Source organism: Pseudomonas sp. UBA6315 (assembly GCF_002438125.1).
In the GTDB taxonomy this organism is placed as follows: Bacteria; Pseudomonadota; Gammaproteobacteria; order Pseudomonadales; family Pseudomonadaceae; genus Aquipseudomonas; species Aquipseudomonas faucium.
In genome coordinates this window covers 25,063-67,782 of the sequence record NZ_DJTF01000077.1, presented here as the reverse complement: position 1 = coordinate 67,782, position 42,720 = coordinate 25,063, and the positions used below count along the sequence as shown (strand labels likewise).

At 64.3% G+C, this 42,720-nt stretch carries 40 protein-coding genes, 1 tRNA gene and 2 pseudogenes; 24 read left to right on the top strand and 19 right to left on the bottom strand.

All coding sequences use genetic code 11. The features are described from left to right. Window positions 1-80: 80 nt before the first annotated feature. The 4 genes from B3E94_RS10295 to B3E94_RS10280 form a co-directional block, all read right to left on the bottom strand. Window positions 81-156, bottom strand: a tRNA-Phe gene (locus tag B3E94_RS10295). Window positions 157-246: 90 nt separating this feature from the next. Further along, on the bottom strand, window positions 247-519 hold the full coding sequence (locus tag B3E94_RS10290; protein ID WP_176517966.1) for an oxidative damage protection protein: 273 nt from the start codon (window positions 517-519) through the stop codon (window positions 247-249). Further along, entirely contained in the window at window positions 516-1,583 is a 1,068-nt protein-coding gene (gene mutY, locus B3E94_RS10285; protein ID WP_286913402.1) for an A/G-specific adenine glycosylase, read from the bottom strand. The genes B3E94_RS10290 and mutY overlap by 4 nt, the downstream gene beginning before the upstream one ends. Then, entirely contained in the window at window positions 1,580-3,823 is a 2,244-nt protein-coding gene (locus B3E94_RS10280; RefSeq protein WP_286913401.1) for an AsmA family protein, read from the bottom strand. Before B3E94_RS10280 ends, mutY begins: the two co-directional genes overlap by 4 nt. A gap of 350 nt (window positions 3,824-4,173) precedes the next feature. Between B3E94_RS10280 and B3E94_RS10275 the strand changes: the two genes are divergently transcribed. The 6 genes from B3E94_RS10275 (at window position 4,174) to hisF (ending at window position 9,059) form a co-directional block, all read left to right on the top strand. Next, complete coding sequence (locus tag B3E94_RS10275; RefSeq protein ID WP_236238235.1) at window positions 4,174-5,832, top strand: OFA family MFS transporter; 1,659 nt, start codon at window positions 4,174-4,176, stop codon at window positions 5,830-5,832. 187 nt (window positions 5,833-6,019) lie between these two features. Next, window positions 6,020-6,613 (top strand): imidazoleglycerol-phosphate dehydratase HisB, encoded by a 594-nt coding sequence (hisB, locus tag B3E94_RS10270; protein ID WP_027594270.1) that lies wholly within the window; start codon window positions 6,020-6,022, stop codon window positions 6,611-6,613. After that, entirely contained in the window at window positions 6,614-7,252 is a 639-nt protein-coding gene (hisH, locus tag B3E94_RS10265) for an imidazole glycerol phosphate synthase subunit HisH (RefSeq protein ID WP_176517970.1), read from the top strand. Further along, on the top strand, window positions 7,253-7,513 hold the full coding sequence (locus B3E94_RS10260; protein ID WP_176517971.1) for a DUF2164 domain-containing protein: 261 nt from the start codon (window positions 7,253-7,255) through the stop codon (window positions 7,511-7,513). It abuts the gene before it with no gap. A 27-nt stretch (window positions 7,514-7,540) separates the two neighbouring features. Beyond that, complete coding sequence (hisA, locus tag B3E94_RS10255; protein WP_016484508.1) at window positions 7,541-8,278, top strand: 1-(5-phosphoribosyl)-5-[(5-phosphoribosylamino)methylideneamino]imidazole-4-carboxamide isomerase; 738 nt, start codon at window positions 7,541-7,543, stop codon at window positions 8,276-8,278. Between the two features lie 10 nt (window positions 8,279-8,288). Further along, complete coding sequence (hisF, locus tag B3E94_RS10250) at window positions 8,289-9,059, top strand: imidazole glycerol phosphate synthase subunit HisF (protein ID WP_011536177.1); 771 nt, start codon at window positions 8,289-8,291, stop codon at window positions 9,057-9,059. 128 nt (window positions 9,060-9,187) lie between these two features. Here the strand turns inward: hisF and choV are convergent, their stop codons facing one another. From choV to B3E94_RS10235, 3 genes are all read right to left on the bottom strand, one after another. Then, window positions 9,188-10,366 (bottom strand): choline ABC transporter ATP-binding protein, encoded by a 1,179-nt coding sequence (choV, locus tag B3E94_RS10245; protein WP_176517972.1) that lies wholly within the window; start codon window positions 10,364-10,366, stop codon window positions 9,188-9,190. After that, on the bottom strand, window positions 10,363-11,211 hold the full coding sequence (choW, locus tag B3E94_RS10240; RefSeq protein WP_176517976.1) for a choline ABC transporter permease subunit: 849 nt from the start codon (window positions 11,209-11,211) through the stop codon (window positions 10,363-10,365). The genes choV and choW overlap by 4 nt, the downstream gene beginning before the upstream one ends. Window positions 11,212-11,293: 82 nt before the next feature. Next, window positions 11,294-12,241, bottom strand: coding sequence for a choline ABC transporter substrate-binding protein (locus tag B3E94_RS10235; RefSeq protein WP_176517973.1), 948 nt, complete (start codon window positions 12,239-12,241; stop codon window positions 11,294-11,296). Between the two features lie 441 nt (window positions 12,242-12,682). Between B3E94_RS10235 and B3E94_RS10230 the strand changes: the two genes are divergently transcribed. Together B3E94_RS10230 and B3E94_RS10225 are read left to right on the top strand one after the other, a co-directional pair. Further along, on the top strand, window positions 12,683-14,059 hold the full coding sequence (locus tag B3E94_RS10230) for an L-serine ammonia-lyase (RefSeq protein WP_286913397.1): 1,377 nt from the start codon (window positions 12,683-12,685) through the stop codon (window positions 14,057-14,059). 459 nt (window positions 14,060-14,518) lie between these two features. Next, complete coding sequence (locus B3E94_RS10225) at window positions 14,519-15,625, top strand: GlxA family transcriptional regulator (RefSeq protein ID WP_176517975.1); 1,107 nt, start codon at window positions 14,519-14,521, stop codon at window positions 15,623-15,625. Between the two features lie 120 nt (window positions 15,626-15,745). On the opposite strand, the gene B3E94_RS10220 is transcribed toward B3E94_RS10225, so the two are convergent. The 5 genes from B3E94_RS10220 to choX form a co-directional block, all read right to left on the bottom strand. Beyond that, window positions 15,746-16,003 (bottom strand): hypothetical protein, encoded by a 258-nt coding sequence (locus tag B3E94_RS10220; RefSeq protein WP_003255717.1) that lies wholly within the window; start codon window positions 16,001-16,003, stop codon window positions 15,746-15,748. Between the two features lie 281 nt (window positions 16,004-16,284). Beyond that, complete coding sequence (locus B3E94_RS10215) at window positions 16,285-16,761, bottom strand: thioesterase family protein (protein WP_176516193.1); 477 nt, start codon at window positions 16,759-16,761, stop codon at window positions 16,285-16,287. A 10-nt stretch (window positions 16,762-16,771) separates the two neighbouring features. Continuing rightward, window positions 16,772-17,737, bottom strand: coding sequence for an L-carnitine dehydrogenase (locus tag B3E94_RS10210; RefSeq protein ID WP_286913396.1), 966 nt, complete (start codon window positions 17,735-17,737; stop codon window positions 16,772-16,774). Between the two features lie 18 nt (window positions 17,738-17,755). Beyond that, on the bottom strand, window positions 17,756-18,640 hold the full coding sequence (locus B3E94_RS10205) for a 3-keto-5-aminohexanoate cleavage protein (RefSeq protein WP_176516197.1): 885 nt from the start codon (window positions 18,638-18,640) through the stop codon (window positions 17,756-17,758). Window positions 18,641-18,762: 122 nt separating this feature from the next. Continuing rightward, complete coding sequence (gene choX, locus B3E94_RS10200) at window positions 18,763-19,707, bottom strand: choline ABC transporter substrate-binding protein (RefSeq protein WP_286913394.1); 945 nt, start codon at window positions 19,705-19,707, stop codon at window positions 18,763-18,765. A 146-nt stretch (window positions 19,708-19,853) separates the two neighbouring features. On the opposite strand from choX, the gene B3E94_RS10195 reads away from it, so the two are divergent. Continuing rightward, window positions 19,854-20,798 (top strand): GlxA family transcriptional regulator, encoded by a 945-nt coding sequence (locus B3E94_RS10195; protein WP_286913393.1) that lies wholly within the window; start codon window positions 19,854-19,856, stop codon window positions 20,796-20,798. Window positions 20,799-20,898: 100 nt separating this feature from the next. Here the strand turns inward: B3E94_RS10195 and B3E94_RS10190 are convergent, their stop codons facing one another. Beyond that, window positions 20,899-21,300 (bottom strand): lysozyme inhibitor LprI family protein, encoded by a 402-nt coding sequence (locus B3E94_RS10190; protein WP_286913392.1) that lies wholly within the window; start codon window positions 21,298-21,300, stop codon window positions 20,899-20,901. A 285-nt stretch (window positions 21,301-21,585) separates the two neighbouring features. Between B3E94_RS10190 and B3E94_RS10185 the strand changes: the two genes are divergently transcribed. From B3E94_RS10185 to B3E94_RS10160, 6 genes are all read left to right on the top strand, one after another. After that, the gene (locus tag B3E94_RS10185) at window positions 21,586-22,563 is read left to right on the top strand and encodes a dipeptidase (RefSeq protein WP_176516206.1); all 978 of its coding nucleotides are present in this window, start codon (window positions 21,586-21,588) and stop codon (window positions 22,561-22,563) included. A gap of 77 nt (window positions 22,564-22,640) precedes the next feature. Next, window positions 22,641-23,171, top strand: coding sequence for a DUF5943 domain-containing protein (locus B3E94_RS10180; protein WP_176516208.1), 531 nt, complete (start codon window positions 22,641-22,643; stop codon window positions 23,169-23,171). Window positions 23,172-23,186: 15 nt separating this feature from the next. Beyond that, entirely contained in the window at window positions 23,187-25,247 is a 2,061-nt protein-coding gene (gene dgcA / locus B3E94_RS10175) for a dimethylglycine demethylation protein DgcA (protein ID WP_286913390.1), read from the top strand. Window positions 25,248-25,440: 193 nt separating this feature from the next. Next, window positions 25,441-27,393 carry a dimethylglycine demethylation protein DgcB gene (gene dgcB, locus B3E94_RS10170; RefSeq protein WP_286913389.1) on the top strand — a complete coding sequence of 651 codons (1,953 nt, stop codon included), beginning with the start codon at window positions 25,441-25,443 and terminating at the stop codon, window positions 27,391-27,393. After that, window positions 27,393-28,625, top strand: coding sequence for an electron transfer flavoprotein subunit alpha/FixB family protein (locus B3E94_RS10165; RefSeq protein ID WP_286913388.1), 1,233 nt, complete (start codon window positions 27,393-27,395; stop codon window positions 28,623-28,625). Before dgcB ends, B3E94_RS10165 begins: the two co-directional genes overlap by 1 nt. 10 nt (window positions 28,626-28,635) lie before the next feature. After that, complete coding sequence (locus B3E94_RS10160; RefSeq protein ID WP_176516215.1) at window positions 28,636-29,406, top strand: electron transfer flavoprotein subunit beta; 771 nt, start codon at window positions 28,636-28,638, stop codon at window positions 29,404-29,406. A gap of 139 nt (window positions 29,407-29,545) precedes the next feature. Here the strand turns inward: B3E94_RS10160 and B3E94_RS10155 are convergent, their stop codons facing one another. Next, window positions 29,546-29,764, bottom strand: coding sequence for a cold-shock protein (locus B3E94_RS10155; RefSeq protein ID WP_286913386.1), 219 nt, complete (start codon window positions 29,762-29,764; stop codon window positions 29,546-29,548). Between the two features lie 140 nt (window positions 29,765-29,904). On the opposite strand from B3E94_RS10155, the gene B3E94_RS10150 reads away from it, so the two are divergent. Both B3E94_RS10150 and B3E94_RS10145 read left to right on the top strand, forming a co-directional pair. Next, window positions 29,905-30,381 (top strand): hypothetical protein, encoded by a 477-nt coding sequence (locus B3E94_RS10150; RefSeq protein WP_286913385.1) that lies wholly within the window; start codon window positions 29,905-29,907, stop codon window positions 30,379-30,381. Beyond that, the gene (locus tag B3E94_RS10145) at window positions 30,378-31,262 is read left to right on the top strand and encodes an RHS repeat-associated core domain-containing protein (RefSeq protein WP_286913384.1); all 885 of its coding nucleotides are present in this window, start codon (window positions 30,378-30,380) and stop codon (window positions 31,260-31,262) included. Before B3E94_RS10150 ends, B3E94_RS10145 begins: the two co-directional genes overlap by 4 nt. Window positions 31,263-31,296: 34 nt before the next feature. Here the strand turns inward: B3E94_RS10145 and gbcA are convergent, their stop codons facing one another. Next, window positions 31,297-32,589, bottom strand: coding sequence for a glycine-betaine demethylase subunit GbcA (gbcA, locus tag B3E94_RS10140; RefSeq protein ID WP_286913383.1), 1,293 nt, complete (start codon window positions 32,587-32,589; stop codon window positions 31,297-31,299). Window positions 32,590-32,883: 294 nt separating this feature from the next. On the opposite strand from gbcA, the gene gbcB reads away from it, so the two are divergent. Then, window positions 32,884-33,984 carry a glycine-betaine demethylase subunit GbcB gene (gbcB, locus tag B3E94_RS10135; RefSeq protein ID WP_176516219.1) on the top strand — a complete coding sequence of 367 codons (1,101 nt, stop codon included), beginning with the start codon at window positions 32,884-32,886 and terminating at the stop codon, window positions 33,982-33,984. 129 nt (window positions 33,985-34,113) lie between these two features. Here the strand turns inward: gbcB and B3E94_RS25560 are convergent, their stop codons facing one another. Then, on the bottom strand, window positions 34,114-34,977 hold the full coding sequence (locus B3E94_RS25560; protein WP_373874202.1) for a methyl-accepting chemotaxis protein: 864 nt from the start codon (window positions 34,975-34,977) through the stop codon (window positions 34,114-34,116). Beyond that, a pseudogene (locus tag B3E94_RS25555) lies at window positions 34,969-35,724 on the bottom strand (MCP four helix bundle domain-containing protein); the annotation flags it as partial. The gene B3E94_RS25560 and the pseudogene B3E94_RS25555, both read right to left, overlap by 9 nt. A gap of 291 nt (window positions 35,725-36,015) precedes the next feature. Between B3E94_RS25555 and B3E94_RS10125 the strand changes: the two are divergent. From B3E94_RS10125 to B3E94_RS25545, 4 genes and pseudogenes are all read left to right on the top strand, one after another. After that, complete coding sequence (locus B3E94_RS10125; RefSeq protein ID WP_176516221.1) at window positions 36,016-36,246, top strand: hypothetical protein; 231 nt, start codon at window positions 36,016-36,018, stop codon at window positions 36,244-36,246. Then, a complete protein-coding gene (locus B3E94_RS10120; protein WP_008089653.1) occupies window positions 36,243-36,545 on the top strand; it encodes a cell division protein ZapA in 303 nt (100 codons plus the stop codon). Before B3E94_RS10125 ends, B3E94_RS10120 begins: the two co-directional genes overlap by 4 nt. Window positions 36,546-36,726: 181 nt before the next feature. Continuing rightward, a pseudogene (locus B3E94_RS25550) lies at window positions 36,727-37,800 on the top strand (HAMP domain-containing protein); the annotation flags it as partial. Between the two features lie 126 nt (window positions 37,801-37,926). Next, window positions 37,927-38,664 (top strand): methyl-accepting chemotaxis protein, encoded by a 738-nt coding sequence (locus B3E94_RS25545; protein ID WP_373874201.1) that lies wholly within the window; start codon window positions 37,927-37,929, stop codon window positions 38,662-38,664. A gap of 51 nt (window positions 38,665-38,715) precedes the next feature. Here B3E94_RS25545 and B3E94_RS10110 read toward each other — a convergent pair whose 3' ends face one another. Both B3E94_RS10110 and B3E94_RS10105 read right to left on the bottom strand, forming a co-directional pair. Next, window positions 38,716-39,144: a hypothetical protein gene (locus tag B3E94_RS10110; RefSeq protein WP_286913378.1), complete on the bottom strand. Its 429-nt coding sequence runs from the start codon at window positions 39,142-39,144 to the stop codon at window positions 38,716-38,718. A 233-nt stretch (window positions 39,145-39,377) separates the two neighbouring features. Beyond that, window positions 39,378-40,418 (bottom strand): low specificity L-threonine aldolase, encoded by a 1,041-nt coding sequence (locus B3E94_RS10105; protein ID WP_236237017.1) that lies wholly within the window; start codon window positions 40,416-40,418, stop codon window positions 39,378-39,380. 305 nt (window positions 40,419-40,723) lie between these two features. On the opposite strand from B3E94_RS10105, the gene B3E94_RS10100 reads away from it, so the two are divergent. Both B3E94_RS10100 and B3E94_RS10095 read left to right on the top strand, forming a co-directional pair. Beyond that, complete coding sequence (locus B3E94_RS10100; protein ID WP_176516228.1) at window positions 40,724-41,977, top strand: serine hydroxymethyltransferase; 1,254 nt, start codon at window positions 40,724-40,726, stop codon at window positions 41,975-41,977. Between the two features lie 15 nt (window positions 41,978-41,992). Then, window positions 41,993-42,720 (top strand): FAD-dependent oxidoreductase (locus tag B3E94_RS10095; RefSeq protein WP_286913377.1); only part of this gene is annotated, 728 nt, incomplete at its 3' end.

Here is a 42,720-nt window from a genome sequence, read left to right as displayed (position 1 = left end):
CGCAGGCAACAAAAAACCCGCACTAGGCGGGTTTCTTGTTGTCGCTTCGGGTAACTTTGCAACCACCAGAAGCTTGAAGGTGGTGCCCAGAGACGGAGTCGAACCGCCGACACGAGGATTTTCAATCCTCTGCTCTACCGACTGAGCTATCTGGGCGACGAGGTGAATTAAATAGATTTCCAGACCGCTCGTCAACGACTTTTTGAAAAAATTTTAAATTAATTCCGTCGCTTACGATTTTTGGGGTCATTCGGCCGGTGGAACGTAGCCTTCGGCCTGGGCGTAATCTTCGCCGGCGAAAAACTTGTCCATCTCGCCCTGGAGGAACTTGCGGTCCTCGGCGTTCATCATGTTCAGGCGCTTTTCGTTGATCAGCATGGTCTGGTGCTTCTGCCAGTCGGCCCAGGCCTTCTGCGAGATGTGATCGAAGATGTCCTGGCCCTTGCTGCCTGGGTAAGGCGGGCGGTCCAGGCCTGGCAGTTCTTCTTTGTACTTGCGGCACATCACGGTGCGGGTCATCGGGCGTCTCCTGCAATCAGTTCGTCGGCCGCGCGTTTGAGCAGCTTCTTCACCGGGGCGGCGAGGCCCAGGCGCGGCGGGGGGGCGAGGTTATACCAGAGCCAGTCGGCCTCGGCCACGTGCTGGCCGACCGGGTCGACGCGCACCAGCCAGGGCTCGATGGCCAGCTGGAAGTGGCTGAAGGTGTGGGTCAGGCCGTCAAGCGCGCGGCTGTCGGCCAGGCGCAGGCCATGCTGGTAGGCGAGGTCGTCGAGCTGGGCGATGTCGTCCAGCTCCGGCAGGCTCCACAGGCCGCCCCACAGGCCGCTGGAAGGCCGGCGGTAAAGCAGGATCGCGCCTTCGTGGTTGGCCAGCAGCGGCATCAGCGTGCGCCGTTGTGGCAGCGCCTTGCGTGGCTTGGGTTCGGGGTAGCGGGTTTCTTCGCCATGCAGGTGCGCTTCGCAGCCGCGCTGCACCGGGCAGATCAGGCAGCTGGGCTTGCTGCGGGTACACAGCGTGGCGCCCATGTCCATCATCGCCTGGGTGTAGTGGTTGGCGCGTTGCTGCGGGGTGAAGCGCTCGGCGGTGGCCCACAGCTGGTTGGCTACCTTGGGCTCGCCGGGGTAGCCGGCCTGGGCGGTGTAGCGGGCCAGCACGCGCTTGACGTTGCCGTCGAGGATCGGCGCGCGGATGCCCATGCTGATGCTGGCGATGGCACCGGCGGTGGAGCGGCCGATGCCGGGCAGCTCGGTGAGCTGCTCGACGCTGCGCGGAAACTCGCCGCCATACTGCTCGACCACCACCTTCGCCGCCTTCTGCAGGTTGCGCGCACGGGTGTAGTAACCCAGCCCGGTCCACAGGTGCAGCACTTCGTCTTCCGGCGCCTCGGCCAGCGCCTGCACGGTCGGCAGGGCCTGCATGAAGCGGTCGAAGTAGTTGAGCACGGTGCTGACCTGGGTCTGCTGCAGCATGATTTCCGACACCCACACCCGGTAGGGGGTGATGCCCTGTTGCCAGGGCAGGTCGTGGCGGCCGTGCTGGTCGTACCAGGCCAGCACGGCGCTGGAGAACTGCTCTGGGCTCATCGCTTGAACAGCCCCTTGAGCGTTTCTTTCAGTTCTGGGCTCACTTTGTCTCCGAGTTTTTCATCGAGCTTTTCATCGATCTTGTCTTTGAGGCGGTTGCCGGCCAGCTTCGCCGCGACCTTGCCCAGGCCGTCCTGGTCCAGGCGGCAGGCCTTGGCGCCCAGCTCCAGCGGGCCACGGCAGCGCAGCGGCACTTCGACGCCGACATAGCGTTCGTTGACCTGGCAGGCCGGGTCCGGCATGGCGCGCTGGTCGCCTTCGACGATCACGCCGACGTTGTAGTCCATGCCCAGCACACGCAGGTCGAGGTCACCATGGCCGTTGACGGTAAGGCCCGGGATGCGCGCCTTGAGGTCCGGGTTGCTGGCGACGCCATTGCGCACCACCAGGCTGCCGCGCAGTTCCTGGAACGGGGTGTCCTTGCCGCGCGGTTCGCCACTGAGGGTCTTGCGGTTGAGGGTGGCGATGGCCTGGCACAGCTGTTGTTCCAGGTTGGCGTTGACCAGCACACCGTCGTTGATGGTGAAGTTTGCGCTGCCGTTGAGGGTGTCGACCAGTGCCTTCTGGCTGTTGCCGGTGGCGGTCAGGTCGCTGTTGAGGGTCAGCAGGCCTTTGACTGGCGGGGCCTGCTCTTTGCCTTCGCGCTTGATGAAGTGCTCGACCGGCACGCGGTTGATCTTGGTATTCAAGCCAACCTGCGGCACCGCAGGGCGCACGTCGACGCTGCCCTTGGCTTCGAAACTGCCGTTGTAGAGGCCGCCGCGCAGGCTTTGCAGGGTCAGCAGGCCGCCTTGGCTGGTGGCCTGAAGCTGGGCATCGCTGATCGGCAGCTTGTCCAGGGTCAGCGCGCCGAAGGCCAGGTCCGCTTGCAGGTCGAGCTCGCGCAGGCGGTCCACCGGCAGCAGCTTGTCATTGCTCCAGGCCACCTGGGTCGGGGCGTTGGGCAGCGGCGAGGTGCCGGGGTTGCCCACGGCGCTGGTTTCCTGTTGCTGCACTTCGCTCTGGCGCGCGGCCGTGGCGCCCTTGGCCTCTTCGCTCTTGGCCGGCAGGTAGCGGTCGGCGTCGAACTTGTCGCCCTTGAGCTGCAGGCGCAGGGCCTGCTTGGCGAAGTCGTCCACGGCCACGCGGCCGGTGAAGGTGCTGTCGTCCAGTTTTACCGCAAGGTCGGCCAGGGCCAGGCTGTTCGGCGTGCCCTGCAGGCGGGTCACCAGCTCCAGCTTGGCGAAGGCGGCCGGGTCGTTGGTGGCCGGCAGGGGGCGGCCGATGCTGTCGAGGAAGGTGCGCAGGTTGAACTGGGCGATCGACAGGCCACCGCTGAGCTGCGGGGCTTTGTCCAGGTCGCGCAGGTTCAGCTCGCCGAGGGCGCGCAGCTGGTTGGCCGAGACTTTCAGGCCGTTCCACGAGGCGACGTTGGCGGCCATGTCGACCAGCAACTGGCCCTGGGCGGCGAAGGTCACGGTCTTGCCGCCGGTGGGCTCGCCCGAGGTTTCGCCCGACAGGCGCATGTCTTCGAAGTTGTAGCGCTTGAGCTTGCGGTCGAAGCGCAGCTCGCCGGCAAGCTCGGTACGGGCCTTGATGTTCGGCTGGCTGGCGCTGAGGAAGGCACTGGCCTTGAGGGCGATGTTGGTGCCCTCGTGAACGGGGCCGGTACTCAGCTGGATGCTTTCGGCGCTGTAGCTCTTGCCGTTCTGGGCATCGGTGTACTGCACCCGGGCGTTGTTCACGGTCAGGCTGTCGATGTCGAGCTTGACCGCACGCTCGCTGCCGCTGTCGGCAGGTGCGCCGGGTTGCTCGGCGGGGGCCGGTGCGTTGCTGCTGGCGCCGCCCTGGGGTGGCAGCGGCTTGCCGATGTCCTGCCAGTTGCCATGGCCTTGCTCATCGCGCACCAGGGTCAGGTTCAGGCCTTCGACGCGCACGTCGCTCATCTGCACTTCGCGGCGCAGCAAGGGCAGCACGCGCACCGACAGGCCGAGCATCTGCAGGTCGGCAAACGGCTCGGTGGGCTTGTTCAGGGTGGCGATGCTGGCATCGTGCAGCTCCAGGCCCAGCCAGGGGAACAGGCTCCAGCCGATATCGCCATTGAGGGTCAGCTCGACATGGGCCTTGTCGCGCGCCAGCTGGCGGATCTCGTCTTTGTAGTCGTTGGGATCGAAGAGGTGGGTCAGGGCAAAGCCCAGTGCCACGATGATCAGCAGCAACCCGAGAAGCCCCAGTCCCAGGATTTTGCCGAACGCTTTCATGGGCGAGTCCTTGTAGTCCGTTTTTGAATTCAAGCGGTTGAGTATAGCGCCGCCGGGGTAGGGCCTGAGTATCCGACAAGAGATACAGGCCATTTCCTACTAATGGATCAGGTAGTTCGGCTTTCGACAGCCTGAGGGCGGGCAGTTCCGTCCGTTTATGGGAGAGGCGCGCTCCTGCATCAGATTGCCACTATGTCAGGTGTTGCTGATACCCTTGCGCCGCTTGCGTGGAGCGCCGCGACAGATTGTCGCGGGCGTTGCCGCCAACGGCCGCGTTTCACCTTGTGTGCAGCCAGAAGAGCCGGGCATTCAATCCGCGGGCATCGTCTACCTACAAAAGGATCGAATCCATGAACAGCAGTATCACGGCAGGGGCCGCCGCCAGCGCGCCGGGCTTCCTGTCGAAGGAGCGCATCATCGCCCGCCCGGGCTTCAACCGCTGGCTGGTGCCGCCGGCGGCCCTGGCCATTCACCTGTGCATCGGCATGGCCTACGGTTTTTCGGTGTTCTGGTTGCCGTTGTCCCAGGCCATCGGCATCACCGCCCCGGTCGCCTGCTCGGCCGACATGGGCTTCATCGCCCGCCTGTTCAGCGCCGAGTGCGACTGGCCGATCTCGATGCTGAGCTGGATCTACACCCTGTTCTTCGTCTTCCTCGGCTGCTCGGCCGCGGTGCTCGGCGGCTGGCTGGAACATGCCGGCCCGCGCAAGGCCGGCCTGGTGTCGGCGCTGTGCTGGTGCGGCGGCATGCTGATTTCGGCGGTCGGGGTAAAAACCCACCAGCTCTGGTTGATGTGGCTGGGCTCCGGGGTCATTGGCGGTATCGGCCTGGGCCTGGGGTACATCTCGCCGGTCTCGACCCTGATCAAGTGGTTCCCGGACAAGCGCGGCATGGCCACCGGCATGGCGATCATGGGCTTCGGCGGCGGCGCCATGGTGGGTGCACCCTTGGCCACCGCGCTGATGGGCCACTTTGGCAACGAGCATGAAGTCGGCGTGTGGCAGAGCTTCGTCGCCATGGCCGCGATCTACTTCGTGTTCATGACCGCCGGCGCCCTGGCCTACCGCGTGCCGCCCACCGGCTGGAAGCCCGAGGGCTGGACCGCGCCGCTGAAGAAGGCCAACGCGATGGTCACCGACCGCCACGTGCATGTCAGCGTTGCGTGGAAAACCCCGCAGTTTGCGTTGATCTGGCTGGTACTGTGCCTGAACGTGTCGGCCGGTATCGGCATCCTCGGCATGGCCTCGCCGCTGTTGCAGGAAGTGTTCGCCGGCAAGCTGCTGGGCAACGAGCTGACCTTCAGCGAGCTGAACCCCGCGCAGCTGGCGCAGATTGCCGCGATCGCCGCCGGCTTCACCGGCCTGTTGAGCCTGTTCAACATCGGCGGGCGCTTCTTCTGGGCCTCGTTCTCGGACTACATCGGCCGCAAGAACACCTATTTTGCCTTCTTCGCCCTGGGTGTCGGCCTCTACAGCCTGGTGCCGAACATGGGGCACCTGGGCAACGTGGCGCTGTTCGTGGCGGCGTTCTGCATCATCCTGTCGATGTATGGCGGCGGTTTCGCCACGGTGCCGGCGTACCTTGCCGACCTGTTCGGCACGCAGATGGTCGGTGCCATTCACGGCCGCCTGCTGACCGCCTGGGCGGCGGCGGGGGTGCTGGGGCCGGTGCTGATCACCTACCTGCGCGAGTACCAACTGGCGGCGGGCGTGGAGCGGGCAGCGGCTTATGACATGACCCTGTACATCCTCGCCGGCCTGCTGGTGCTGGGCTTTGTCTGCAACATGCTGGTGCGGCCGGTGGCGGACAAGCACTTCATGAGCGACGCCGAACTTGCCGCCGAGCGGGCGCTGAGCCATGACAAGGGCGCCGATGGCGGCCGGTCGCTGGAGTGGCACGCTGCGCCGGGGAGCCTGCCGCTGGTGCTGGTGGCCTGGGCGGTGGTGGTGATTCCGCTGGCCTGGGGGGTGTGGGTCACCCTGCAGAAGACGGCGGTGCTGTTCCATTGAGGGCCTCATCGCCGGCAAGCCGGCTCCCACACGAGCGCTGTGATGTTGAGATCTGTGGGAGCCGGCTTGCCGGCGATCGGGCTGCAAAGCAGCCTCCGGCATTGCCATATGTCATCCGCGTTTCAAGCTGGCGCGTTCTGGGCCTATAATGGAGCCCTTTTCGCCCAATGATTTTGCGGAGCTGGTGATGGTCGAACGTAAGGCTTCCGTCGAGCGCAATACCCTGGAAACCCAGGTCAAGTGCTCGATCAACCTCGATGGCAGTGGCAAGGCTCGATTCGATATCGGCGTGCCTTTCCTTGAACACATGCTCGACCAGATCGCCCGACATGGGCTGATCGATCTGGATATCGAGTGCAAGGGTGACCTGCATATCGACGATCACCATACCGTCGAAGACGTCGGTATCACCCTGGGCCAGGCATTTGCCCAGGCCATCGGCGACAAGAAGGGCATCTTCCGCTACGGCCACGCCTACGTGCCGCTGGATGAAGCGCTGTCGCGGGTGGTCATCGACTTCTCCGGCCGCCCTGGCCTGCAGATGCACGTGCCGTACACCCGGGCCACGGTCGGTGGCTTCGATGTCGACCTGTTCCAGGAGTTCTTCCAGGGCTTCGTCAACCACGCCCTGGTGAGCCTGCACATCGACAACCTGCGTGGCCACAATACCCACCACCAGATCGAAACCGTGTTCAAGGCTTTCGGCCGCGCCCTGCGCATGGCCATTACCCTGGACGAGCGCATGGCCGGGCAGATGCCATCCACCAAGGGATGCCTGTAAATGCAGACGGTAGCCGTAATCGACTATGGCATGGGCAACCTGCACTCGGTGGCCAAGGCGCTGGAGCACGTAGGTGCCGGCAAGGTCGTGGTCACCAGCGACGCGGCCGTCATCCGCGAAGCTGACCGTGTGGTGTTTCCAGGCGTCGGCGCGATCCGCGACTGCATGGCCGAGATCCGCCGCCTGGGCTTCGACAGCCTGGTGCGCGAAGTCAGCCAGGACCGCCCGTTCCTCGGTATCTGCGTGGGCATGCAAGCACTGCTCGAGCACAGCGAAGAGAACCAGGGCGTCGACTGCATCGGCCTGTTCCCAGGCCAGGTGCGCTTCTTCGGCAAGGGCCTGGAAGAAGACGGCGAGCACCTGAAAGTGCCGCACATGGGTTGGAACGAGGTCAGCCAGACCATCGACCACCCGCTGTGGCACGACATCCCCGAGCGTGCGCGCTTCTACTTCGTGCACAGCTACTACATCGAAGCCGGCAAGCCGGGCCAGGTGGTCGGCCGCGGCCACTATGGCGTCGACTTCGCCGCCGCGCTGGCCGATGGTTCGCGTTTCGCCGTGCAGTTCCACCCCGAGAAGAGCCATACCCATGGCCTGCAGCTGCTGCAGAACTTCGTGGCCTGGGACGGGCGCTGGTAAATGAGCAGGTCGAAGGCCAAGGCCCCGGTCATCACCCTGGCCCCCGAACAGGAGCGCGAGGCGCTCGATACCCTCAAGCGTTTTCTCGAAGACCGTTTCGAGTTGCAGTTGGGGTCGTTCGAAGTGGCGGAGGTCCTCGACGTGTTCAGCAAAGAGATTGCACCCCATTACTACAACAGGGCGATTGCCGATGTTCAGCTGCACCTCAAGGAGCGGTTCGAGAGCATCGAAAGCGACCTGTGGGCACTCGAGAAGCCCTGAAACCCAACAAATAGACAGGTTCCCAAGATGCTGATTATCCCCGCTATCGATCTGAAGGACGGTGCCTGCGTGCGCCTGCGCCAAGGCCGCATGGAAGACTCCACGGTATTCTCCGACGACCCGGTGAGCATGGCCGCCAAGTGGGTCGAGGGTGGCTGCCGCCGCCTGCACCTGGTCGACCTCAACGGCGCCTTCGAAGGCCAGCCGGTCAACGGTGAAGTGGTTACCGCCATCGCCAAGCGCTACCCGACCCTGCCGATCCAGATCGGCGGCGGCATCCGTTCGCTGGAAACCATCGAGCACTACGTCAAGGCTGGCGTGAGCTACGTGATCATCGGCACCAAGGCGGTCAAGCAGCCGGAGTTCGTCGCCGAAGCGTGCAAGGCGTTCCCGGGCAAGGTCATCGTCGGCCTGGATGCCAAGGACGGTTTCGTCGCCACCGACGGCTGGGCCGAAGTGAGCACGGTGCAGGTGATCGACCTGGCCAAGCGTTTCGAGGCCGATGGCGTCTCGGCGATCGTCTACACCGACATCGCCAAGGACGGCATGATGCAAGGCTGCAACGTGCCCTTCACCAAGGCCCTGGCCGAAGCCACGCGCATTCCTGTGATCGCCTCGGGCGGCATCCACAACCTGGGTGACATCAAGGCCCTGCTGGACGCCAAGGCCCCCGGCATCATCGGCGCCATCACCGGCCGTGCCATCTACGAAGGCACCCTCGATGTCGCCGAGGCCCAGGCCTTCTGCGACAACTACCAAGGCTGAGGACTGAACCATGGCACTGGCCAAGCGCATCATCCCTTGCCTGGACGTGGACAACGGCCGGGTGGTCAAGGGCGTCAAGTTCGAGAACATCCGTGATGCCGGCGACCCGGTGGAAATCGCCCGCCGCTACAACGAGCAGGGTGCCGACGAAATCACCTTCCTCGACATCACCGCCAGCGTCGATGGCCGCGACACCACGCTGCATACCGTGGAGCGCATGGCCAGCCAGGTGTTCATCCCGCTGACCGTGGGCGGTGGCGTGCGCACCGTGCAGGACATCCGCAACCTGCTCAACGCCGGTGCCGACAAGGTTTCGATCAACACCGCCGCGGTGTTCAACCCCGAGTTCGTGGGCGAGGCGGCAGACCGTTTCGGTTCGCAGTGCATCGTGGTCGCCATCGATGCCAAGAAGGTTTCCGGGCCGGGCGAAGCGCCGCGCTGGGAGATCTTCACCCACGGTGGGCGCAAGCCCACCGGGCTGGATGCCGTGGAATGGGCGAAGAAGATGGAAGGCCTGGGTGCCGGCGAGATCCTGCTGACCAGCATGGACCAGGACGGTATGAAGAACGGCTTCGACCTCGGGGTTACCCGGGCGATCAGCGATGCGCTGGGGATCCCGGTGATTGCCTCGGGTGGTGTGGGTAACCTGCAGCACCTGGCGGACGGGATTCTGGAAGGGCATGCCAGTGCGGTGCTGGCGGCCAGTATCTTCCACTTTGGCGAGTACACGGTGCCTGAGGCCAAGGCCTACATGGCATCGCGCGGGATCGTGGTTCGCTGATGGATCGATTGGGGCCGCCTTGCGGCCCATTCGCGGGGCAAGCCCGCTCCCACAGATTCAAGAGTTGCATGTAACCTGTGGGAGCGGGCTTGCCCCGCGAATGGGCTGCAAAGCAGCCCCAATTTGCTTCACCCGTGGTTCTTGCCAAGCAAGGCGTGATAAAGCTCGGTATCCCCCAAAATCCCCACCACCTTGTCGTTGTCCTGCAACACCAGCTTGTTGCCGGTCTGATAACGAATCCGCAGCGCCTCGCGCATGCCGATGTCGGCATTCACCAGCGTCGGCCGACGCTCCAGCAAGTCCACATCCTGCCCCGGCGCCCAGTTCTGCAGGTCCAGCCCGTTCTGGCCCTGGCGCGCACGCTTGAGCGAACCGCCTTCGCCAAGGTCCAGCCACGAGTCGATCCCCGGGTCCAGGCACACCGAGCCATTGATCCGCTTGCAGTTGTCCAGGGTGCGCATGAGGCTGCGGCCGCACAGCACGTTGAGTGGGTTGGTATGGGCGACGAAGGTGCGCACATACTCGTCGGCCGGGTTGAGCACGATCTCTTCCGGCTTGCTGTACTGGATGATCCGCCCATCCTTCATGATGGCGATGCGGCTACCCAGTTTCAGCGCTTCATCGAGGTCGTGGCTGACGAACACGATGGTCTTGCTCAGCTTGTTCTGCAGCGCCAGCAGCTCGTCCTGCAGGCCCTGGCGGATCAGCGGGTCGAGGGCCGAGAACGGCTCGTCCATCAGCAGGATGTCGGCGTCCATCGCCAGCGCCCGGGCCAGGCCCACGCGTTGCTGCATGCCGCCGGAGAGTTCGTCCGGCTTCTTGTTGCGCCACTGGGTCAGGCCCACCAGTTCGAGCTTCTCATCCACCAGCTTGCGCCGTTCCTTTTCCGGCCGGCCCTGCATTTCCAGGCCAAAGCTGATGTTCTCGCGCACCGTCAGCCATGGCATCAGGGCGAACTTCTGGAACACCATGGCGATGCGCTTGGTGCGCATCATCTTCAGCTCTGCCGGGGTGCAGTGGGCGATGTCGATGTGCTTGCCTTCGTGCTCGACGAACAGCTTGCCGCGGCTCACGGTGTTGAGGCCGTTGATGCAGCGCAGCAGGCTCGACTTGCCCGAACCAGACAAGCCCATCAGCACGCAGATCTCGCCCTTGTTGATGTCCAGGTTGGCCTTTTCGACCCCCACCACCAGGCCGGTCTGCTTGAGGATCTGCTCGCGGGTCTTGCCCTGGTCGAGCAGCGCCAGCGCTTCGCGCGGCTTGTTGGAGAAGATGACGTCGACGTCTTCGAAGCGAATGATGCTCATGCCTCACCCCTTACCGGCAGTTCCGGTTGCTTGCAGATACGGTCGAGCATGATCGCCAGCAGCACGATCGCCAGGCCCGCTTCGAAGCCCAGGGAGATATCGGCGGTGTTCAGTGCGTTGACCACAGGTTTGCCCAGGCCGTCGGCGCCGACCAGGGCGGCGATCACCACCATCGACAGCGACAGCATGATGCACTGGGTGACGCCGGCGGCGATGCTCGGCATCGCATGCGGCAGTTCGATGCGGGTGAGCAGTTGCCGGCGCGAGCAGCCGAAGGCCTTGCCGGCGTCCAGCAGTTCCTGGGGGACGTCGCAGATGCCCAGGTAGGTCAGGCGAATGGGCGCGGCGATGGCGAACACCACCGTGGAAATCAGCCCCGGCACCACACCCAGGCCGAACAGGGTCAGGGTTGGGATCAGGTACACGAAGGTCGGTACCGTCTGCATCAGGTCGAGCACCGGGCGCATGGCGGTGTAGAACATCGGCTTGTGCGCGGCGAGGATGCCCAGCGGCACGCCGATGGCCACGCACACCACCGTGGCGAAGGTGACCTGCGCCAGGGTTTCCATGGTTTCCTGCCAGTACCCCAGGTTGAGGATCAGCAGGAAGGACAAGGCGACGAAGACGGTCAGTGCCCATTTGCGCTGGATCAGGTGCGCAAGGGCGGCGAACAGGGCAATGAGCACGAACGGGTTGAACCAGGTCAGGGCGCTGGTGACCCCGTGGATCATGAATTCCAGGCCTTGGGCGATAGCGTCGAAGTAGCTGGCGCCGTTCTGGGTCAACCATTCGACGAATGAGGCGATGTACTGCCCCAGGGGTATTTTCTGATCGATAAGCATGATAGCGAGCTTCCACCTGCAAAGATTGAAATCAGTCCGGGGCGGGCACGGCCGCGCCCCGGCGGTGTTGCTACAGCGCCTTGCGTTATTGCGTCAGTTTGGCCTTGGCCGCTTCCAGGCCGGGTTTGCCATCCACGGTGGTCACGCCGGCCAGCCAGGTGTCCAGCTTGCCGGGGTTGGCCTTGAGCCACTTCCTGGCGGCGTCGTCGGGCTTCATCTTGTCGTCCAGGACATAGCCCATCATGGTGCTTTCATCCTTGAGCTCGAACGACAGGTTCTTCAGCAGCTGGCCGACGTTGCTGCATTCGTTGACGTAGCCCTTGCGGGTGTTGGTGAGCACGGTGGCCTTGCCGAACTCGGGGCCGAAGAAATCATCGCCGCCGGTGAGGTACTGCATCTTGAAGCGGGTGTTCATCGGGTGCGGTTCCCAGCCCAGGAACACGATCGCCTCGCCGCGCTTCTGCGCCCGGTCGACCTGCGCCAGCATGCCGGCCTCGCTCGACTGCACGATCTTGAAGCCGGCGTCCTTCAGGCCGAAGGCGTTCTTGTCGATCATGCTCTGGATGGTGCGGTTGCCGTCGTTGCCCGGTTCGATGCCGTAGATCTTGCCGTCCAGTTCCTTCTTGAACTTGGGAATGTCGCTGAAATCCTTCAGCCCCTTGTCATACAGCGCCTGGGGCACGGCCAGGGTGTACTTGGCGTTTTCCAGGTTGGCGCGAACCGTTTCGACGGTGCCGGCGTCGCGGTACTGCTTGATGTCGTTCTCCATGGTCGGCATCCAGTTGCCGAGAAACACGTCCAGGTCCTTGCCGGTGGCCAGCGACTTGTAGGTCACCGGTACCGAGATCATGGTGGTGTGGGTCTTGTAACCCAGTGCTTCGAGCACAACGCTGGTGGTTGCGGTGGTCACGGTGATGTCGGTCCAGCCGACGTCCGAGAAGCGTACCGTCTGGCACTGCTCGGGTTCGGCGGCGTGGGCCAGCAGCGGTGCCGATAGCAACGCAACCAGCAACAGCGAGGGTGAACCTTTCATGGATGGACTCCTGTGATTTTATCTTCGGGTTCGCGCGGGTCGCCGGGCTTTCTCAGGGTCCGGTCGACCAGGCCTGCAGAGGGCAGGTTGCGAGGCCGTGCAATACGAGTCGCTTTCGATAATCCTCCAGCGCCGGGCTTACGCCTACTGGTGGGGTCGTAACCAGTACCGAACGGGTCGCATCCAGTACGGGCGATGTCGCATATGGGTTTTTCCATCCTCACGGCCGCATTTTTGCGTCACCAGGGCGCTGGAAAACGGCGCACGGCTGGGCAAAACAGCGCGGCGCTGGTGGACAAAAGTACGTCGGTTGCAGACGGCGAGGAGGGCGTCAAAACCCCGATGATGCGTGCATTCGTGGCGGCTCGCAGCTTCAGCCTAGCAGTTGCCCCGCCCTGCGCATGGCGCGCAGAGACAAGCCCAGCAAGAGGTGAAGCGACAATGGCCATCAGCGTGTTCGACCTGTTCAAGATCGGTGTCGGGCCTTCCAGCTCCCACACCGTCGGCCCCATGCGCGCAGGCGCCCTGTTCGTCCAGGGCCTGCGCGAACGCGGCGAGCTGGAGCGGGTGAAGCGGGTGGAGGTGCAGCTGTATGGCTCGCTTTCGGCCACCGGCATTGGCCACGGCACCGACAACGCCACGATCATGGGCCTGATGGGCGAATGGCCGGACGCGATCGACCCGGCGCAGATCATCCCGCGCATCGCCGACCTGCGTGAAACCGACACCCTGCTGCTGGACAGCCGCCTGCCCATCGAATTCGTCTGGGCCCGCGACATGCGCCTGCTGGACGAGAACCTGCCGTACCACCCCAACGCCATGACCCTGATCGCCGAAGGCGAGCAGGGCGAGCTGCACCGCGACACCTACTACTCGGTGGGCGGCGGTTTCGTGGTCGATGCCGCGCAGGCCGCCAGCGGCGTGCTGGATGCCGACCAGACGGTGCTGCCCTACGACTTCAACAGCGCCGCCGAGCTGCTGCGCCTGTGCAAGCAAAACGACCTCAGCGTGTCGCAATTGATGATGGCCAACGAGAAGGTCTGGCGCAGCGAGCAAGAGATTCGCGCCGGCCTGCACACGCTCTGGCAAGCCATGCAGGAGTGCGTCAACAACGGCCTCAAGCACGAAGGCACGCTGCCTGGCGGTTTGAACGTGCGCCGCCGCGCCGCCAAGCTGCACCGCAGCCTGCAGGAGATCGGCAAACCCAACGTGATCGGCTCGACCATGAGCGCCATGGAGTGGGTGAACCTGTTCGCCCTGGCGGTCAACGAAGAGAACGCCGCCGGCGGGCGCATGGTGACCGCGCCCACCAACGGCGCGGCCGGCATCATCCCGGCGGTGCTGCACTACTACATGCGCTTCAGCGATGCGGTGGACGAGTCGTGCGTGGTCGATTTCTTCCTGGGTGCTGCTGCGGTGGGCATTTTGTGCAAGAAGAATGCGTCGATTTCCGGTGCCGAGGTGGGCTGCCAGGGCGAGGTCGGTTCGGCCTGCGCCATGGCGGCGGCGGGCCTGGCCGAAGTGCTGGGGGCGACGCCGCCGCAGCTGGAGAATGCGGCCGAGATTGCCCTGGAGCATAACCTGGGGCTGACCTGCGACCCGGTGGGTGGGCTGGTGCAGGTGCCGTGCATCGAGCGCAATGCGATTGCGGCGGTGAAGGCCATCAATGCGGTGCAGATGGCCTTGCGCGGCGATGGCGAGCACTTCATCTCGCTCGACCAGGTGATCCGCACCATGCGCGACACCGGGGCCGACATGCATGACAAATACAAAGAGACTTCGCGTGGTGGCCTGGCGGTCAGCGTCATCGAATGCTGAATCCTGGGAGGCCCTGCTGGCCTCTTAGCGGGGCAAGCCCGCTGCCACAGGTTTACCTCTCTATCTGTAGGCGCGGGCTTGCCCCGCTAAGAGGCCGCCGCCCCGTTTTGGGGCGCCGATGCACGCCGGCCGTCGGATGTCGCGATTGGTATGTGCGTTGTCGGTGACACTCAAGAGTGTCGTTTCTGGAAAACCCACACTGCGCGTGTCACTAAACTGCTCAACCGTTACACGCATCGCACTAACTCGCCGGTTTTAGGCGATTGACAACCTCGATGCAAGACCTTGAATTGCCCAACAATGGCGTCGTTTTCAGGTTTTTTCGAATGGCCGTTCAACTTCAGGCACGGCGTTTGCGTTGAGATTGGCAGACCACCCCCGGAAAATGACCGAGGGGTCAATAACAAGAAATCAGTGCCCGCCTGAGGCACGCCCAGCATTGTGTGAGGAGAAATCGCGATGACGTCGTACACCTCCGGGAATCCAACCCAGAACCGCACAGCACCCCAGTCCATCGGGTTTCTTCTACTGGACAACTTCACCCTGATTTCCCTGGCTTCGGCCGTCGAGCCGCTGCGCATGGCCAACCAGCTGTCCGGCCGCGAGCTGTACCGCTGGCACACCCTGACCGTCGATGGTGGCCAGGTATGGGCCAGTGATGGCCTGCAGATCACCCCGGATGCGGCCATCGGCAATGCACCGCCCGTGGACACCGTGATCGTCTGCGGGGGTGTCGGCATCCAGCGTTCGGTCACCCGAGAGCACGTCACCTGGTTGCAGGCCCAGGCCCGCCAGTCGCGCCGGCTGGGCGCGGTGTGCACCGGCAGCTGGGCGCTGGCCTGTGCCGGCCTGCTCGATGGCTTCGATTGCAGCGTGCACTGGGAATGCCTGGCGGCGATGCAGGAGGCCTTCCCGCGGGTGAACATGAGCACCCGCCTGTTCACCCTCGACCGCAACCGCTTCACCAGCTCCGGCGGCACCGCGCCACTGGACATGATGCTGCACCTGATCAGCCGCGATCACGGCCGCGAGCTGTCGGCGGCGATTTCCGAAATGTTCGTCTACGAGCGCATCCGCAACGAGCAGGACCACCAGCGCGTGCCGCTCAAGCACATGCTCGGCACCAACCAGCCGAAGCTGCAGGAAATCGTCGCGCTGATGGAAGCCAACCTCGAAGAGCCGATCGACCTGGATGAACTGGCGGTGTACGTGTCGGTGTCGCGCCGCCAGCTCGAGCGGCTGTTCCAGAAGTACCTGCACTGCTCGCCGTCGCGCTACTACCTGAAGCTGCGCCTGATCCGCGCGCGGCAGCTGCTCAAGCAGACGCCGATGTCGATCATCGAGGTGGCGTCGGTGTGCGGCTTCGTCTCCACCCCGCACTTCTCCAAGTGTTACCGCGAGTACTTCGGCATTCCGCCGCGCGATGAGCGCGTGGGTTCCAATACCGCGCAGCAGGTGGCGATGATGCCGATTCCGCAGGCCATGGCGCTGTCGCCGCACAGCGGGCCGATGGCGGCGCTGAGCCAGGCGCGCAACGAATCGACCTTTGCCAGTGTGAGGCTCTGAAACCGCACTGGCCCCATCGCCGGCAAGCCGGCTCCCACAGGTAACCCACAGCCCTTGAGCTCAGTGGGGTACCTGTGGGAGCCGGCTTGCCGGCGATAGGGCCAGTACAGGAAAAGCCGATCAGGCGCGCTTGTTGAACTGCGCCAACGCCGGCAACAGCTGTTTGTCGATGGCCTGGCGCACCGCCGGCAAGATCGTCGCGCTGCCGGTATACATCTGCTCGACCATGCCCTTGAGCGCCCGCGCGTTGGGCTCGGTCAGCCCCCGCACCACCGCTTCGCAGGCCTGCTCGGCACTGGCCCCGGCCGGAATGTCGAAACCGCGCGCGCGCAGGTGGCCTGCCAGGTCGTCCTGATCAATCAAATCCGCATGCATCATGGCTGTTGTCCCTTTTATCGCGAAGAGAGTGCTGCTTGATTCACATCGATTCTGTGACGCGCACGGCAGCCCCGCAACAACAGAATGCCGCCATGGCTGCTTTGGCTAAGAACAGGTCGTTTACGGCTAAATCCCGCGCCCGGCAAGCCTGCACACTGAAGCCATTCACGGTACCAGGGGGTTTGGTCACCCTCGCTCACGCACAGTGGATGTTGCTCGCTCTTGGCCCCGCTGGCTCACGGCTTTGCGGGGCTATTTTTTTGCCCCGCAAACACCCGTTGTCAGGCCTTCGCGGGAAGGCCGATCACCCGGCCGGTGAACGCAGGCGCAGGCAGATCCTGCTGTTCAGCCAGCAACCCTTGCAGCAATTCGACGCTGCGCTCAGCGAACGGTGAAGACTTCGGCCCGGCCAGGTCGACATGCAGCAGCATCTGCTCGCTGGCCGCCAGGGCCTCGTCGAACCCCGCCCGATGCAGGCTGTGGTAGACATGCAGGCGCTTGCGGTCGAAGCCGACGATCTGCGTCTGCACCCACACCTCGGTGCCCAGCTTCACTTCGTGCAGGTAGTTGATGTGAGCTTCCAGGGTGAACAGCGAATTGCCACTCTGCCCACGGCTGTCGGCATCCAGGCCGATGCGCTCCATCAGCGCATCGGTGGCATAGCTGAAGATCAGCAGGTAGAAGGCATCGCGCAGATGCCCGTTGTAGTCGACCCAGTCCTCCTGGACGGGGGTGCGGTAAGTGGTCAGTGCGGGCATCGTGCGCTCCTCAGTCGCCAAAGGCCATGCCGTGCTTGGCCTTGCTGGCCTTCACCGCGTCCAGCACCGCCAGCAGGGTATCATCACGATAGCGCTCCAGCGCGGCGATGCTGCGTTCGCCCTGTTGCGCCGAGGTGCCGTCCACCACGTCGTCGATCAGCTTGTCGGTCAGCTCGGGGGCGGGCAGGTAGGTCCAGGGCAGTTTCAGCGCCGGGCCGAACTGCGACATGAAGTGGCGCATGCCCGCATCGCCGCCAGCCAGGGTGTAGGTGAGGAAAGTGCCCATGAACGACCAGCGCAAACCGGCGCCGAAGCGGATGGCATCGTCGATTTCGCCGGTGGTGGCGACGCCGTCGTTGACCAGGTGCAGCGCCTCGCGCCACAGCGCTTCGAGCAGGCGGTCGGCGATGAAGCCCGGCACTTCCTTGCGCACGTGCAGCGGGCGCATGCCGAGGGCGGTGTAGATGGTTTTCGCCGCCTCGATGGCTTCGGGCGCGGTGCGGTTGCCGCCGACGATCTCCACCAGCGGCAGCAGGTACACCGGGTTGAACGGGTGGCCGACCACGCAGCGTTCGGGGTGGGTGGCCGATTCGTAGAACTCGCTGGGCAGCAGGCCCGAGGTGCTCGAGCCGATGATGGCGTCAGGCTTGGCCGCGGCGCTGATCTTGGCGTGCAGCTCGAGCTTGAGGTCCAGCCGCTCTGGCGCGCTTTCCTGGATGAAGTCGGCGTTGCGCACGCACTCCTCGATGGTGGCCACAAAGCTCAGGCGCTCGGGTGATGCGCCTGCCGCCAGGCCCTGCTTTTCAAGCGCAGGCCAGGCGTTGGCGATGCGCTTGCGCAACGCCTGCTCGGCACCCGGTGCCGGGTCCCAGGCGATCACGTCCAGGCCGTGGGCCAGGGCGCGGGCGACCCAGCCGCTGCCGATCACGCCGCTACCCAGGGCGGCGAAGGTCTTGATCTCGGTGATGAAGGGCATATCGGTCTCCAGTAGGGATCAGCGGCGCTTGAGGTTCATTTTTTCCCGGCCTTCTGCCGGGCTGAGTACGCGGCCACCCATGCGGGTGATGATCTCGGCGGCGCGCTCCACCAGCTGGCCGTTGCTGGCCAGCACGCCGCGGTCCAGGTACAGGTTGTCTTCCAGGCCCACCCGCACGTTGCCGCCGAGCAGCACGGCTTGCGCTGCCATCGGCATCTGCATGCGGCCGATGCCGAAGCCGGCCCAGGTGACGTTGGCCGGCAGGTTGTCGACCATCGCCTTCATGGTGGTGGTGTCGGCCGGCGCGCCCCAGGGGATGCCCAGGCACAGTTGGAACAGCGGGTCTTGGAGCAGGCCTTCTTTGATCATCTGCTTGGCGAACCACAGGTGGCCGGTGTCGAAGATTTCCAGCTCGGCCTTCACCCCCAGTTCGGTGATGCGCTTGGCGCCGGCGCGCAGTTGCGCCGGGGTGGAGACGTAGATGGCGTTGCCGTCGCCGAAGTTGAGGGTGCCGCAGTCGAGGGTGCAGATTTCCGGCAGCAGCGCCTCGACGTGGGCCAGGCGCTCCAGCGGGCCGATCAGGTCGGTGCCGGGGCCGAATTCCATGGGCGATTCGCCTGGGCCGATTTCCAGGTCGCCGCCCATGCCGGCGGTGAGGTTGACGATGACGTCCACGTCGGCTTCGCGGATGCGTTCCATGACTTCGCGGTAGAGGTTCACGTCGCGGCTGAAGCGGCCGGTTTGCGGGTCGCGGACGTGGCAGTGGACCACGGTGGCGCCGGCTTTGGCGGCTTCGACGGCGGCTTCGGCGATCTGCTTGGGGGTGACCGGGACCAGGTGGCTCTTGGCGACCGTGTCGCCAGCACCGGTAAGGGCGCAGGTGATGATGACGTCGTGGTTCATGGTGTGTTCCTTGTGGGGTCTGTTCTGGCCTTATCGCCGGCAAGCCGGCTCCCACAGGGTTCGCGCAGAACCCTGGTGAGCGATGTTGCTGTGGGAGCCGGCTTGCCGGCGATCAGGCCCTGTCAGTTGGCGCTGAGCTTGAGGTTGTCTGCGGCCGGCTTGCCATCGAAGGTGGTCACACCCTCAAGCCAGCGGGCCTTGTCGTCGGGGTGGTCCTTGAGCCACTGGCGGGCCGATTCCAGCGCGTCCTTGTGGTCGAGCAGCGGCTGCATCATGCGGCTCTCGTCCTCGGCGCTGAAACTCAGGTTGGCCAGAAGGCGGTGGGCGTTGGGGCAGCGGTCGGCGTAGTCCGGGGCGGTCACCGTCCACACCGTGGCGCGGCCTTCGTCCGGGCCCAAGGCATCCTGGCTGTCGCCCAGGTAGGCCATGTCGATGTTCACGTTCATCGGGTGAGGCGCCCAGCCGAAGAACACCACCGCTTCCTTGCGCCGCACGGCCCGGTCGACGGCGGCGAGCATGCCGGCCTCGCTGGACTCGACCAGCTGGAACTTGCCCAGGTCGAACTGGTTCTTGGTGATCATGGCCTTGATCTGGGTGTTGGCGCCCGAACCTGGTTCGATGCCGTAGATCTTGCCGCCCAACTCCTTGTCGAACTTGTGGATGTCGGCAAAGGTCTTCAGGCCCTTGTCATACAGGTACTTGGGCACTGCCAGGGTCGCCCGCGCATCTTCCAGGCTCGGCTTTTCCAGCACCTTGACCTGCTGCGCGTCGATGAATGGGGTGATGGTCTGGGTCATGATCGGGTTCCAGTAACCCAGGAACATGTCCAGGCGCTTGTCGCGGATACCGGCAAAGATGATCTGCTGCGAGGCGCTGGTCTGCTTGGTCTGGTAACCCAGGCCGTCGAGCAGTACCTGCGCCATGGCGCTGGTGGCGATGACGTCGGTCCAGTTGACCACGCCCAGGCGCACGTTCTTGCAGGCCGCGGGCTCGGCGGCGAAAAGCGGGGTGGCGACGATGCTGCTCAGGGCAAGGGACAACAGGCTGCGGCGGATCAAGCTGTGCATGGTGGCTCTCCATCGGCAGTGCATATTGTTATGGTGGGCGGCCTCTGCGGGCCGTGTGAATAAGCTACGCGGGCGGCGGGGTGGAAAATCGCACCCTGGCGACCAACACTTGCACGCAAGCGACCACCTTCACTGTGGAGCATTCGATGCCGGACACCATCCACTTCCTATTGCTGCCGGGCTTTTCCGCCATGGGCTTCATCAGCGCCCTGGAGCCGCTGCGGGTGGCCAACCGTTTTCGCGGGCCGTTGTACCGCTGGCGCGTGCTCAGCCTGGACGGCGGCGCGGTGCAGGCGAGCAATGGCATGTCGGTGAATGCCGACGGCGCGCTGGCGCAGGAGGCGCCGGGCAAGATGCTGCTGGTGGTGGCCGGCTTCGACCCGCTGGCGCACTACGGCCTGGCGCTGCAGCAGAGCCTGCGCCGCTTCGACCACGACGGGGTGATCCTCGGCGGCATCGACACCGGCGCCATGCTGCTGGCCGAGGCCGGCCTGCTCGATGGCTACCGGGCGACCTTGCATTGGGAGGCGCTGGACGCCTTCAAGGAGCGCTACCCAAGGTTGCAGGCGACCCAGGAGCTGTTCGAGATCGACCGCCGGCGCATCACTTGCGCCGGTGGCACGGCATCGATCGACCTGATGCTAGACCTGATCGCCCAGGCCCATGGCAGCGAGTTGGCGGTGCAGGTGTCGGAGCAGTTCGTGCTCGGGCGCATCCGCCCGCGCCAGGACCACCAGCGCATGCAGATCGCCAGCCGTTATGGCCTGAGCAACAAGAAGCTGGTGAAGGTGATTGGCGAGATGGAGCGCAACCTGGAGCAGCCGCTCAATACCCAGGTGCTGGCCGATGCGGTGCAGGTGACCCGGCGCCAGCTGGAGCGGCTGTTTCGCCTGCACCTGGAGGACACGCCCAGTGGCTTCTACCTGCGCCTGAGGCTGGACAAGGCGCGGCAGCTGTTGCGCCAGACCGACATGAATGTGCTGGAGGTGGCGGTGGCGTGCGGGTTCGAGTCGGCTTCGTACTTCACCCGCTGCTACCGGGCGCGGTTTGCCCGGTGCCCCCGGGAGGACCGGCTGGCGCGGGCGGTTTGAGGGGTGTCAGTGGCGGCCTCATCGCCGGCAAGCCGGCTCCCACAAAAGGCTGTGGAGTCACTTGTGGGAGCCGGCTTGCCGGCGATGAGGCCGGTGCAGGCTATTGCTGCCCGATGGTCTGCAGGTACTCCGAGCGGTCATCGCTGCGCTGCGCCACGCAGGTATTCCACGCCGCCTCGAAGGCCTTGCTCCCCGGTTTCTCGGCGTAGGTCTCGACCTTGCAGTCGGCATCACGCAATTGCGTCCAGAGCTTCTCGGCGGCGTCCATGCGCCCGACCAGCGCCGTGGCCTGGGCCGCTTCGTCGGCATACTGGTCGCGAATACGCTGGATCAGGTCGTCATACGCCAACTTCAACTCACGCTCGGCGGTCTGCTTGTTGAACGCCGCGCAGGCATAGGTCTGCTGGTCGGTTTCAACGTTGTCGCACGGCGTGCTCTCTTCCTCGCCGGCCTGGGCCACGCCGACCACAGCCAGCAGTACCAGCCATGCCAATGATTTCATCCGTTTTCTCCTTAACAGGCTGACGAATCGCAGGGATTCTCGCTCACCCCACGACAAGACGATAGCTCCCTGACGAAATGTTCATGAAACGCCCCAACAGGTCGTTATCGAGACTGTCTCTCATCCCCAGGCGCCGGGCCAGACGGGCCGATGTCGCGCATTGACGCTTTCGGCAAACCCCCTGTCGTTTTTGCATCGGGGCGCCTTGGGGCACAGGCATATGCTGGCCCCAAAGCGCCGGCACATCGTTCGGTGCGACCCAACTCAATAAAAGGGGACAGCCTGATGAGCCCAGCCGAACTGCACGCCGACAGCATCGTCATCGACGGTTTGATCATTGCCAAATGGAACCGCGAGCTGTTCGAAGACATGCGCAAAGGCGGCCTGACCGCAGCCAACTGCACCGTGTCGGTCTGGGAAGGGTTCAAGGCCACCGTCGACAACATTGCCGCCAGCCAGAAGCTGATCCGCGAGAACGGCGACCTGGTGATGCCAGTGCGCACCACCGCCGACATCCGCAAGGCCAAGGAGCTGGGCAAGACCGGCATCCTCTTCGGCTTCCAGAACGCCCATGCCTTCGAAGACCAGATCGCCTACGTCGACGTGTTCAAGCAGCTGGGCGTGGGCATCGTGCAGATGTGCTACAACACCCAGAACCTGGTCGGCACCGGCTGCTACGAGCGTGATGGCGGGCTGTCGGGCTTCGGCCGCGAGATCGTGGCAGAAATGAACCGCGTGGGCATCATGTGCGACCTGTCCCACGTCGGCTCCAAGACCTCCGAAGAAGTCATCCTCGAATCGAAAAAGCCGGTGTGCTACTCGCACTGCCTGCCGTCGGGCCTCAAGGAGCACCCGCGCAACAAGTCCGATGCGGAGCTGAAGTTCATCGCCGACCACGGCGGCTTCGTCGGCGTGACCATGTTCGCGCCGTTCCTGGCCAAGGGCATCGACTCGACCATCGACGACTACGCCGAAGCCATCGAATACACCATGAACATCGTCGGTGAGGACGCCATCGGCATCGGCACCGACTTCACCCAGGGCCACGGCCAGGACTTCTTCGAATACCTGACCCACGACAAGGGCTACGCCCGTCGCCTGACCAACTTCGGCAAGATCATCAACCCGCTCGGCATTCGCACCGTCGGCGAGTTCCCCAACCTCACCGAAACCCTGCTCAAGCGCGGCCACTCCGAGCGCGTGGTGCGCAAGATCATGGGCGAGAACTGGGTCAACGTCCTCAAGGACGTCTGGGGCGAGTAAGCCGCTCTCCACGCCTGATAGCCCCTGCCAGCAACGCCGGGGCACCCACATGAAAAATTTTATGGAGTTGAGTTTCCATGGCCAAGATCGCCCCGCAATTGCCAATCGAAGTCGACAGCGAGACCGGTGTCTGGACCAGCGACGCCCTGCCGATGCTGTACGTGCCGCGGCATTTCTTCGTCAACAACCACATCGGCATCGAAGAAGTGCTGGGCGCCGACGCCTACGCCGAGATCCTCTACAAGGCCGGCTACAAGTCGGCCTGGCACTGGTGTGAAAAAGAAGCCGAGTGCCATGGCCTGGAAGGCGTGGCGGTGTTCGAGCACTACATGAAGCGCCTGAGCCAGCGTGGCTGGGGCCTGTTCCAGATCCAGGACATCGACCTGGACAAAGGCACCTGCAGCGTCAAGCTCAAGCACTCGGCGTTCGTGTACGTGTACGGCAAGTGCGGGCGCAAGGTCGACTACATGTTCACCGGCTGGTTCGCCGGCGCGATGGACCAGATTCTCGCTGCCCGCGGCAGCAAGATCCGCACCGTGGCCGAGCAGGTCTACGGCGGGTCGGAAGAAGGCCACGAAGATGGCCTGTTCGTTACGAAGCCGTTGTAAGCCGGAGATAGCGTCATGGCATTCGAAGCAATGTTCCAGCCGATCCAGATCGGCAAACTGACCATCCGCAACCGCGTGCTCAGCACCGCGCACGCCGAGGTCTACGCCACTGACGGCGGCATGACGACCGACCGCTACGTGAAGTACTACGAAGAGAAGGCCAAGGGCGGCATCGGCCTGGCCATCTGCGGCGGCTCGTCGGTGGTGGCCATCGACAGCCCGCAGGAATGGTGGGCCTCGGTCAACCTGTCGACCGACCGCATCATCCCGCACTTCCAGAACCTGGCCGACGCCATGCACAAGCATGGCGCCAAGATCATGATCCAGATTACCCACATGGGCCGCCGCTCACGCTGGGACGGCTTCAACTGGCCGACCCTGATGTCGCCCTCGGGCATCCGTGAACCGGTGCACCGCGCCACCTGCAAGACCATCGAGGTGGAAGAGATCTGGCGGGTGATCGGCAACTACGCGCAGGCTGCGCGGCGTGCCAAGGAAGGTGGCCTGGACGGCGTCGAGCTGTCGGCGGTGCACCAGCAAATGATCGACCAGTTCTGGAGCCCGCGGGTCAACAAGCGTACCGACGAATGGGGCGGCACCTTCGAAGGGCGCATGAAGTTCGGCCTGGAAGTGCTCAAGGCCGTGCGCGCCGAAGTCGGCGACGACTTCTGCGTGGGCATGCGCATCTGCGGTGACGAATTCCACCCCGATGGCCTCAGCCACGAGGACATGAAGCAGATCGCCGCCTACTACGACGGCACCGGCATGCTCGATTTCATCGGCGTGGTCGGCTCGGGCTGCGACACCCACAACACCCTGGCCAACGTCATCCCCAACATGAGCTACCCGCCGGAGCCGTTCCTGCACCTGGCGGCCGGCATCAAGGAAGTGGTCAAGGTCCCGGTGCTGCACGCGCAGAACATCAAGGACCCGAACCAGGCCACGCGCATCCTCGAAGGCGGCTACGTGGACATGGTCGGCATGACCCGCGCGCACATGGCCGACCCGCACCTGATCGCCAAGATCAAGATGGGCCAGATCGACCAGATCAAGCAGTGCGTCGGTGCCAACTACTGCATCGACCGCCAGTACCAGGGCCTGGATGTGCTGTGCATCCAGAACGCCGCGACGTCCCGTGAATACATGGGCGTGCCGCACATCATCGAGAAGACCACCGGGGTCAAGCGCAAGGTGGTGGTGGTCGGCGCCGGCCCGGCCGGCATGGAAGCGGCCCGCGTGGCCGCCGAACGTGGCCACGACGTGACCCTGTTCGAGAAGAAGGAGCAGATCGGCGGGCAGATCACCATCGCCGCCAAGGCACCGCAGCGTGACCAGATCGCCGGCATCACCCGCTGGTACCAGCTGGAGCTGGCGCGCCTGAAAGTCGACCTGCGCCTGGGCACTGCCGCTGACGTGGCGACCATCCAGGACCTGCGCCCGGACGTGATCGTGCTGGCCGTGGGCGGGCATTCGTTCCTTGAGCAGAACGAGCACTGGGGCGCCGCCGAAGGGCTGGTGGTCAGCAGCTGGGACGTGCTCGACGGCAAGGTGGCGCCGGGCAAGAACGTGCTGGTGTACGACACCATCTGCGAATTCACCGGCATGTCGGTGGCCGACTTCATCGCCGACAAGGGCAGCCAGGTCGAGATCGTCACCGACGACATCAAGCCGGGCGTGGCCATGGGCGGCACCACCTTCCCGACCTACTACCGCAGCATGTACCCCAAAGAAGTGATCATGACCGGCGACATGATGCTGGAGAAGGTCTACCGCGAAGGCGACAAGCTGGTGGCGGTGCTGGAGAACGAATACACCGGCGCCAAGGAAGAGCGTGTGGTCGACCAGGTGGTGGTGGAAAACGGCGTGCGCCCTGACGAAGCGTTGTACTACGCGCTGAAGGAAGGATCGCGCAACAAGGGCCAGATCGACGTGGAGGCGCTGTTCGCCATCAAGCCGCAGCCGATCCTCAGCCAGCCGGGCGAGGGCTACCTGCTGTACCGCATCGGCGACTGCGTGGCCCAGCGCAACGTGCACGCGGCGATCTACGACGCCTTGCGCCTGTGCAAGGATTTCTGATCCTGCGGGCATGAACACCGCCCCTGTCGGGGCGGGACTGGCCCCCTGTGGGAGCGGGCTTGCCCGCGAAAGCGTCAGCATGAACAACAGAGTTGTCTGATCTGACGCATTCGCGGGCAAGCCCGCTCCCACAGGGTCCGCGCCCACCCTGAGTGTTGGCGCAAGAATTGAGCTGTTGTTGTGGGAGCCTCCCATGTTGAACACCCTGCTACCCATCCTGCTGTTCGCGGCCCTTGCCCTGGCGCTGCTCGGCGCCCTGCGCCGGGTGCGCATGTGGCGTCGCGGCCGGCCGGCCAAGGTCGACCTGCTCGGCGGCCTGCTGGCCATACCGCGGCGCTACCTGGTGGACCTGCACCACGTGGTCGAGCGCGACAAGTACATGTCCAAGACCCACGTGGCCACCGCCGGCGGCTTCGTGCTGTCGGCCGTGCTGGCGATCCTGGTGCATGGCTTCGGCCTGCACAGCAAGATCCTCGGCTACGCCTTGCTGGTGGCCACGGTGATCATGTTCTGCGGCGCCATCTTCGTCTTCAAGCGCCGCCTGAACCCGCCCTCGCGCCTGTCCAAGGGCCCGTGGATGCGCCTGCCGAAAAGCCTGCTGGTGTTCGCCGCCAGCTTCTTCATCGCCACCTTGCCGGTGGCCGGCATCCTGCCGGCCAACAGCGGTGGCTGGGTGATGGTCGGCGTGCTCGGCCTGGGCGTGCTGTGGGGCGTGTCGGAGCTGTTCTTCGGCATGACCTGGGGCGGCCCGATGAAACACGCCTTCGCCGGTGCCCTGCACCTGGCCTGGCACCGCCGCGCCGAACGCTTCGGCGGCGGCCGCTCCACCGGCCTCAAGCCGCTGGACCTGGAAGACCGCAACGCACCCCTGGGCGTGGAAAAACCGACCGATTTCACCTGGAACCAGCTGTTGGGCTTCGACGCCTGCGTGCAGTGCGGCAAATGCGAGGCCATGTGCCCGGCGTTCGCCGCCGGCCAGCCGCTGAACCCGAAAAAACTCATCCAGGACATGGTCATCGGCCTGGCCGGTGGCACCGACGCGCAGTTCGCCGGCAGCCCGTACCCCGGCAAGCCGATCGGCGAGCATGGCGGCAACCCGCACCAGCCGATCGTCAACGGCCTGGTCGATGCCGAGACGCTGTGGTCGTGCACCACCTGCCGCGCCTGCGTCGAGGAATGCCCGATGATGATCGAGCACGTCGATGCCATCGTCGACATGCGCCGCCACCTCACCCTGGAAAAGGGCGCGACCCCGAACAAGGGCGCCGAGGTGCTGGACAACCTGATCGCCACCGACAACCCAGGCGGTTTCGCGCCCGGTGGTCGCATGAACTGGGCAGCCGACCTCAACCTGAAGCTGCTGTCGGAGGTGAAAACGACCGACATTCTGTTCTGGGTCGGCGACGGCGCCTTCGACATGCGCAACCAGCGCACCCTGCGCGCGTTCGTCAAGGTGCTCAAGGCCTCCGGCGTGGACTTCGCCGTGCTCGGCCTGGAAGAGCGCGACAGCGGCGATGTGGCGCGGCGCCTGGGCGATGAAGCGACCTTTCAGCAACTGGCCAAGCGCAACATCCAGACGCTGGCCCAGTACAAGTTCCAGCGTATCGTCACCTGCGACCCGCACAGCTTCCATGTGCTCAAGAACGAGTACGGTGCACTGGGCGGCGACTACCAGGTGCAGCACCACAGCAGCTACATCGCCGAGCTGATCGCGGCGAACAAGCTCAACCTCGGCCAGCACAAGGGCGGCAGCGTCACCTACCACGACCCGTGCTACCTGGGCCGCTACAACGGCGAGTACCAAGCGCCCCGCGAAGTGCTCAAGGCACTGGGCATCGAGGTGCGCGAGATGCAGCGTTCGGGCTTCCGTTCGCGCTGCTGTGGTGGTGGCGGCGGCGCGCCGATCACCGACATCCCCGGCAAGCAGCGGATCCCCGACATGCGTATGGACGACATCCGCGAAACCCAGGCGGAGCTGGTGGCCGTGGGCTGCCCGCAATGCACCGCGATGCTCGAAGGCGTGGTCGAACCGCGCCCACAGATCAAGGACCTCGCCGAGCTGGTGGCCGATGTGCTGATCGAAGAGGACAGCGCCGCGGCCCCAAAGTCGCCAGCGGTCAAACGTGAACCTGCGGAGGTGCACTGATGAGCGACATCATCCGCCGCGACCCGCGCGCCGAGTGGATCGCCCGTAACCGCCTGCACCCGCTGCATGCAGCGCTGCAGACGCAACAAACCCGCTGGATGGGCCCCAACGGCCTGCTGCGCAAGAACCCGCATGCCATCGCCGCCGGCTTCATCGGCCCCAATGGCATCAAGCGCATCGACCGCAGCGGCGCCCAGCAGGGCACCGGCGTCGGTGGGCGGCGCAGTGCCGCTGCCGAAGTGCAATTGCCGCTGCACCAGGTGCCGGCGCCGGCGTTCTTCATCGCCGTGGTGCCGGACATGGTCGGTGGCCGCCTGAGCAGCCACGACCGCGACCTGCTCGGCCTGGCCCACAGCCTGGCCGGCAGCGATGGCGCGGTGCTGGCGGTGGTGTTCGGCGAGCACAAGGAAAGCAACTTTTCCACAGCCGGCGTCGACCGCCTGCTGGTCATCGAGGGCGAGGCCTTCGAAGGTTATGCACCGGAGCAATGGGTGCAGGGCCTGCGGGCTGTGGATAACCAGTTCACCCCGCGCCACTGGCTGCTGCCCGACAGCCGCAGCGGTGGCGGCGAACTGGGCCGGCGCCTGGGTGCGGCGCTGGGCGAGCGCCCGGCGACACGGGTGTGGCAGGTCAAGGACGGCCAGTGCATCGGCCGCGCCGGTGCCGGCCAGCAGGACCTGCAACGGGCCGTGCCGCGCCTGATCCTGGGGGCGGCCGAGTGCGCCGAACCGGTCAGCGAAACCCGCCACGAGGCATTGCCGGTGGAGTTGTCCACAAGCGTGGCGCGCAGCCTGTCGCGTATCGAAGACCTCGGCTCGGTGGCCGTGGACCCGGCGACCATCGCCATGGCCGAGGCCGAGTTCATCGTCTCCGGCGGCAACGGCGTCAAGGACTGGGCCCTCTACCACAAGGCCACCGCAGCCCTCGGCGCCACCGAAGGCGCCTCGCGGGTGGCGGTGGACGATGGCTTCATGCCGCGCAACCGCCAGGTGGGCGCCACCGGTACCTGGGTCACGGCACGGGTTTATGTGGCTGTGGGTATCTCCGGTGCGATCCAGCACCTGCAGGGCATCGGTGCCTGCGACAAGGTGGTGGCGATCAACATGGACCCGGGCTGCGACATGATCAAACGGGCCGACCTGTCGGTGATTGGCGACAGTTCGGCGATTCTCCAGGCACTGATCGAGGCTGTGGAAAACTTCCGCAGCGGCGGCCAGCGCGACGCGGCATAAGGGCACGAGCATGAGTACGAAAGTCATCAGCCTGGTTTCCATCGGTGCCCACCCCAGCTCCGGCCGCGCCCGCCGCGCCGAGCAGGACGCACGCGCCGTGGAGCTGGGCTTGCAGCTGGCTGGGGATAACTTGCAGGTGGTGCATGCCGGCGACCCGCGTGAAGAAGCGCTGCGGGCTTACCTGGGCATGGGCCTGGATCATCTCGACGTGCTGGAGCAGCCGGCCGGCGCCGATGTGCTCGGCGTGCTCGGCGATTACCTGCGCGATGCCGGCGCCCAGCTGGTGCTGACCGGCAGCCAAGCGGAGACCGGCGAAGGTTCGGGCATGCTGCCGTTCCTGCTGGCGGAGAAACTGGGCTGGCCGCTGGTGGTGGGGCTGGCCGAAGTGGAGTCGATCGACAACGGCACCGCCCAGGTGCTGCAGGCCTTGCCACGGGGGCAGCGGCGCCGGCTGAAGGTGCGCCTGCCGCTGCTGGCGACTGTGGATAACGCCGCGCCCAAGCCGCGCCAGAGTGCCTTTGGCCCGGCGCGCCGGGGTGTGCTGGCGGCGCGCAACGTGGCCATCGTCGAAGACGAACTGCTGGGCGAGGCCGAGCTGCAGCCGGCACGGCCGCGGCCCAAGCGGCTCAAGGTGATCAAGGCCAAGAGCGGTGCCGACCGGATGAAGGCGGCCACGGCCAAGGCCAGTGGTGGGGGCGGCAAGGTGCTGAAGGACGTTTCTCCCCAGGAGGGCGCCGAGGCGATCCTCAAGCTGCTGGTGGAAGAGGGCGTGCTGCGCTGATACGCGCCTGTGTAGGAGCGGCCTTGTGTCGCGATGGGCTGCGCAGCAGCCCCGGCAATCTCGAGCCAGATTCGGCAATCTCGAGTGAAATTCGGCAACCTGGGGCCGCGTTGCGGCCCATCGCGACACAAGGCCGCTCCTACAGCAGCCCTCGCTTTACATTGAACGCCCAGCAACTCACGCCCTCGACAATCGGATCGAACGTCACCCGCTCCCCCTCCAGCAGTTGTGCATTACCCGCCATCAGGATCGCGATACGCGTCACGAAGTAGTCCCCGCTACCGTCATCTGCCTTGATCACTCCCACTCCGTTTCCTCCATGGAACCACTTCACAGTGCCGACCAGGCGCCTGTGCATAAGTGACCTCGCATCAATGGCAGTTAGCTAGCCCTTAATCAATCACGAAGGCGCAACGAGGGAAACTGGCAAAAATGTCAGGTGCTCGCAAAGGTTGCCCACGGAATCTGTTTGCCAGGGTGTGGATAAAGTGTTGGCGTATGGCTGTAGGTACCGTTTCACGTGGCTTACAGGGTTTTGATCAAAAAACAGCCAGTGGCGTTTATTCACAGCCGGAGCGCAGAGCTGAAGAAGTGGCCGACTTTTGCCCACAATCGCTGTTAGCGGGTCTGTGGATAATCTGTTCGGTAGCGGCTGAATGCCCTGTAGGCCGTGGCTTGTACGAATGTGATCAAAAAATGAGCGATTCGTCAATCAAGCTCGCAGATCCATTCAAATCAGAGCCTTGGGCAGGTTATGCACAAGGTGATGAGTCAATGCTCATCGCTTACGCACAAACTCTGTTGGTGTCTCTGTGGATAAGGTGTATGGAGTCCGCTACAGCCCAGCAAACATGGTGCTTTGGAAGATTCGGTCAAAAAATGATCAGTGATCTGCCTGATATTTATGCCAGTAGGAAAACACCTCAGCCAGCGCTACGGTATCCGCATCCGTCCAAAACTGTGGATAACTCATGAAGGCTTGCTTGTTGACTACAGATCGGCAGCGCTCGGTGCTACAAGGTCTGCGCGCTTACTCACCTTACGGGTTCAGCAAAGCCACCTCAGCGCCGGCGCTGGGTTTTTGCGGTCAGCGCCATGACCCGCTTACAGGCAATTATCCCTTGGGCAATGGCCATCGTTCATACAGCCCGACGCTGATGAGATTCCTGAGCCCTGATAGCCTCAGCCCATTCGATCGAGGGGGATTGAATAGCTATGCGTACTGCGGGGGGGACCCGGTCAACAGGATCGATCCGGGGGCGCAGTTCTGGCAGCGCGTGCTCGGCGCATTTTCAAGCATGGTTACTGGCTTGGGGGCGATTGTCAGAACTGCCAGGAATGAAGTTTCACGCTTGCAGCATCAATTTGATTCAAATTCACCCTATACACCTACACCTTTTTTGAATCGCATCAGCAACACCTCGTTCTTGGTGACATCGGCTTCCGGAATTTCGGGCAATACGCTGTTGGGGATCGAGACCGGTTGGGCTCCTGAAACGTTTATGAGCGTTGGCAATGCGATAGGTGTATTTGGCTCTAACGGGAACATCGTGGGTGGTGTCTCGGGCAACTTCAACACCGCACGAGAGACTTGGCAGTTGATTGGATCGCCAGGCGTTGCGGCGAGCAGCGTCGCATACGGTACGTTCGTGGAAGTAACCGGCCTGCGGATGGCGGGGGAGGCTCTCGACTATATGGGTAGGCAAGCAGGGCAACTAGTACGCAGACTGCGCCATACAGCGCGGGAGGCATACCGTGCGTGGCGCCAATCGGGAGAATCAACACAGGCCGCTATCTCGATGCAGAACATACGCCAAACACCCGATAGGGCCATTGTTCGCAGAAACACCGTCTGACACGGCTTGCACGCGTGTCAGACGGCAATCTTCATTACTGCGCCTGCACTTCTTTCAAGTAAGGCGCAGGCTCCGCCCCCAGGTTGGCCAGCACGCGCTCGCTGTACCAGTCGATGAAGTTCACCACGCCAAACTCGTAAGTCTTCGAGTAAGGCCCGGGCTGATAGGCGCTGGAGTTGATCCCGCGCTGGTTCTCTTCAGCCAGGCGGCGGTCCTGGTCGTTGGTGGCTTCCCACACTTTGCGCATGCGCTCCGGGTCGTAGTCCACACCTTCCACAGCATCCTTGTGCACCAGCCACTTGGTGGTGACCATGGTTTCCTGGGCGCTGATCGGCCACACGGTGAAGACGATCATGTGGTCGCCCATGCAGTGGTTCCACGAATGCGGCAGGTGCAGGATGCGCATCGAGCCCAGGTCCGGGTTCTTGATGCGGCCCATCAGCTTCTGGCAGGCCTGCTTGCCGTCCATGGTCATCGACACGGTGCCCTTGAGCAGCGGCATGCGCACGATGCGGTTACGCAGGCCATGGCTCTTGTGCAGGTACGGGATCTTCTCGGCTTCCCAGGCGGCGGCGGAGGCGGCCACGTGGTCCTTGAAGTCCTGGCTGGCGCGCGGGTCGTTGGTGTCATCCCATTCCAGAAGGGTTTGCAGCAGCTCGGGGTGCGAGCCGTTGCAGTGGTAGCACTCGCGGTTGTTTTCCAGCACCAGCTTCCAGTTGGCCTTTTCCATCAAGGTGGTTTGCACCGCCACCTTGGCGTTGTCCATCTCGTAGGGCTCCATGTAGTGGTCCAGGGTGGCCAGGAACTCATCGATGGCAGGCGGGTTCTGCGCCAGGCTGATGAAGATGTAGCCGCCGGCGACCTTCACGTTCACCGGTTTCAGGCCGTACTGGTTCATGTCGAAGTCGGCGCCCATTTCGGTGCCGGCGAACAGCAGGCGACCGTCCAGCTCGTAGGTCCACTGGTGGTACGGGCACACCAGCTTGGCCACCTTGCCTTTCTCGCTGACGCACAGGCGCGAGCCGCGGTGGCGGCAGACGTTGTGGAAGGCATGCACCTTACCTTCGGCGCCGCGCACCACGATGATCGGGTTCTTGCCGATCTGCAGGGTGATGTAGTTGCCCTTTGCCGGGATCTCGCAGGTCATGCCGGCGATCAGCCATTCCTTGTGGAAGATCTCCTGCATGTCGATCTGGAACAGACGCTCGTCGGTGTAGAAAGGCTGGGGCAGCGAGTAGGTGCGCTCGCGGGTCTGCAGCATCTGGGCGGTGGCCTTGCGTGCAGGTTCCAGTGGATCGCCCAGGCTCAGGGTTGCGGTGACGTCCATCGTGTATTCCTCGGGGCCGTGTGCGGCCGGCAAAAGGTGGCTAATCGTTGTTGTGGTGCCGCAAGGCTGTGTGTCGCGAACAGCCGTTTCTTTTGCCGTGGAGTGTGCGTCCGAAGGCGGCGCGAACCGTATCCATGGGCGACATGGCCGATTTGAATTACGACGCCCCAGCCCTTGTAGCACGGGGCTGGTCGCGATAAGCACGCCGATGTCGCAGGCAGGAATGTACGTCGCCTTCAGCTTGCGCATTATCCCAGCCATAAAAAGGCCAATTGTCGGCCGCTGGAGAAGAACATGTCCGATACCTTCCTCAATCCGGTCAGCACCCAGACCTGGGCCAACGGCCGCCACATCGTGCGCTGCGTCAAGGTCATCCAGGAGACCTGGGACGTGCGCACCTTCTGCTTCATGGCCGACCAGCCGATCATGTTCTTCTTCAAGCCTGGGCAATTCGTGACCCTGGAGCTGGAGATCGAAGGCAAGCCGGTGATGCGCTCGTACACCATCTCCAGTTCGCCGTCGGTGCCCTACAGCTTCTCGATCACCGTCAAGCGCGTGCCCGGCGGGCTGGTCTCCAACCACCTGCACGACACCATGCACGAAGGCGCGGAGCTACCGGTGCATGGCCCGGTCGGGCTGTTCAACGCCATCGACTTCCCGGCGGGCAAGGTGCTGTACCTCTCCGGTGGCGTCGGCATCACCCCGGTGATGTCGATGGCGCGCTGGTTCTACGACACCAATGCCAATGTCGACATGGTCTTCGTGCACAGCGCCCGTTCACCGAAGGACATCATCTACCACCGCGAACTGGAGCAGATGGCGTCGCGCATCCCCAACTTCAGCCTGCACATCATTTGCGAGAAGCACGGCCTGGGCGAGCCCTGGGCGGGCTACCGTGGCTACCTGAACCAGCGGCTGATGGAGCTGATTGCGCCCGACTACATGGAGCGCACGGTGTTCTGCTGCGGCCCGACGCCGTACATGACCGCGGTCAAGCGCATGCTCGAAGCGGTCGGTTTCGACATGAAGAACTACCACGAGGAATCGTTCGGCGCGACGCCGGCCGAAGCCAAGGCCGACGCCGTGGAGCACGCCGAGCAGGCTGCCGACGCACCGGAAGTGGCGGCCGCAGACCTCAACCTGGTGGAGTTCATCGGCAGCGAGAAGAGCATCCGCGTCGCCCCGGGCGAGACCGTGCATGCGGCGGCGGCGAAAGTCGGGCTGATGATCCCCAAAGCCTGCGGCATGGGCATTTGCGGGACCTGCAAGGTGCTCAAGCTGGGCGGCGAGGTGGAGATGGAGCACAACGGCGGGATAACCGAAGAGGATGAAGCCGAGGGCTACATCCTGTCGTGCTGCAGCGTGCCGAAAGGGGATGTGCGGATCGATTACTGATCCGAGATTTTGGGGCTGCTTTGCAGCCCAATCGCTGGCAAGCCAGCTCCCACAGTGGCAGCAGTACTGCACCGATTCCTGTGGGAGCCGGCTTGCCGGCGAATGGGCCGCAACGCGGCCCCAGCGGTATCAGGTCCTGAAGCGGGCGACCAGCCCATTCAAGTCCACTGCCAAGCGCGAAAGCTCGGCACTGGCGGCGCTGGTCTGATGCGCCCCGGTCGCACTCTGCACCGACAGGTCATTGATGTTCACCAGGTTGCGATCCACCTCGCGCGCCACCTGCGCCTGCTCTTCCGCCGCACTGGCGATCACCAGGTTGCGCTCGTTGATCTGCGCCACCGCCCCGGCAATGCTGTCCAGCGCCAAGCCCGCGCCACGGGCGATGTTCAAGGTCGACTCGGCGCGTTCGGTGCTGGTGCGCATCGATTCCACCGCCTGCTCGGTGCCGCCCTGGATGCTGCCGATCATCCGCTCGATCTCGCTGGTCGACTGCTGGGTGCGATGGGCCAGCGCGCGCACTTCATCCGCGACCACGGCAAAGCCACGGCCGGCTTCACCGGCGCGTGCGGCCTCGATGGCCGCGTTCAGGGCCAGCAGGTTGGTCTGGTCGGCCAGGCCACGGATCACGTCGAGCACCTTGCCGATATCGCGTGACTGCTCGGCCAGGTGGGTGATGAGCTGCGCTGTGGCCTGCACGTCGCCGCTCATGCGCTCGATAGCGCCCACGGTTTCCATGACCAGGTCACGCCCATCGCCGGCCGAGCGGCTGGCTTCGCCGGACGCCTCGGACGTGCTCACGGCGTTGCGCGCCACTTCTTCCACGGCGCTGGTCATCTCGGTGACTGCGGTGGCGGCCTGTTCGATTTCGTTGTTCTGCTGCTGCAGGCCACGGGCACTCACGTCGGTGACGCAGTTCAGCTCTTCGGCGGCCGAGGCCAGCTGGGTGGCGGAGCCGGCAATCAGTTGCAGGGTGTCGCGCAGCTTGTCCTGCATGCGGGCCATGGCGCGCAGCAGGCGGGCGGCTTCATCGGTGCCTTCGGCGCGGATGACGTGGGTCAGGTCGCCGTCGGCGACTTGTTCCGCGGCCTTGAGCGCTTCGTCGATCGGTTTGACGATGCTGCGGGTGAGCAGGAAGGCGCAGAGGAAGGTCAGCACGGTGGCGGCGACCAGCAGCCCGATCACCAGGGTGAAGGCTGCGGCGTACTGGCTGGCGGCGGTGTCGTTGGTGTCGCGGGTCTGGTCGGTGTTGATCTTGACCAGGGTGTCCATGACCTTGTTGATCTGCTCGGAGTTGGCCAAAAGATCGCGGTTGAGCAGGTCTCGCAGCTCATCGGTACGGTTGGCCTGGCTCAGGCTGCGCATGCGCGCCTCCAGCTGGCGGTACTGGCTGAGCAGCTGGGTGTACTGATCGAAGGCCGCCTGCTCGTCGGCGGCGCCGATCATCGGCAGGTAGGCCTGGCGGGCGCGGTCGATCTGGGCGTTGCGCTGGTCCAGCAGGTCGAGGGTGTCGCGCTGCACCTCAGGCTCGCGGTTGAGCAGCAGGCGGTAGGAGAGGGTGCGCATGCGCAGGTTCAGCGCGGTCAGCTCGTCCAGGGTCTTGATGCTGGGGATGCTGATGTCCTCGATGGCAATGCCGGCCTGGCGGATGTTGCCCATCTGCATGAGCGAGAAGATGCCGAGGCCGAGCATCAGCACGCCGATCAGCGAAAAGCCGAGCAAGGCGCGCGGGGCGATGTTCATGTTGCGTAGAGACATGGGGGAAGAGTCCAGGCAAGGAAAGAGGGCGCAATCCATGCGACAAAATAAGACGTACCTGGGCTATCGGTCGTGTCCGGTGAGTCTTGAGTGCGAGCGGCGAAAATTGTGAGGCAGCTATCTATTTACCTGACCGGCGGTTGACCCATGTCGGAACAAGGGGCCGGATACCCTGTCAATCTCGCGGTAAGAAACCTTGAGAATCCGTTATTTAATGGCGATGGCTCACACTTTTCTTTATCGTGTGCGCCCTTTGCAACAACCCGAGATATCCCCATGCTGGAAGCTTCCCTGAATCAACTCGAGCAACTGGTCAGCGACCTGATGCAGAAAAACGCTCAACTCACCGAGCAGAACACCTCCCTCGGCCAGGAACTGGCCCAGGCCAAGGAAGAAAACGAGACCCTGCAGCTGTCGCTGATGGAGCAGGAAGAAAAGCACGGCGCGACCGCTGCCCGTATCCAGGCGCTGGTTGACCGCGCCAGCGCAGGTGTCGTCGGCGCATGAGACTGCAAGCGCAGCCGATCAATGTCGTGTCGATCCTCGGCAGCGACTATTCGATCAAGGCGCCTGAAGGCCAGGAAGAAACCCTGGCGCAGGCAGTGCGGATGCTCAACACCGCCCTGGCCGAGACCAAGCGTCAGTACCCGAGCCTGATCGGCGACAAGCTGCTGGTACTGGCGGCCCTCAACTTGTGTTCCAAGCAGGTCGAACTGCAGAAGGAACACCAGCAGACCCTCGAGCGGACCCAGGCGCAGATCGACGCCACGGTGGACGCCATCGTTCGGACCATCGCCGAACAATAACCAGCACACGACATCGGCCTTGTAGGAGCGGATTCATCCGCGATTGCGTCAGTGAATCCACTACCGCATCGCGGATAAATCCGCTCCTACAAGGTGCACTTGTTTGCTGCAGATCACTGGAATAACTGGATACTCAAGTGTATACACTTTCCGTAAAACAATAATTAACGGGGAGTGGGGCATGCGGATCTGGCGTAAAAGCATCCAGTGGCAGTTGATCGCAAGCATGGGCGCTGCCCTACTGGCGAGCATCTTGGTGGTGGTGGTGATTTTCACGGTGGCGCTCAACCGCCTGACCGAACGTTATCTGCTCGACACGGCGCTACCGGCCAGCGTCGAAGCCATCCGCAACGACATCGAGCGCATGCTCGGCCAGCCCCTGGTGGCCGCCGCCGACATTGGTGGCAACACCCTGCTGCGCGACTGGCTGGCAGCCGGTGAGGACGCCGCCGAGCGCCCCCGCTTCATCGAGTACCTTGAAGCCGCCAGGCAACGCAACCACGCCTTCACGACCATGTTCGCCGCGACCGAAACGGGCCATTACTACAACGAGAAAGGCCTCGACCGTACCCTCAGCCGCGAAAACCCCCACGACAGCTGGTTCTACCGCTACATCGACAGCGGTGCCGAGCGCGTGCTCAACATCGACATCGATGGCTCCACAGGCGAGCTTGCGCTGTTCATCAATTACCGCGTGGAAAAGGACGGCAAGCTGGTGGGCGTGGCGGGCATGGGCCTGCGCATGAGCGAGCTGTCGAAGCTGATCCACGACTTCAGCTTCGGCGAGCGTGGCAAGGTCTTTTTGGTGCGCAACGACGGGCTGATCCAGGTGCACCCCGACCCTGCCTTGAGCGGCAAGCGGCAACTGGCCGAGCAGCTCGACGCACCCGCCGCCCAGGCGCTGCTCACCGGCGACCAGACCTTGCGCAGCAACCGCTTCGAGCGCGACGGCGAGGCCTATCTTGCCCTGGGCCTGCCCCTGCGCGATTTGAACTGGACCCTGGTCGCCGAGGTGCCGGAGGCGGAAATCTACGCGCAGATGCACCAGGCGCTGTGGCTGACCACCTTGATCGGCGGCGCCGTGGCGCTGCTCTCGCTGCTGCTGGTGGTATGGCTGGCGCGCGGCTTGGTGAAGCCGATCCGCCGGGTCACGGCGGCGCTGGTGCAGATCGGCAGCGGCGCGGGTGACCTCAGCCACCGCCTGGATGATTCTCGCCAGGACGAACTGGGCGACCTGGCCCGCGGCTTCAACCGCTTTCTCGACAGCCAGCGCGGCCTGATCGGCGAAGTGCTGAGCACCACCGAGCGCCTGCACGTTGCCGTCGAGCAGGTGACCCAGGTGGTGGACAACACGGCCGAGCGCTCGGGCCGGCAGCAGGAAATGACCGAGATGGTCGCCACTGCCGTGCACGAGATGGGCCTGACCGTGCAGGAAATTGCGCGTAATGCCGGCGATGCCGCGCAAGCCTCGCAAGCGGCGCGCGACGAGGCGCTGCAGGCGCGCGATGTGGTGCAGCGCTCGATCCAGGGCATCGAAGGCATGTCGGGCGACATCGGCAAGGCGGCGGATGCGGTCGGCCAGCTGGCCGGTGAAGTGGCCTCGATCGATGAGGTGCTGGCGGTGATCCGCAGTATTTCCGAGCAGACCAACCTGCTGGCGCTCAATGCCGCGATCGAGGCCGCAAGGGCAGGGGAAATGGGCCGAGGCTTTGCCGTGGTCGCCGATGAGGTGCGCACCCTGGCCCGGCGCACGCAGCTGTCTACCGATGAGGTGCAGCAGATGATCCAGCGGCTCAAGCAGGGCGCGGGGTCGGCGGTGACGTCGATGCAGGCGGGGCAGCAGGCCACGGGCAGTGGCGTGGAGTTCAGCCAGCGTACTGGCTCATCGTTGGGCGCGATCACCGACCAGGTGGAGCACATCAGCGACATGAACCACCAGGTGGCCACGGCGACTGAAGAGCAGTCGGCGGTGACCGAGGAAATCAACCGCACGGTGCAGGGGATATCCGATCTGGCCAGGGAAACGGCGGCGGAAGTGCAGGGGTGCCGCGAGGAATGTAAGGCGTTGCGTGGGTTGGCTGATGACCTGGCGCGGCAGATGGGGGGCTTCAGGCTTTGATCCGTTTGCCTTGGCCAGTGCCCGACAGGGCAGCTGGCCAAGGCCTTGGGTTTACGTGTTTTCGACGGTTACTTCAAGTTCGGCCGAGTCCGCGTTGTTGAGCGTAATGGTTCTTTTCAGAACCCGTAGGAACTCATCGTCACGTTTGAAAATGGCACCTAGCGGCAAGGCATGGAGTGCCTGGCGCATGTGCTCGGCTGTGACGATTTCGCCGATCGGCTCGTTGACATGCTTGAGCAGCACGCGCACACCCGGCCTTGCAATCGAGCGGCCGCGCCGTGGGGGCTGCGAATACCAGTCGTAGGCGCCTTTGACAGCCCAGATGCCTTTATCGCCCTTGGCCGAATACTCGAACAGGTAAGGGGGGCGGTGTTGCACGCCGTGGAAGAGATCGCCGCTTTGGCAGGACAACAAGAGCTTCTTGACCTCAGGCTGGATGATGGGAGTATCGAAAAAGAACACTTCAAGATCAGCACACATGAACAGTTTCCCGAGCAATTTATGGAAATGATGCCTTGCCAATTCTTACGGCGCGGGTACGGTCTGGATGTGGGCGTAGCTTTCAATGATTGTGTGAATTTCCGCTGCTAGCGGCTCAGGCTTTGGGTCGGTGGTGGCCCTATCGCCGGCGAGCCGGCTCCCACAGGGCAAACCACTGCCTTCGCGTGCAGCGCGGTACCTGTGGGAGCCGGCTTGCCGGCGATGGCGATCTGTCAGGCGCCGATGATGGCGCGGATATCCGCCGCCAGCTCGCGCACCCTGGCTTCCTCGGTATCCCACGAGCACATGAACCGCGCCCCGCCGCTGCCAATGAAGGTATAGAAGCGCCAGCCCTTGCCACGCAGTGCCTCGATCGCCGGCTCCGGCATCTGCAGGAACACCCCGTTGGCCTCCACCGGGAACATCAACTGCACCCCCGGCAGATCGCTCACCAACGACGCCAGCAACTGCGCGCAGCGGTTGGCGTGGGCGCCATGGCGCAGCCAGGCGTCATCTTCCAGCAACCCCACCCACGGCGCGGACAGGAAGCGCATCTTCGACGCCAGCTGCCCGGCCTGCTTGCAGCGGTAGTCGAAGTCATCGGCCAGGTCGCGGTTGAAGAACAGGATCGCCTCGCCCACCGCCATGCCGTTCTTGGTGCCGCCAAAGCACAGCACATCGACGCCGGCCTTCCAGGTCAGCTCGGCCGGGCTGCAGCCCAGGAACGAGCAGGCATTGCTGAAGCGCGCGCCGTCCATGTGCAGGTTCAGGCCCAGCTCCTTGCAGGTGGCGCTGATCGCCTTGAGCTCGTCGGGGCGGTACACGGTGCCCACTTCGGTGGCCTGGGTGAGGGTGACCACGCGCGGCTTGGGGTAGTGGATGTCCTGTCGCTTGAGCGCCACTTCGCGGATCGATTCGGGCGTCAGCTTGCCGTTGACGCTGGGCGCGGTCAGCAGCTTGGAGCCGTTGGAGAAGAACTCCGGCGCGCCGCATTCGTCGGTCTCGACGTGGGCGGTCTCGGAGCAGATCACGCTGTGGTAGCTCTGGCACAGCGAGGCCAGGGCCAGGGAGTTGGCGGCGGTGCCGTTGAAGGCGAAGAACACCTCGCAGTCGGTTTCGAACAGTTTGCGAAAGTACTCCGAGGCGCGCTCGGTCCACTGGTCGTCGCCGTAGGCGCGTTCGTGGCCGGTGTTGGCCTTGGCCATCGCGGCCCAGGCTTCGGGGCAGATGCCGGAATAGTTGTCGCTGGCGAATTGTTGGCTCTTGTCTGTCATGGCACGGTCCTTTGAACGACGCAGAAGCGCACTCTAAACCATTGCTGAAACGGTTGCCTATACAAGCTGTGCCGGCCCCTTCGCGGGGCAAGCCCGCTCCCACAATGGCCCTGCATACGGCAAACAATTGTGGGAGCGGGCTTGCCCCGCGAAGAGGCCGGCACCAACAACCCAAAAGCCAATGTCGTAAACGCGCCATTGCAAGGCGTGCGCAGGCATCTGACCCACCCCGGCCAGTCATACCATCGCCACAAAGGGCCACAGTGCCTTACAGACAAGAACAGATCGCTGCCGGGAGAAACATGATGTTCAGCAAGCAAGACCAGATCCAGGGTTATGACGACGCACTGCTGGCGGCGATGAATGCCGAAGAACAGCGCCAGGAAGATCACATCGAGCTGATCGCCTCGGAGAACTACACCAGCAAGCGCGTGATGCAGGCCCAGGGCAGCGGCCTGACCAACAAGTACGCCGAAGGCTACCCGGGCAAGCGCTACTACGGCGGTTGCGAGCACGTCGACAAGGTCGAGGCGCTGGCCATCGAGCGCGCCAAGCAGCTGTTCGGCGCCGACTACGCCAACGTCCAGCCGCACTCCGGCTCCTCGGCCAACGGCGCGGTGTACCTGGCCCTGCTGCAGGCCGGCGACACCATCCTGGGCATGAGCCTGGCCCACGGCGGCCACCTGACCCACGGCGCCAAGGTGTCGTCCTCGGGCAAGCTGTACAACGCCGTGCAGTACGGCATCGACACCAACACCGGCCTGATCGACTACGACGAAGTCGAGCGCCTGGCCGTCGAGCACAAGCCGAAGATGATCGTTGCCGGCTTCTCGGCCTACTCCAAGACCCTCGACTTCCCGCGTTTTCGTGCCATCGCCGACAAGGTAGGCGCCTTGCTCTTCGTCGACATGGCCCACGTCGCCGGCCTGGTCGCCGCCGGCCTGTACCCCAACCCGATTCCGTTCGCCGACGTGGTCACCACCACCACCCACAAGACCCTGCGCGGCCCACGCGGCGGCCTGATCCTGGCCAAGGCCAACGAAGAGATCGAGAAGAAGCTCAACGCCGCCGTGTTCCCCGGCGCCCAGGGCGGCCCGCTGATGCACGTGATCGCCGCCAAGGCCGTGTGCTTCAAGGAGGCGCTGGAGCCCGGCTTCAAGGCGTACCAGAAACAAGTGATCGAAAATGCCCAGGCCATGGCCCAGGTGTTCATCGACCGCGGCTACGACGTGGTCTCCGGCGGCACCGACAACCACCTGTTCCTGGTCAGCCTGATTCGCCAGGGCCTGACCGGCAAAGATGCCGACGCCGCCCTGGGCCGCGCGCACATCACCGTCAACAAGAACGCCGTACCCAACGACCCGCAGTCGCCGTTCGTTACCTCGGGCCTGCGCATCGGCACCCCGGCCGTCACCACCCGCGGCTTCAAGGTTGCCCAGTGCACCGCCCTGGCCGGCTGGATCTGCGACGTGCTCGACAACCTCGGCGATGCCGACGTCGAAGCCGATGTGGCGAAGAACGTCGCTGCGCTGTGCGCCGACTTCCCTGTTTACCGCTGAGTGGAGCAGACGACCATGCAACGCTATTCGGGCTTCGGCCTCCTCAAGCACTCCCTCAGCCACCACGAAAACTGGCAGCGCATGTGGCGCACGCCGACCCCCAAGAAGGTCTACGACGTGGTCATCGTCGGCGGTGGCGGCCATGGCCTGGCCACGGCCTACTACCTGGCCAAGGAACACGGCATCACCAACGTCGCGGTGATCGAGAAGGGTTACCTGGGCGGCGGCAACACCGCCCGCAACACCACCATCGTGCGCTCCAACTACCTGTGGGACGAGTCGGCGCACCTGTACGAGCACGCCATGAAGCTGTGGGAGGGGCTGTCCCAGGACCTCAACTACAACGTGATGTTCTCCCAGCGCGGCGTCTACAACCTGTGCCACACCCTGCAGGACATGCGCGACTCCGAGCGCCGCGTCAGCGCCAACCGCCTCAATGGCGTGGACGGCGAGCTGCTCAACACCGCCCAGGTCGCGGCTGAAATCCCGTACCTGGACTGCTCCAAGAACACCCGCTACCCGATCCTCGGCGCCACCGTTCAGCGCCGTGGCGGCGTGGCCCGCCACGATGCCGTGGCCTGGGGCTTCGCCCGCGCCGCCGACGCCCTGGGCGTGGACCTGATCCAGCAAACCGAAGTGATCGGTTTTCGCAAGGAAAACGGCGCGGTCATTGGCGTTGAAACCAACAAGGGCTTCATCGGCGCCAAGCGCGTCGGCGTGGTCACCGCCGGTAACTCCGGGCA

What these genes read in the sequence shown, in the direction of transcription:
- B3E94_RS10290 (WP_176517966.1), bottom strand. Translation starts at nt 519, where the DNA reads ATGACCCGCACCGTGATGTGCCGCAAGTACAAAGAAGAACTGCCAGGC.
- mutY (WP_286913402.1), bottom strand. Translation starts at nt 1,583, where the DNA reads ATGAGCCCAGAGCAGTTCTCCAGCGCCGTGCTGGCCTGGTACGACCAG.
- B3E94_RS10280 (WP_286913401.1), bottom strand. Translation starts at nt 3,823, where the DNA reads ATGAAAGCGTTCGGCAAAATCCTGGGACTGGGGCTTCTCGGGTTGCTG.
- B3E94_RS10275 (WP_236238235.1), top strand. Translation starts at nt 4,174, where the DNA reads ATGAACAGCAGTATCACGGCAGGGGCCGCCGCCAGCGCGCCGGGCTTC.
- hisB (WP_027594270.1), top strand. Translation starts at nt 6,020, where the DNA reads ATGGTCGAACGTAAGGCTTCCGTCGAGCGCAATACCCTGGAAACCCAG.
- hisH (WP_176517970.1), top strand. Translation starts at nt 6,614, where the DNA reads ATGCAGACGGTAGCCGTAATCGACTATGGCATGGGCAACCTGCACTCG.
- B3E94_RS10260 (WP_176517971.1), top strand. Translation starts at nt 7,253, where the DNA reads ATGAGCAGGTCGAAGGCCAAGGCCCCGGTCATCACCCTGGCCCCCGAA.
- hisA (WP_016484508.1), top strand. Translation starts at nt 7,541, where the DNA reads ATGCTGATTATCCCCGCTATCGATCTGAAGGACGGTGCCTGCGTGCGC.
- hisF (WP_011536177.1), top strand. Translation starts at nt 8,289, where the DNA reads ATGGCACTGGCCAAGCGCATCATCCCTTGCCTGGACGTGGACAACGGC.
- choV (WP_176517972.1), bottom strand. Translation starts at nt 10,366, where the DNA reads ATGAGCATCATTCGCTTCGAAGACGTCGACGTCATCTTCTCCAACAAG.
- B3E94_RS10235 (WP_176517973.1), bottom strand. Translation starts at nt 12,241, where the DNA reads ATGAAAGGTTCACCCTCGCTGTTGCTGGTTGCGTTGCTATCGGCACCG.
- B3E94_RS10230 (WP_286913397.1), top strand. Translation starts at nt 12,683, where the DNA reads ATGGCCATCAGCGTGTTCGACCTGTTCAAGATCGGTGTCGGGCCTTCC.
- B3E94_RS10225 (WP_176517975.1), top strand. Translation starts at nt 14,519, where the DNA reads ATGACGTCGTACACCTCCGGGAATCCAACCCAGAACCGCACAGCACCC.
- B3E94_RS10220 (WP_003255717.1), bottom strand. Translation starts at nt 16,003, where the DNA reads ATGATGCATGCGGATTTGATTGATCAGGACGACCTGGCAGGCCACCTG.
- B3E94_RS10215 (WP_176516193.1), bottom strand. Translation starts at nt 16,761, where the DNA reads ATGCCCGCACTGACCACTTACCGCACCCCCGTCCAGGAGGACTGGGTC.
- B3E94_RS10210 (WP_286913396.1), bottom strand. Translation starts at nt 17,737, where the DNA reads ATGCCCTTCATCACCGAGATCAAGACCTTCGCCGCCCTGGGTAGCGGC.
- B3E94_RS10205 (WP_176516197.1), bottom strand. Translation starts at nt 18,640, where the DNA reads ATGAACCACGACGTCATCATCACCTGCGCCCTTACCGGTGCTGGCGAC.
- choX (WP_286913394.1), bottom strand. Translation starts at nt 19,707, where the DNA reads ATGCACAGCTTGATCCGCCGCAGCCTGTTGTCCCTTGCCCTGAGCAGC.
- B3E94_RS10195 (WP_286913393.1), top strand. Translation starts at nt 19,854, where the DNA reads ATGCCGGACACCATCCACTTCCTATTGCTGCCGGGCTTTTCCGCCATG.
- B3E94_RS10190 (WP_286913392.1), bottom strand. Translation starts at nt 21,300, where the DNA reads ATGAAATCATTGGCATGGCTGGTACTGCTGGCTGTGGTCGGCGTGGCC.
- B3E94_RS10185 (WP_176516206.1), top strand. Translation starts at nt 21,586, where the DNA reads ATGAGCCCAGCCGAACTGCACGCCGACAGCATCGTCATCGACGGTTTG.
- B3E94_RS10180 (WP_176516208.1), top strand. Translation starts at nt 22,641, where the DNA reads ATGGCCAAGATCGCCCCGCAATTGCCAATCGAAGTCGACAGCGAGACC.
- dgcA (WP_286913390.1), top strand. Translation starts at nt 23,187, where the DNA reads ATGGCATTCGAAGCAATGTTCCAGCCGATCCAGATCGGCAAACTGACC.
- dgcB (WP_286913389.1), top strand. Translation starts at nt 25,441, where the DNA reads ATGTTGAACACCCTGCTACCCATCCTGCTGTTCGCGGCCCTTGCCCTG.
- B3E94_RS10165 (WP_286913388.1), top strand. Translation starts at nt 27,393, where the DNA reads ATGAGCGACATCATCCGCCGCGACCCGCGCGCCGAGTGGATCGCCCGT.
- B3E94_RS10160 (WP_176516215.1), top strand. Translation starts at nt 28,636, where the DNA reads ATGAGTACGAAAGTCATCAGCCTGGTTTCCATCGGTGCCCACCCCAGC.
- B3E94_RS10155 (WP_286913386.1), bottom strand. Translation starts at nt 29,764, where the DNA reads ATGCACAGGCGCCTGGTCGGCACTGTGAAGTGGTTCCATGGAGGAAAC.
- B3E94_RS10150 (WP_286913385.1), top strand. Translation starts at nt 29,905, where the DNA reads ATGGCTGTAGGTACCGTTTCACGTGGCTTACAGGGTTTTGATCAAAAA.
- B3E94_RS10145 (WP_286913384.1), top strand. Translation starts at nt 30,378, where the DNA reads ATGAAGGCTTGCTTGTTGACTACAGATCGGCAGCGCTCGGTGCTACAA.
- gbcA (WP_286913383.1), bottom strand. Translation starts at nt 32,589, where the DNA reads ATGGACGTCACCGCAACCCTGAGCCTGGGCGATCCACTGGAACCTGCA.
- gbcB (WP_176516219.1), top strand. Translation starts at nt 32,884, where the DNA reads ATGTCCGATACCTTCCTCAATCCGGTCAGCACCCAGACCTGGGCCAAC.
- B3E94_RS25560 (WP_373874202.1), bottom strand. Translation starts at nt 34,977, where the DNA reads ATGCAGGACAAGCTGCGCGACACCCTGCAACTGATTGCCGGCTCCGCC.
- B3E94_RS10125 (WP_176516221.1), top strand. Translation starts at nt 36,016, where the DNA reads ATGCTGGAAGCTTCCCTGAATCAACTCGAGCAACTGGTCAGCGACCTG.
- B3E94_RS10120 (WP_008089653.1), top strand. Translation starts at nt 36,243, where the DNA reads ATGAGACTGCAAGCGCAGCCGATCAATGTCGTGTCGATCCTCGGCAGC.
- B3E94_RS25545 (WP_373874201.1), top strand. Translation starts at nt 37,927, where the DNA reads ATGACCGAGATGGTCGCCACTGCCGTGCACGAGATGGGCCTGACCGTG.
- B3E94_RS10110 (WP_286913378.1), bottom strand. Translation starts at nt 39,144, where the DNA reads ATGTGTGCTGATCTTGAAGTGTTCTTTTTCGATACTCCCATCATCCAG.
- B3E94_RS10105 (WP_236237017.1), bottom strand. Translation starts at nt 40,418, where the DNA reads ATGACAGACAAGAGCCAACAATTCGCCAGCGACAACTATTCCGGCATC.
- B3E94_RS10100 (WP_176516228.1), top strand. Translation starts at nt 40,724, where the DNA reads ATGTTCAGCAAGCAAGACCAGATCCAGGGTTATGACGACGCACTGCTG.